Raw genomic sequence first — 57671 nt, forward strand, 5'->3', positions numbered from 1 at the left:
TGCCAATCCTGAAAGCATGACGGAGGCCATCAGGGCATATTGTAGGCGGACAGCACAGGAAGTGCCTGCAAGCCATGCGGAATTCATCAGGTGTATATTCGACAGCCTTGCCCTGAAATACAGGAAGGTATTGGAAAGCCTGCAGCAACTGGCACCATTTAAAATAGAAAAACTCCATGTCATTGGCGGAGGATCACAAAACAGGCTGCTGAACCAGTCGACTGCCAATTCAATTGGCATACCAGTGGTTTCCGGCCCTTCAGAAGCCACGGCCATTGGGAATATCATGATGCAGGCCAAAGGTATCGGCCTGGTCAACGCACTGTGCGACATCAGGAAGATGGTCCGCAATTCGGTGGAACCGGAAATATTCTTCCCGGAAGATACCCTGGCCTGGACCGAAGCCTACTATCGTTTTTCACAGATTCTGGCAAACAAGTATGAACCTTTAAATATAAAATTATGAATAAAAAATTATCCGTTCAGCAGGCATTTGACCTGGCAAAAGAACGTTACGCAGCCGTTGGAGTAGATGTAGAACAAGCCTTAAAACATATTCAGCAATTGTCTATTTCCCTGCATTGCTGGCAGACTGATGATGTGGTAGGTTTTGAATCTGCGGGTAACCAGGGAGGAAGCGGTATCCAGGCGACTGGAAATTATCCGGGTCGTGCCCGTAATATTGGCGAAGTACAGGCTGATATTGAAGAAGTGTTAACCCATATCGGGGGAACACACCGGTTTAACCTGCACGCTATTTATGGCGATTTTGGTGGTAAAGTGGTGGACAGGAACCAGATTTTGCCTGAGCACTTTACAGGATGGATGGAATGGGCAAAGGAGCATAACCTGAAAATTGACTTTAACTCCAGTTCATTTGGCCATGCCAAAAGTGGCAACCTGACCCTGGCCAATCCGGACAAGGACATCCGGGATTTCTGGATCGAACATACCAAACGCAGCCGCGCTATTTCTGAAGCGATCGGTAAATTCCAGGAAGATCCCTGTATCATGAACCTCTGGATTCATGACGGTGCGAAAGACTTAACGGTCAACCGGTACAAATACCGTCAGATCCTGGAGCAATCTCTGGATGAGATTTTTGCCACACCATATAAAAATATGAAGGATTGTATCGAATCTAAACTATTCGGTATTGCACTGGAAAGTTATACCGTAGGCTCACATGATTTTTATATGGGCTACGGGGTTAAAAACCAGAAAATCATTACACTGGATACCGGACACTTCCACCTGACAGAAAGTGTGGCCGACAAGATTTCTTCCCTGTTGTTATTTACACCGGAAATCATGCTGCACGTGAGCCGTCCGGTTCGCTGGGACTCAGACCATGTGGTGACTTTGAATGAAGAGATCATTGAACTGGCCAGGGAAATTGTGAGGGCCGATGCCTTAAATAAGGTGCATGTAGGACTGGATTTCTTTGATGCTTCCATCAACCGTATTGGTGCTTATGTGATCGGTGTCCGTGCCACACAGAAAGCTTTTCTTCAGGCCTTCCTTGAACCCCTGGAAACCTTGCGTGCCTATGAAGCGAATGAACAGCATTTTGAGCGCCTGGCATTGCTGGAAGAAGCCAAAAGTCTGCCCTGGAATGCAGTATGGGATTATTTCTGCCTGAAAAATGACGTGGAAATTGGTGAAGACTTTATTCCAGCCATTCAGCAGTACGAGAAAAATATTACTTCAAAACGATAGGTCAGGAATATGAATACAGTGATAGGCCTGATTATCATCGCACTGGGCAGTATGTGCCAGTCGAGCTCTTATGTCCCCATCAAAAAGGTTAAGGAATGGTCCTGGGAGACTTTCTGGCTCATCCAGGGAACTTTTGCCTGGCTTATTTTCCCTTTGCTGGGAACACTGCTGGCCGTTCCACAGGGCAGCGGACTGCTGGAATTATGGAGTGCCGGTGGTGCGCTTCCTGCTATGGGATATGGTGCACTTTGGGGTATCGGTGGATTAACCTTCGGGCTGAGCATGCGTTTTCTTGGCGTTGCGTTAGGGCAAAGCATCGCTTTGGGCACATGCGCGGCCTTCGGGACTTTATTTCCTGCCATCCTGGGGGAAACAGACCTGTTTCATGGCGGAGGATTGTTATTACTGACCGGCGTTTCCATTACGCTGGCCGGTATAGCCATCATCGGGTATGCCGGAAGCCTTCGTGCTAAAAACATGTCCGAAGAGGAGAAAAAAGCTGCGGTCAAAGATTTCGCCTTGACAAAAGGTCTGCTGGTCGCTTTATTGGCAGGGGGGATGAGCGCCTGTTTTACACTGGGTCTTGAAGCCGGTGCACCAATCAAAGCGGCGGCATTGGCTGGTGGGGTGAATGCGCTCTATGCCGGTCTTCCGGTGATTTTCCTGGTGACCGTAGGTGGCTCTGTGACGAATATTGTCTACTGCCTGCAGCAGAATGTGAAAAATAAAACACTCAGTGAATATTCCAGTTTGCGAATGGGTGACCTGCTGAACAATGTCCTGTTTTGCGCCCTTGCCGGTGGATTGTGGTATTCACAGTTTTTCGGGTTGGAAATGGGAAAAAGCTTCCTGACCGAAAGCCCTGTTTTAATCGCCTTTTCCTGGAGTATCCTGATGTCCCTGAATGTGTTGTTCAGCAACCTCTGGGGTATGCTACTCAACGAATGGAAAGGTGCAAGCGGCAAAACAATTGGCGTACTCATCGCCGGCCTGCTTGTCCTGATCCTGTCAGTCATTGTCGTGGCAATGGCACAAGCTTAACTAACATTAACAAATAATACATAAAACAATGAAATCGATACTAGAAAGTGCTCCCGAAACCATATTGGAAAGTTCTCCTGTACTCGCAAAAAAAGTAGCTGAGGTTGCTGAAGTTGCAGGGTATCTCTGGCAAAAAGGCTGGGCAGAACGTAATGGTGGGAATATTACCATCAATATTACAGATATCATCAATGACGAAATCAGGGAAATGCCTCCGCTGAGTGATCAGCTGCAGATTGGGACTACACTTCCCCATCTGAAAGGATGTTATTTCTTTTGTAAGGGAACAAACAAACGCATGCGCGATTTGGCCCGCTGGCCTATGGAAAACGGATCGATTATCCGCATATCAGACGATTGCAGCAGTTATGAAATTATTGCCGACAAACCGGTAAGGCCTACATCTGAACTTCCTTCACACCTGTCTATGCACAATTACCTGGTGGGAAGTGGTTCAACGTACAAAGCGGTACTGCATACCCACCCGATTGACCTGGTGGCGATGACCCACAATCCGGAATTTCTGGTCAAAGACAAACTGACTTATCTGTTGTGGAGCATGATCCCTGAAACACGGGCATTTTGTCCACGCGGACTGGGTATTATTCCTTATAAAATGCCAAGTTCACTGGAACTGGCCAATGCAACTGTAGAACAGTTAAAAGACTACGATGTCGTGATGTGGGAAAAACATGGCGTCTGTGCAGTGGGCGAACACATTACTGAAGCATTTGATATGGTAGATACCCTATCGAAATCGGCACAGATTTATCTTACTGCCAAATCAATGGGGTTTGAGCCTGAAGGTACTTCCCTGGAAGATATGGAAGCCCTTAAAGTGAAATTCAACTTACCTAAATAAATTCAGGGATTTTAAAAAACAAGAATTATGGCTAACCGTATTATTTTAAATGAAACTTCATACCATGGTGCAGGTGCAAGGAATGAAATCGTAACTGAGGTGAGGCGCAGGGATCTGGCCAAAGCTTTTTTCATGACAGATAAAGATCTTATTCGTGTAGGTCTGGCTGGAGAAATAGAAAAGATACTCCATAGTGCTGCTATTCCTTATGTAACGTTTGATGACATTAAAGCTAACCCTACCATTGAAAATGTACAGGCTGGGGTAGATGCTTTTCTGGCATCCGGTGCTGACTTTATTATTGCGCTGGGTGGCGGTTCAGTGATTGATACTGCTAAAGGTGTGGGGATCATCGCTAAAAACCCGGAATATTATGATGTGAAATCGCTTGAAGGCCCTGTATCTACCAAGAACAGATCTGCATTGATCATGGCCCTGCCTACAACGGCAGGTACAGCAGCAGAGGTGACCATAAATTACGTCATCACCGACAGCGCTGCCAAGCGTAAAATGGTCTGTATCGATCCGAATGATACCCCTGCCATTGCGATCGTTGATCCTGAGCTGATGTATTCCATGCCTAAAGGATTAACCGCGGCTACAGGAATGGATGCGCTGACCCATGCTATTGAATCGTACATTACTCCCGGTGCCTGGGAGATGTCGGATATGTTTGGTTATAAAGCCATACAGCTGATCTACAAACATCTTGAGAATGCAGTTAACAGTCCGGAAAGTAAGGCGGATAGGGAAGGAATGGCCCTTGCCCAATATGTGGCGGGTATGGGATTCTCCAATGTGGGCTTAGGTATCGCCCATTCCATGGCACATCCTTTAAGTGCCCTGTATGATACACCGCATGGGGTAGCCTGCTCTTTATTGTTGCCTTTTGTGATGGAATACAATGCAGCATCCCCGGCGGCGGCCAAATACAGAAATATTGCAACTGCAATTGGGATCAATACCGATGCACTGGATCAGGAAGAATGTGTGGATGCAGCTGTCGAAGCCGTTAAAGCGCTTTCATTACGGGTGAATATCCCGCAACGCCTGAATGAGATCGGTGTCAAAAAAGAAGATATTCCTTTGCTGGCCGTAGCTGCATTTAATGATGTCTGCACAGGAGGTAATCCAAGGCCAACTTCTGTTGAAGAAATTGAAGCCTTGTACCATAAAGCTTTTTAAATAAAGTATCCGCTGCCATCTGTGATCAACAGGCCTGTTATCATTGCAGCGGCCCGGCCCACGTTAAAAAACACACCTGAAGCCTATGCGTTCAGGTGTGTGTTTTTATATATACGCCTATATTCCTCCTCCGGTATTAAAATTCCGCAGGTGCCGAAATCGTTTCCGTAAATATTTCCTTTTAAATCATAGGCACAGGTAATTTTTTTTGTCACATTTACCACCCGAATATCAGATATAAATAAAAATCGTATGACCTCAGAATTTGCAGGAAAAGTAGCAGTGGTGACTGGTGGCGGCGGCGTATTGTGCAGCACACTGGCGAAAGCATTATCAGGACAAGGAGCAAAAATTGCCATTCTTGACCTAAAATTAGAGACAGCTGAAAAAGTGGCCTCGGAAATTAATAGTTTGGGAGGTGAGGCAATTGGAGTAGCCTGTAATGTCTTGGAGATAGATAGTCTCAAAGAAGCACACCAGAAGGTACTTGAGCTGTTAGGTCCATGCGATATCCTCGTGAATGGTGCCGGTGGGAACCATCCTAAAGGAACGACCTCAAAAAATTACCTGTTACCCGAAGACCTGGAATCTACCGAAGAGGGACTGAAGACGTTTTTTGACCTGGATCCGGAAGGTATCAAGTTTGTGTTCGATCTGAATTTTATCGGGACACTTCTTCCCACACAGGTTTTTGCCCGTGATATGGTCGGTAAAAAAGGTTCTATCATCAATATTTCTTCAATGAATGCATTTACCCCACTCACTAAAATCCCGGCATATAGTGGTGCAAAGGCTGCAGTGTCCAATTTTACACAATGGCTGGCTGTTCATTTTTCCAAAGTAAATATCCGTGTAAATGCACTGGCTCCGGGATTCTTTCTGACGGAACAGAACCGTACCTTACTGACCAATACGGATGGAAGTCTCACCGACCGGGGAAATACAATTCTTTCCCACACCCCAATGAACCGTTTCGGAACCCCGGATGATTTAACGGGTACCCTGCTTTGGTTATGTGGAGAAGGCTCTGCTTTCGTTACCGGAGTTGTGATCCCTATCGATGGAGGATTCAGCGCCTTTAGTGGGGTATAAAAATTCAAATATCGGTTAATTGTAAATTATAAATCAGGCAGGGGAGGATAGAACCAGTATCATTTCTATACCTGGCATCAACAGGAAAATCAATTATGGCTTTAGAACAAACATGGAGGTGGTACGGTCCGAAGGATCCCGTTTCCTTATCAGATATCAGACAGGCAGGTGCAACAGGTATAGTCACCGCACTTCATCATATCCCGAACGGAGAGGTGTGGACTGTCGAAGAAATTCAAAAAAGAAAAGATGAAGTAGCCAATGCAGGCCTGGTCTGGTCGGTAGTGGAAAGTGTACCTGTACATGAAGATATTAAAAAACGCACTGGAAATTATGAGGTGTACATAGCAAACTATAAACAGACACTGCTCAATCTTGGTACCTGCGGAATCGATATTGTTTGTTATAACTTTATGCCGGTATTGGACTGGACAAGAACGAATCTCGATTATCGTATGCCTGACGGTTCTACAGCATTGCGTTTTGAGGCTGCTGCATTTGCCGCCTTTGAGCTGTATATCCTGAAACGCCCCGGAGCTGAGGAGTCATTCAGCATTGAACAAAAGCAAAAAGCAAAAGCCTATCTTGACAACCTGTCTGCATCGGATGAACAACTTCTGATTAAAAATATTATTGCCGGATTACCCGGATCTGAAGAGGGGTACACCCTGGAAGAATTTTTGAAAGTACTGGCCACTTATGATAAGACAGGACCTGCAGAATTAAAAGCAAATTTATATCATTTCCTTTCCCAAATTATTCCTTCTGCTGAGCAGGCTGGGGTATTGATGTGTATTCATCCGGATGATCCTCCTTTTCCTATCTTGGGATTGCCAAGGGTAGTAAGTACAGAAGCTGACATTCAGGAGTTATATCATGCGGTCGACAGCATCAACAATGGCCTGACTTATTGTACAGGTTCATTTGGTGTGAGGGCAGACAATGATCTGCCAGGCATGGTGGAACGGCTGGGAGAAAGAATTCATTTTATCCATCTCCGCAGTACAAAAAGAGATGCCGAAGGTAATTTCCATGAAGCCGATCATTTGGATGGTGATGTGGATATGTATGCCGTCATGAAGGCATTGCTGGCCGAACAGAAAAAAAGGATAGCTGCGGGCAGGAAAGACCTGAGAATGCCATTCCGCCCTGACCATGGGCACAAGATGCTGGATGACCTGGTTAAAAAAACAAATCCGGGTTATTCCGCTATTGGAAGACTGAGGGGGCTGGCAGAATTGAGGGGACTTGAACTCGGCATTATCAGAACTGAGGCAGGTCATTAAGCCAAACTGATCATCGAAAATATAAAAGGGAGATGCAATCCGTAAGGGACTGTATCTCCCTCTTACACGTAAAAGAGTTTACCCATTAATTTATTTGGTCGAGTCTCTTTCAATCAGCTCAGACAGCAATTCAATCTTTTTATCTTCCAGCACCAATTGCTTTTTTCGGAAGGATTGAAATAAGGCTGATGCGGCCTGTTTCCCGATTTCAAATGCAGGCTGGGTAATTGTACTCAATGATGGATGAAGTAAGGATGCCGTACGCAGATTGGAAAAACCAATGATCTTGATTTTTCCTGGGATGTTCAATTCCAGTTCCCTGCAGACCTCATAACACAGGATAGCGAGCAACTCAACGGAAGCAAAGATTCCATCGGGCACCTGGGAAGAGCTGAGTAATGTTTTTATTTTTTTATAGTTATCTTCCTGGTCATTTCCGCAGTTAATGACCATATCCTCTCTGAAAAGGAGCTGGTTGTCTTTTAAGGCATCTATATATCCTTGCCTTCTTTTTTGGTCTATGGACAGGTTTTTTGAGAAAGCAAGATAGCTAATCTGTTTACATCCTTTATTAATCAGGTGTTGTGTAGCCTGATAACCGCTCTCATAATCATTTGTTGTCACCTTAACGGTACTCAGGCGCTCACAAATACGGTCGAAGAAAACAACCGGGATGTTGGAATTTTTGAGTTCCTGGAGATGGCTGATGTCATCTGTTTCACCAGATAAGGACATCAACACACCATCCACCCGTCCATTGGTTAAATGTCTGATAAAATCAGCTTCCTTCTGATGGCTTTCATGTGTAAGATAGATCAGCACATGGTAACCATTTTCCTGGGCAATTTCTTCTATTCCATTGATCACAAGGGAAAAAAAGTTGTTGGCAATCTCAGGAAGGATGACGGCGATGGTATTGCTGCTCCGTTTTCTCAGGCTGCTGGCGTATGGATTGGGCTGGTAATTCAGTTTTTTTGCCAGTGAATGTACTTTTTCCTTTGTCTCTGCGCTGATTTCATAGCTGTCATTTAAAGCCCTGGAAACTGTTGAAACAGCCAGGTTTAATTCTTTAGCAAGACTTTTTAGTGTGACCTGATCCATATATTGGAACGAAGATATTAAAAAAATAATGGTTGTTTGTTATGCTGTTCCTGTTTGAAATGTAAATGCAGTATCTATTGCCATAACCTGGGATTTTCATACGGAGCCAGGCCACTATTGCCCTGATTATATGACGGTACCGGGCTTTACAAATATATAGCCAGAATTGATTTTATATTTTTTATCTCTCTGATTTTCTGTAAATGAATGTTTATAAGCTTGTTTTGGCCAAAGTCAGTACTGTGGTACAGGTTTTGTGTAAGTTGTAATGAAAAACATTATACACTTTTAATTCTCTACCTATGAATAACCTAACTTTAAACGATCAGATTTGCAGCCACATGGACTGCCTTGAAAAGTTCGCCTTCAAGTTTACACGCGATCTTGAAGATGCCAATGATCTGGTACAGGATACCGTGATCAAAGCCATTCGTTATCATCATTTGTATAAAACAGGAACCAATTTAAGAGGCTGGTTATTTACCATCATGCGGAATACTTTTATCAATGATTATCGCAAAGGAGTAAGAAAATCTGCTTTGATTGATACTTCGGAAGAATTGAACTCTTATCAGTTGCATACCAGTGCCATGAAGAATGAAGGAGAGAATAAGTTCATTTTGGATGATATCAACAAGGCGATGGAGAAATTGCAACCTGAGTATTCCATCCCTTTTTTACGTTATTTTGAAGGGTATAAATACCAGGAAATTGCAGATGAGTTGCAGATTCCAATAGGAACCGTTAAAACCAGGATTTTTATGGCCCGCCAGTCTTTAAAGAGCCAGCTTAAAATGTACAGCGAGCAGTTTAACAGCCGCCAATCCGCATAGTTTATTTTTGAGGATGGAGTATCCTACCTGAACCCCAGCGCCAGCAATCCATAGCTTAAAATGCTTTTGGAGACATAAAAATATATAAAACGAGGCCGATCACTGATCGGCCTCGTTTTATATATAGCAATTCTGGAAAGTATAGGCATCCCCCCTTGAGGCGAAATCAGGTTATTCCTTCGTCCGGGAATCAAATAGGTTAAACTCCCCATCCATATCTTTGAAAGCCCATGCCGCCATTGCATCAATCACCGGCAGTAAACCTCTTCCCCCAACACTCAACCTGTAATTCACAACCGGAGGGACTATAGCTTGCGCATCGCGTATCACCAATCCGTCAGATTCTAATTGTTTCAGGTGCTGGATCAGCACTTTTTCAGATATCGCAGGAATTGCACGTTTCAGCTCACTATACCTTTTGTTTCCGGTAGACAAGTGGTAAAGGATGATTGGTTTCCAATAGCCACCAATCTTCTCCATGACATAGGTTACCGGACAGTTGGCAAGTGCGTATTGTTTATTTTCCTGGATGGTGGAATTCTCTTTGATGGCTGTCATGATACATACTTTAGGGTAAGTACTTGTATAAAAGTAAGTACAAATATACCTTTGTTTATATCAATTAAAAGAAAGAATATGAAAATCACAATTGCAGGATCATTAGGAAATATTGGAAAATCACTGGCTGAAAAACTTGTATCCGGGGGACATGAGCTGACAGTTATTACCAGCAGTGCGGATAAAGGCCCCGCCATAGCGGCATTGGGTGCCAGGGCAGCTACCGGATCAGTAAATGATGCCGAATTTTTGACTACAGCGCTAAGAGGAGCGGATGCCGTTTTTGCAATGACGCCACCCAATCTCGGTGGATCAGCTGTTTTGCTGAATACCGTGAATGCGGGTAAGGCTTTTGCGAAGGCGATTGAAGAGAGTGGGGTGAAAAGGGTAGTGATGCTAAGCAGTGTTGGTGCAGACCAGAAAGAGGGAACCGGACCAATTGTTGGCCTCCATAGAATTGAAGAAATTTATGGTTCTCTTAAAAACAGTGCGCTAACCATTCTTCGTGCAGGATATTTCTACACCAATTTCTATAATGATATCCCCTTAATTAAAGGCATGGGGATCATTGGAGGAAATTATCCTGGAGAAACAGCAATACCCTTGGTACATCCGGCTGATATTGCCACTGCCGCCGCAGAGGAACTGGTTGCACAGAAAGATGGAACAACTGTTCGGTACGTTGTGAGTGACGTACGTTCAGGACAGGAAATCGCTGCAGTTCTTGGAAGTGCTATTGCAAAGCCGGATCTTCCATGGGTGGAATTTTCAGACGAACAGTCACTGGAAGGGATGAAACAGGCTGGCCTCCCTGAAGAAATTGCCGCTTTATACACAGAAATGGGTCAGGGAATAAGAAAAGGACTTTTGCAGTCGGACTTTGAGGCACAGGGAGCAAATGTTACCGGCAGAACAACACTCGATGATTTTGCAAAGGAATTTGCCTCATCTTTTTAAGTAAGAAGATGGAGCGGAGCCTGAACTGTGAATCTTAGTTTCGACGTTCAGGATAAAATTACCAGGGCCGGCAGTATATTCATCGCTGCCGGCCCTGGTAATTTTACAGGTTAAAAATTGCAGATCGGCTATATTATATTGCTGCCAGGTGGATCGTCTCCAGTCTGGCTAAAAGCACAGGAGAGGTATTTTCTTTTCTGCCGCCAGATGGACCCTGCTCGTCGATATGACGCTGAAAGAGTTCATTCAGTAATGAAATATTTTCGGATAAGCTTTCACTGATCCGGCTTAAGGGTAATGGTAGGCGATCAGGTGCCGGCAAAAAACTGTCATGCTGAAAATGTAAGATATGGAGTACTTCTGCAAGGGCATTGTCGAAACTTCCAAAGTTTGATGACGTGTTTAACATGGCTGTAGAAATTGGCATTCCTCCTTCAGCTAATTCCTTTAACATATCCAGATAGGGAATCTGGGCCCTCAATGCCAATGATGTTTGTATGTCCTCCAGTAACCTGGAGGTTAAATCCGATCCTGTCATTCTTCTCCATTTAAAATCAGCTGCAAAACTAACATAGTTTAGGAATAAATAAATAGGATAAAATTGAATCAAAGCCATAATTTATCTATTTTGGTATCGACCAAATGACCACATGATGAATAAAAGAGTTTTCACCTTATTCCTGTTAATTCATTCCTGCCTGCTGCTCTGTATTTCGACTTCCCATGCCAATGACCATATTTTGGGTGCCGGTTTGAAACCCCTGGGACGAACATTAGTAAATCTCAGGCAGGAGCTGGAGCTGGTCTCTTCAGGTGCACACTTCGGCCTGAGTTTCAAAGGGACGGAGTGCCGGATTTATGTGACACATGCAGACGCTTCAGGCCATAATTACCTGCAATACGAACTGGATGGGGTGTACCAGAAAAGAATCCGTATAGAGGGAAATTCAGCCTCACCAGTCATCATCAGGGCAAAAGGGAAAGGAGTTCATACCTTATGGATTTATAAAGCGACAGAAGCACATACCGGTGCGCTAAAAATTGCTCAAGTACAAGCCGAAGAAATAAAGAATATAGAGATTCCCAAACTTCCGCTGATTGAATTTATCGGCAATAGCATTACTTGTGGCGCAGCTGCTGATGATTCCCTTGTGCCTTGCGGGACAGGGGTTTACCATGACCAGCACAATGCCTACATGGCATATGGGCCAAGGGTAGCCCGATCGCTGTCGGCCAATTTTATCCTGTCCAGTGTCAGTGGAATAGGCGTATACCGTACCTGGAACAGGGAAAATCCATCTCTGCCAATGGTCTATGACCAGCTTGATTTTCAGGAGAAACAGACGCTTAAATGGGACTTTTCTACCTATACGCCTGCAGTGCTGAGTATGGCCCTGGGCACGAATGATTTGAGTAGAGGGGATGGAAGCCCCAGGGCAGAATTTGATACCCTGCGTTTTGTGAGTACCTATGTGAAATTTGTCACACAACTGAAGTCCATATATCCTAATGCCCGCATTGCATTGCTTTCCAGCCCCATGATCAAAGGCAATTCAGCTCAGCTATTGGAACGTTGTCTAGGCAGGATTAAAGAAAGTATAGATGCGGATTATCCAAACGATAAACCTGTTTCCACCTTCTTTTTTAAGCCAATGGATCCACATGGCTGTACCGGACATCCAAATGTGGAAGACCATGGCATACTGGCTGAACAGTTAAAGGGATTTTTCTATCAATTGCTGCATTGATTTCAGGAGGTGTGGAGTTATCAGGGTTAGAGTTCCAGGAAAAACTCTGCCAGGTTTTTCTCCGCTGGGATATTCAGCTTTTTCCGGAGTCTGTGCCTTCTGATTTCCACACCCCTTAGCGTAATATTTAACAAGGAGGCCATTTCTTTACTGGTCATATTCATGTGCAACAAGGCGCATAACTTCAGGTCATTTGGTACCAGCTCAGGATATTTTGCTTTTAGCTTCTTGAAGAAACTACCATGCGCTTCGTCAAAACTGGATTCAAACATGCTCCAGTCACGCCGCTGGTCATTTAAACCCTCATCTACCAGCTTCTGCATCTTGCGAAGTTCATCATCGTTCGACTCTTTTCCTTTATCTGCCCTCAGTTTTGTCATTTCCTGATTCAGGTTCTGCAACAGTTCATTTTTGTAGATGAGGGTCATTGCCGAATTGGACAGCTCCCTAGTCTTGCTGAAAAGTTCTGCCTGAAGTTTCTCGGTTTGAAGCTTGAAGATTTGTTTTTCTGTGGCTTCGGCCTCTCTTTTTATGAATTCGTCTCTGTCCTCTTTCATTTTTATCATCATTCGCTTTCTCTCTGCTTTTAGTTCTTTGTCAAAACGTTTTTTTCCGAGGTAAAGAGAAAGTAGGATGATTATAGTATAGACGACAAAGGCGTAACTGCTGGCATAAAACGGCGGACTGATCCTGAATTCAAATACACTGGTTTTACTGGTCTCTGCATCATTAATTTTAGCACGTACATGGAAACGGTAGTTTCCACTGGAAAGGTTGGTGAAATCTTTCTGGGCAGATGGACTCCAGTCGGACCACCGCTGGGAATAACCTTCCAGGTAATATTGGAATTTTATTTTCGCCTGCCGGTAGTAGGGCAGGGTATAACAAATCCTGATATTATTCCTGTCGAAAGGAATTACTATTTCTGTATCCGTATTTCCATTTTCAGTAAGGGTACGGTACGTATCGGTAATATCATCTACACGGCTGACCAACACTGCCGGTAACTGTTTCTTGGTATAGTTTTCCGGATTGTCCGATCCATTGTAAATGACAAATCCGTCATCTACACTGATCATGTGGAGGTGGTTGCCAATCTGATTTACATTCTCATAGTATTCTACCATTCTTCCGTTCAGCGGACTAAACTGGTTGGAATCTATGTCTAGTTTTCCTGGCTCCGTAAAATGTACCAAGGCGGTTTTACCATGGTTGAGCAGCCAGAATTTTTTTGGGCCGGCATGGATGATTTTATTGGATGTTGAAAAACTTCCCAACGCGGAGTTGAGCTGTTTATAGGGACTAAAACTATCACTGACTTCATCATAAAGGACGAAACCTGTTTCTGTAGAGAAGACCAGCTTGTTCTCCATCATCCCCATATTGATGTTGTTATTGCGGAGCAATCCGTTTTTTGCCGTATAATACCTTGTTTTTAAAACTTTCCTGAAATCAGCACTTAAAGTCAGTTTGTATAGGCCCTTATAAGGATGGCTCACCCAGATGTCGCCGCGGGAATCCTGTTCCACATTCAAGGAAGGCTCATTAAAGTTTTCAATCTTACTCAAAAACGTCCAGTTCCCCTGTTGGTCCTTTCGATAAAGGACGAGTCCTGTGTAGGTGCCCTGGATGAGATAATCCGGATGGCTCAGCAATTTTTTAATAGTCCATCCACCTTTTACAGCAGAAATCTCCTTCATCCTGTTTCCTGTAACGCTGAAAGTACCTTCATTCTGTCCGCAGATCAGCTGGTCATCTATGATGGCCAGGTTCCATACCTGCCCCTGGGAGTTGGGAATGAGTTTGAAATTGAAGCTCTTCGGGATGGTGCTGTCTGTTGCCGACCAGGAACTGTAGAATAATCCCTGATTGGTACCCAGGTATATGTTATTTTTATAAATCAAACTGGAATACACCGTTCCAAATTCCCCTGTCCTGTCTAGATAAAAGGAAAATGGAGAATTTAATTCTATCCGGTCAATGCCAATATCAAGGCCTGTCCAAAGATTCTGTTCCTCATCACTGTACAGGCTCAGTACCGTATTGTTCTGGAGCCCTCCACTTTTATTGATTTCCTGTATGACCTTTCCCTGTTCGTCAATGACAATAATTCCATTCAGGATCGTACCAAAGGCATAATATTTATTGTTGAACCTGACCCCATTATTGAGCTGGGAAGCTTTTAGAAAGGAATTTGCTGCGCTGGGAAAAGGAGTATAACCCGAACCATTATACAGATATAACCCATCTTTTGTGGTTCCGATCAATAAATCCCCGTTTTTATAGGGCAGGATGGAAATGATGTTTTTAGGAATTATATTTCCAGTCTGCTTTAAGGGGGCAAGCCTGTTTCCTTTCAACTCGTGTACACCTTTATGAAGAACCTCAATAAAAAAACGCTTGCCCACTTTTTGGAGAAAGAGGAAGGTTCCAGATTGTTCAACGACGGTAATCTTATGGTTTTCATATATATATATGGAGCTGAACGACTGGAAAATTATCCTTTTTCCATCGGTAAAAATCTTCCAGATCTCATCTTTAAGGGGTGATTTCTTCGGTAATAGTGGGTTTAAAGAGGTATAGGTTAATTTTCCGTTTTGATAAGCCCAGAAGCCAAATTCACTAAATCCTCCCGTATAGATATGGCCATCGTTTCCTACAGCGACTGCACGGACAATCTGATGTTCCGGAAGGGCATATTGTTGCCAGTAGCGCCCATCATAGGTCAGTAGGCCCCGCGCATTCCCAAAGTACATGATTCCGCGTTTATCCTTGCAGATTGCCCAGTTTTGATTGCCGGACTGGTATGCCGATTTGGTGAAATTCTGAACATGTGGAACACCCAGGGTGGTGATATGGTCGGCTTTGACCATATGAAGACCTGAAAAGAAGAAGAAGCTAATAAAAAAATAAAATACAGGGCGTGAGATCATTATAAAAATAGGTCTTCAAGCAATAAATAGCTCGCAAACCTACCCATTAAGTCGATCAGGCAGGATAATTAAATGATAAGTTATTGTTAAGTAATTGTGAACATAAGGTTGGATTCCACTATTCCAAGCCTTTAGGTTAATTTAACGATACGATAATGATCAGCCAAAGTTTCTGATGATTGATCATAAAATGCCCCCGGGTTTGGATTTTTCAGGAAATTACGGTTGTGTGGGCAATATTGGCTCTCCCTAAGGTTTTGTAGTAGTAGTGTAGTACCCCTTTGAATTGTTTTTTGAAAATATGTTTCGTTTAAAATATGTTTTTGAGTTTTATGAATAGACAGGTGTCCCGTTCTGTCTTTTTACCGGATAGATTTGTAGTACCTTAAAATTAAGCTGCATTCGCTGTTGAACAATTTCTTAACTTTTAGGTGTGTTTTTAGTAACATGATGCCTCTACTTTCGCCACGAAATTAATTCACCCCAGTTTAATCGTGGTGTCATCTCATCAAAGCTTAATAGAGCAGATGATGTTGTTGCCACCAGTATTCAAAAACAAAAAAAATGATAAAAAATTTATTCTTTACTTTCATGCTGTTCTTCCTTACCTGCTTTGGAAGAAATGATTTAGCAGCACAAACCACACAAGCTTCGATATCGGGAGTCATTTCCGACGATAAGAGCCAGCCAATTCCCGGGGCTTCGGTTCAGGTGCGGAATGAATCGACCGGATTTACGACTTCGACTACAACCAATGCAAAAGGGGTATATACCTTTAAGGAACTTCCCCTGGGAACGCCTTATAGTGTGACTGTAAAATATGTTGGATTCGGTGACCAGAAAAGGACAGGTTACTCCCTGAACCAGGGTGATGCCGTAAGGGTAAACATTAGCATGCAGGATAATGTACAAAGTCTTTCAGTGGTTGAAATTGTAGGCTCAGGAATGAAAAATAAGACGGAAAACTTCGGTGCAGCAACAACGGTTTCGGCGAGGGATATTGCGAAATTACCTGTAAACGGGCGGAACTTCACCAGTTTAATGGATCTTTCTCCGTTAAGCAGGGGAGGAAGCCTGATGGGGCAATTGGGATCGTCTACCAATTATACCATTGACGGGATGAATGCAAAGAACCCAACCTCAGGTGGCTCAACCACCAGCCGCTCGGGTGCCCCTTACTCACTTTCTATGGAAGCTGTGCGTGAGTTTAAGGTTGTGACCAACCAGTATGACGTGACCCAGGGCCGTGCCGGTGGAGGTACAATCAGTGCCGTAACCAAGTCGGGTACCAACACACTGACGGGGAGTGCATTTACTTATGGCCGCGCAGACTGGCTGGCGAGCAGGTATGCAATCAACGGAAATAAACGGATATCTGATTTCTCTACCTATCAATATGGATTCTCTTTGGGTGGTCCCATCATCAAAGATAAATTACACTTCTTTGTAGCCTGGGATCACCAGAGGGAAGCCCGTCCGCTGCAAATTGCCAATATCCAATCTTCAGCAGATGAAACCAGGCTTAAACTGACACAATCTACTTTAGATAATTTTGTTGGCATTGCACGTGAGAAATATGGGGTGTCAAATAACAAACAATTTGGTGAATTCGATAAACTGAGAGGTTCTGACGCTGCTTTTGCCCGTATTGACTGGCAGATCAATGAGAAAAACTTATTGACCATCAGGGACAATTATACCAATGACAGAAATAATCTTGGACTAGAAGACAATACGGCGATTAACCTGTATGAGTCCTATGGTAACGATAAGAATGTGGAAAATAACTTATTGGCGACTTTACGTACTTCTATCAGTCCCCGCTTAACAAATGAGCTGAAAGCCATGCATTTGTACACTTATCAGCAAAGTAGTCCTGGCAGCGAGCTTCCTTCGGCAAATATCCCGCGTGCGGTAGTGGAAGGGTTGGAATCTTCGGTGGGAGGTACTACCTTGAATACCAACATCCAGATTGGCGGTCACCGTTTTGCCCAGGAAGGATTTGAGAACAATGTCTTCCAATTGGTAGATAACTTATACTTTAATACCGATAAGGTAAAATATACATTTGGTGCAGACCTGATGTATACCCGTGCACATTCTGTTTATGGCAGTGAGCTGAACGGTAAGTTTTTCTTCGGTAATACACAGACGGCTAGCGGGGATGTGGTTTCTGCCATAGATAATTTTTCTAATCTGACACCTTACCGTTATACCAGGGAGGTTCCATTGATCGCCGATCCCAGTGTAACACAAGGCATCTTCAATTCTGCCCTTTATGCGCAGATGCAGACTAAACTGGCCAAAGGATTGGAAATGAATGCCGGTATCCGTGCGGACTATACCCATTACCCTGCTGCTCCATTGAATCAGTTGGTGTATGACGAATTGGGTTTACGTACTGACAATTCCCTGTCTACTTTTCAATTCCAGCCACGTGTACAATTTACGCTCGACGTAAATGAAGAACACCGCGACTATGTACGTTTTGGTGCCGGTATTTTTGGTTCAGATATCAATAATTACGCAACGATCAATAACAGGGTATTCGATGGTACACGGATTGCCTCCGTTGATGTAAGAACACCTAACGTACCTACGCCAAACTTCCCGGGTTACCGTAATGATCCCTCTACCTCGCCTGGTGTAGAACTTTTTGATATCCCTGGGGTCAATAAACTGATCACCATCAACACCAATGCAAGTGACGCACGTGTACCTGTAGTTTATAAAGCGAATGCTTCTTATAACCACTTCTTTACCGATAAATTGAGAGCGGGTATTACTGGTTATGCGACACTGGCGAGACATAACTATATGTATGTTGACCGCAATATGGTCACTACACCATTCTTTACCCTGGAGAATGAAGGAGGAAGAGGCGTATATGTGCCAGCTTCATCTATTAAAGACAATTCTCCGGATTGGCAGCAAGGCCGTATCAGCAATAAATTGGGCCGTGTGCTGGAGATGAACAGTAAGGGTAAAATCAACCAGTTTGCAGTGGTCGTTGACGCAACTTATCAATATTTTAAAGATGGTGAGATTACCGTAAGTTATACCTGGAATGATACCAAAGACAACACATCTTATAACGGTAACGTAGCCAATACTGCTACCTTATCTTTTCCGGTAGAAGATGATCCCCGTGATTTAAGTAAAATGAGTTATTCTGATAACCAGTTCCGTAATAAGATAGTGGTATATGGTACACTGCCTACATTTGCAGGATTTAGTGTGGGTGTACGTTACTCAGCAATCAGCGGAACAAGGTATAGCCTGCTTTCAGGTGGCAATACCAACGGTGATTTTGTGTCGGGAACAAATGACCTTGCTTATATTTTTGATGTAAACAATGCAAGTGTGCCGCAAAATGTACGTACAGGATTACAGGCTATCCTGGATAACCCAAATGCAAGTCAGAGTTTAAAAGACTATATCAATAAGTACTCCGGTAAAATGGCAGAGCGAAATGGTGGTGTAAATGGTTTCTATGGTACGGTAGATTTAAGAATCAGTAAGAAATTCAAAATCTACAAAACGCATAGCATTGAGTTTTCAGGAGAGCTATTTAATGTAGCGAACTTATTGAATAAAAAATGGGGTGTAAACGAGTCAATGGGCAACCAGTCATTGTACTCATTGGGAACACCTAAAACAGATACAGCTCCGGCACAACCCGGATTTAACACCACAACCAATCAGTTCGTATACCGTGTAAACAATTCTGGTATTGCCTCTCCATCAGGAAATCCTTGGCAAGGTCAGTTTGGCGTACGTTATTCGTTCTAATTTCTTTTCTTTTTAAATACAACAAATCCCGATGGTGCCTTCGCCATTGGGATTTGTTGTTTATGACCGGCTAAATAGGGAAGAATCAGTAAAATTGGTAGGAACTCCCGTAATGTGTATCCTAATCCTTAGGCAAACAAGACTGATTTTTGTAAATGAGGATGAAGCTGTCTAAAAATGAAGAATTTGTGTGATGGATAAACGTGTAAATATTGCTGGTGAAGGGGGAAAGCCATTTCTGCATATCAAATGTGTTGTTTTTACTTGGGATAAAACCCTTAAAATACTGTTAAAGAAAAAGGACAGGCAAGGCTGCAGAACTTTTCCTGAAGGGATGGTCAGGTTGGATGAAAATCTGGATGAAGGCGTGCGGCGTATGATATTTTCGGTAACAGGCGTAAAAACGATGTTTTTCCGGCAGGTTGAAGTCCGGGATCGGGCATCAGCTACGGATGCAGAAGAGAAAAAAATAGGATCTCTACCCTTACAGCGGATACTGACTATAAATTTCTATGCCATCATCAGGAAAGAAGAATTAAAAAAGGGTCCGGATGAAGAATTGTACAGCTGGCACGGTATCCATTCAATCCCGAAGCTAGACAATGAGGATGTGGAGTGTTACCGCAAGTCTTTTGGGAAAATTCAGCGGAACCTGAATTATGATCCAATCTGCTATTATTTTCTTCCGCAGGTGTTTACTATGGCAGAATTACAGGGAGTATACGAACAAATCCTCGCAATGCCCATGAACAGGGGTAATTTTTACCGGAAAATCAAGGGGTATGATATCCTGAATAAATTGTCCATGACCCGATCTGTTGCGCTCTCCAGGCCATCAGAGCTCTACCAATTTAATTTGCAGAAATATTTTCAGGGCCTGGAAAATGGTTTGGCAAAGACATGGTGACCCCGGGTGTTGAAAGTGCTGAGGTAAGAAATTGATCAGCGGATATGGTGTAATGCGCAACGAAAATCATATTTTTAGCAGATTGAATAGGATTCAATTTGAGCTACACCAAATATACACATGCCCTGCCGGAACAAACCCTCATCTGCAAAACGGAATAGCATTAAACAATCAGCACCGATTAGTTTTTATACTGGACTGTTTAAACCGCGGGCAATTTTATATTATCTGTTGCTCTTACTCTTTTCTTCCTTTCATGCGTTTGCACAACCAAAGTGTAAAATTGAATATTTTTCTACAGAAAATGGGCTTTCACACAATTCTGTCACCAGTCTGCTGAAAGATCACAACGGATTTTTATGGTTTGCCACCTGGGGTGGTCTCAACCGGTTCGACGGTTATCAGTTTCTTTCCTATAAATCTGTGCCAGGTGACAATTCCCCGCTGACCAACGACAGGATTGATGACATTGTAGCCGACGGAACCGCCAACTTATGGTTAATGGGAGCCGGAAAACAGGTGTATAAATTCAACAGGGAAAATGGAGCTTTCCTCAATATTTCTGCACTGGTCAGTAAGGAAAGAGGATACCAGGTGTTTTTTGAGAAAATCTGCAAACTCAGAGACGGATCTATCTGGCTTTTTTCTGCTGAAAAGGGATGGTTCTCTCCCCAAAAGGATGGGCCTCAGCACAAGGAAGTTTTTAAGAGGTACGGACAGGGGGCCGGTACGGATGTACAAGTCCCATTCGATCAGTTCAATTTTATGGAACAGGACAAACAGCTGAATGTCTGGATTGGTTCAGTCAAAGGCCTGATCCGTATGAGAAAAGATTCCAAAGGCCTGTTTAAACCGCTGGCTGTTGATCCTGCTATCGCCAGGAAAAACTTTAGTACCTTCACTGAAGGAGCAGCAGCAGTTTATTTTGGAACCAACGAAGGAGAATTGGTGATTTACCATAAATATACAAACAGTTTCAGTATCAGGAAGTCTTCGGGCAGCCCCCTGAATGCACTAAAGTTGTCGCTTAAAAAAAATGTCATCTATGCCGCCACCGGAAATGGTGCCTTATTGACAATGGATTTAAACGGAAACCGAATAACTGTTTCCGTGGTGGATAAGAATCCAATTCATACCATTTACGAAGACCGCTCCGGTATGCTTTGGATACAGCCGGATAAACGTGGAGTCATCAGGTTCGATCCATATTCTGCAACATCAAAACACTATACCCAGGTGGCCGACCGGCAGGTGGATCCCAAAGTCAATTATTTTAAAGTTTTTGAAGATAAACGCGGATTGGTTTGGGTGAATATGAAGGGAGGAGGATTTGGTTACTATGATGCCGGAAGAGATCAGGTTGCCTATTTCTATAACAAGCCCAATTCCATCGACAGACAGTTTTCTAATGTAGTGTATAAGGTTTTTTATGACCCGCAGGACGTGATGTGGCTCAGCACAGATGACCGGGGGATTCATAAGGTCATCTTTCAGGACCATCAGTTCAGTCAGCAATTAGTAGACAGGCACACCATCGATAAAGCAAATAATGAAATCAGGGGCATCCTGTACGATAGGAACAAGAGATTATGGTTTGGTGTGAAAAGTGGAAAGCTGCTATTGTACCGTGATGGTCATCAGCTCAGTGATCAGGTATTTGTCAATGAACCTCCTGGGGGACTTGGGCCGGTTTACACGATGTTAGAGGATAAGGCGGGGAACATCTGGTTTGGTACTAAAGGAAACGGCTTGTTTAAGGCCAGTCCGACTGACCCTGCCAGGACACGCTACCGGCTTAGTCATTTTGTCAATGATCCGAAGGATGGACACAGCTTAAGCAGCAATCAGGTGTATGCGTTATTACAGGATAAAAAAGGACAGGTCTGGGTCGCTACTTTTGGCCGGGGACTGAACCTGGTCAGGGAAAGGGGAAATCAACTGGATTTTCTGCAAATGAACCGGATGGCCAGGAGCTATCCCCAGGGTTCGTTTCAGCAGATAAGGCACCTGGCCTCGGATGAAAAAGGGCATGTTTGGGCAGGTACCACAGACGGTTTGCTGATACTGGATATTTATTCCCCGGAATTCCGGACTAAAACTTACCGTAAACAGCTGGGAAAAAAAAATAGCCTTGGGAATAACGATATCCAGTTTATTTACCGTGATGCAAAAAACAGGATGTGGTTGGGCACCTCCGGAGCGGGACTGGAGCTTGCCGGAGGAAAAGATGCCATGGGGTCGCTCATTTTCAAGAATTTTCCAACAAATGATGGCCTGGGAAATAGTTATCTCCTGGGTTGTGTGGAAGATCAAACGGGCAGGTTGTGGATCAGCTCCCATGGCGGACTGAGCAGGTTTGATCCCGGTACACACACCTTCCGTAATTTTGATACTTATGACGGACTGCCCAAGGTTAATTTTTCAGAAGGCGCAGCGCTGGGCACTGCAAATGGCGACCTTGTTTTTGGTACGGTCAAAGGTTTTATCAGATTCAGGCCGGCTGACATCAGGGATGAAAAAGTAAAGACAAACCTTGTTTTTACCGGTTTGGAAGTAAATAATAAAACCAGGAGTACCCGGAATGGAATGCTGCAGAAGGATATCAATTACCTTTCCATGCTCTGCCTGAAACACTATGAAAACAGCATTAGTATAACCTATGTCACGCTTTCCCAGCGGTATGCCAATAAACAATGGTATGCTTACAGGCTAAAGGGATATGAAAAGGAATGGCAGTTGAATAACGGAGAGCAGAGGAGTACCTATACCGACCTTCCCCCGGGAAAGTATACTTTTGAAGTGAAAAGCATGAACAAAGACCTGTATGCGCCTATGCCTTATCGGCGGCTGGAAATTGTCATCTCACCAGCATTGTGGCAAACCTGGTGGGCCTGCCTGGGTTACCTGATCCTATGCATCATTTTAGTGGAAAGTATTACCCTGGTAGTTCTTCCCATCAGGTTATTCGATAATGAACACTTTCCTTTCTTCATAAACGATTTCATCAATCGGCAGAAAGCAGACGCTACTGTACCTGCTCAGGAAGGAAGAGGGGTTCAATTGAGTCCGTCTGCCGTTAAAATGGTTTCCAGGGATGATGATTTTCTGAGGGAGGTAGTTCGTATTGTAGAAGATGGCATGGTCAGTACAGCATTCAATATCGACCAGGTGGCGGAAACCATAGGGATGGCCAGGACAACGTTCTACAGGAAATTTAAGCAGCTGACAGATTTAACACCTGTTGAATTTGTGAGGGATATGCGCCTGCAGCGGGCAAAGCAATTACTGGATGGCGGAGAGACGAATATTTCCATTGTAGCCTATACCTCTGGATTCAATGATGCGAAATACTTCAGTACCTGTTTTAAAGAAAAATATCAGCGCTCTCCATCTGCGTATCTCAAGCAAAAAACATAGGTTTTATACCTGAAAGGATCGATTGGTTAGAATTTACACCTATTTCACCAAATTTTAAACCCCTTTTTGGGCTTGGCCGGCTAGGTTTGTGTACAGCAATGAATGTTTCAAAGCTGTATAATCTTATGTATGATCAGATGAAAGGTTTAAAAAAAATGTCAATAGCAGCCATGGTGGTTTTGTCTTTTGTGGGTATCAGTACCCATGGTCAGGACCAGCATCCGGATAGGCTAAAATTATGGTATGCTCAACCAGCCGATAATTGGAATGAAGCCCTGCCGATAGGGAATGGGAAACTCGCAGGAATGATCTTTGGCGGAGTGGAGAAAGATGAGGTCCAATTGAATGAGGAAACCATTTGGGCCGGGGAACCTGGTAATAATATAATTCCAGAGGTATATGACCCCATCGTCAATATCCGTAAATTGTTGTTTGAGGGCAGTTACCAACAGGCACAGGATCTTGCCAACACCACCTTCCCAAGACAGTCACCACCAAATTCAAACTATGGAATGGCTTACCAGACTGCAGGAAGTCTTCTGATCAATTTTAAGGGGCAGAAAGCAATTAAGAACTACCGTCGTGAACTGGATGTGGCCAATGCGGTTTCAGCAGTAAGCTATGAGAGTGGAGGTGTCCGTTACCAGCGGGAGTATTTTGCATCACTGACAGATAGTGTGATCATCATTAGGTTGACGGCAGATCAGCCCGGTCATATTTCCATGGTGCTGGGCATGAACAGCCCTTTTAAAGACCATGTGGTAGCCACACAGCCGGGGAAACTGATACTTTCCGGGGTTTCCTCGACGGTAGATAATAAAAAAGGAAAGGTTCGTTTTCAGGTGCAGGTGCAACCTGAAGTAACAGGCGGAAGTATACAGCAGACAGAGAATACGATAGATATCCGGGAGGCAAATGCTGTTGTGCTGTATATTTCTATGGCAACCAATGTGCAGAATTATAAAGATATCAGTGCAGATGAGGAGCTCAAAGCAAGTCAGCACCTGGCCCATGTGAAGGGAAAACCTTATGCGGATTTAAAAAAATCGCATGTGGAAACTTATAAGAAATACTTCGATAGGGTATCTTTCGACCTTGGGTTTTCTGCTGCTGCCAGGAATACCACCGACCGGCGAATCCGGGAATTTGGCAATGGCAATGACCCTGCTCTGGTTGCCCTGTATTTTCAGTTTGGCCGTTACCTGCTCATCTCAAGTTCCATGCCTGGTAGTCAGCCTGCAAATCTTCAGGGGAAATGGAATGATAAACTTAATCCACCGTGGGACAGCAAGTATACCGTTAACATCAATACCGAAATGAATTACTGGCCGGCAGAGGTGACCGGTTTACCGGAGATGCATGAGCCACTTTTTGATCTATTGAAAGATCTTTCTGTAACCGGTCAGGAGAGTGCAAGGCAAATGTACCATGCACGCGGATGGAACATGCACCACAATACAGACCTGTGGCGTATTACAGGGCCGGTAGACGGAGGTTTTTACGGCATGTGGCCCATGGGAGGGGCATGGCTAAGTCAGCACCTGTGGCAGCATTATTTATATACCGGGGATAAGGTGTTTCTGAAGGATGTTTATCCGGTACTTAAAGGTGCAGCCTTGTTTTATGCCGATGTTCTCCAGGAAGAACCCGCCCATAAATGGCTGGTTGTCGCTCCTTCCATGTCACCCGAGAACACTTACATGAAAAATGTAGGGATCAGTGCGGGTACCACCATGGACAATCAACTGGTATTTGATGTGTTTTCAAATGTAGTGAGTGCCGCTACCATCCTGCAGCAGGATAAAAAACTTTCAGATACCTTGACTGGAATGATTAAACGTTTACCACCGATGCAGATCGGCCAGTTTTCACAATTGCAGGAATGGCTGATGGATTGGGACAAGGAACAGGATAGACATCGTCATGTTTCACATCTGTATGGTCTTTTTCCTGGCAGTCAGATCTCGCCATTTTTAAATCCGGAGCTTTTTGAAGCGGCAAGAAACACATTGGTGATCAGGGGAGATAAATCTACCGGTTGGTCGATGGGCTGGAAAGTGAATCTTTGGGCAAGGTTGCTGGATGGTAACAGGGCCTATAAGCTTATTGCCGACCAGTTATCCCCGGCACCAAAAGAGACGCAGGGGCAGAATGGGGGCACTTATCCCAATTTGTTTGATGCTCATCCGCCATTCCAGATTGATGGCAATTTTGGCTGTACGTCTGGAATAGCTGAAATGTTAATGCAGTCATACGACGGCTCCATACACCTGTTGCCCGCAATCCCTGGGGTATGGAAGCAGGGTAGTATCAAAGGGCTGATCGCCAGGGGAGGATTTGTGGTCGATATGTCCTGGAAAAATGGTCAGATCAGCTACCTGAAGATCAAGTCACAATTGGGTGGGAACTGCCGCATCAGGGTTCATGGTGAGGTGGAGCCTAATCTTAAAATTGCCAGCCCGGCGAAGGGAAGGAATTTAAATCCTTTTTATCGCATCAATGAAATTAAACAGCCCCTGATATCCGGAAAAGCTTCTTTAAAAGGTTTAGCAATAGCCAGAGGGAAACTGTATGATGTTAAGACCAGTGCCGGAGATTCTTATGAGCTGATCAAAGAATAGGATAACTGTGCTGTCTATTCTTCCAGGCTATATTTTTTAATCGGACAAATTGTACTAATTTCACGGCCATTCCGGGATTCAACATTCGGGGATGGCTTTACTGAAAAGCTCACCTGATCCTTAAAAAATAAATAAGATGGCCTACATAAAAAAGAATAGTACAGCTGACTGTGTTCAACAGGATAGGGATAGAACAAAACTATCAGGTTCTTTGAGGTATACCGGAGGTGTGTTATTGCTGTACATTTTGTGCTGTATTTTCAGCTGTCAGGATGAAAAACCACGCGGAAAGGAGACCAGGGCATCTTACAGGGCGATCAATAAAAACGATACCGCCATGCTCGACCTTACTTTTTACGACAAGGCATTCTATGGAAAGCTGGTCATCAATTTTAATGGGACCTTTAAGGATTCAGGAGAAGTGAATGGAGTACTGAAAGGGGATACCCTGAAGGGAACTTATTATTTTCGCCATATCGGAACAGCAAAGCGGGAGAGAGACCCGATTTCCCTGCTGAAAAAAGACAATAAACTCATTATGGGCGTGGGTACCATCGAAATCTACATGAATATGAGGTTTTTCAAAAAGACAGAGCCCATCGACTATGAAAAGGTGAAATATACATTCGAGCAGATCAATTAAAAATGTCAAGCTTAATGAGAGGAAGATAGTTGAGCCTCATTCTTCAGTAGAGGACAAAAGCAGGTATCGCGCATTTAAAAACTGTTTACAGCCAGAGAAAAGCCAGAGTCGCTGTGGCTTTTCTCTGGCTTTTCTATTTTGTTGTATGGGGGTACGGTATCCCTGGCTATGGTTTGTCCGACGTTCGGTTTCTTGTTAAAATATTGTTACACCTTGGTAATTGGTAAGAAAGAATTCTTAATAGAATAAGCTTTCTTGCAAAACAAGATTCAAGCCATGTGATGTGGATGATCTGTTATAACCTCATTAACTGCAATTTTTTATGAAGAGATACAATGTGATATGCTGTTTACCTGTGCTGATGATTTTGCTGTTCAGTTTAAACCTGAAAGCACAGCAGCCCTACTGGTTGGATGAAACTGTTAATGAGGTCAACAGAATGCCTATGCATTCTTCCTATTTTGTTTTTGAAAATGAAAAAGCAGCAGAGAAAAAGGACTGGAGATCATCTGCCAATTACCAAAGTTTAAATGGCGACTGGAAGTTCAGTTGGGCGGAAAAACCTGCAGACCTTCCTGTAGGTTTTGAGTCGGTACAGTTTGATGACAGCAAATGGAAGACCTTTAAGGTACCAGGCAATTGGGAGCTGAATGGGTATGGCTTCCCGATTTATACGACAAGTGGATTTGAATTTGCTTATCTGATGGGTGGAAAAGTTGATCCACCCTTAGTGCCTTTAAATTTTGATCCCACAGCGGTTTACCGCCGTGAGGTTGATATTCCTGCTGATTGGCAAAAAAAGCAAGTGGTTTTACATATTGGAGCAGCAAAGTCTAATTTATCTGTTTGGGTAAATGGCAGGTTTGTTGGCTATGGCGAAGACAGTAAACTGCCTTCAGATTTTGATATTAGTCCCTGGTTGAAACCCGGTAAGAATTTAATTGTCCTCAAGATAATGCGCTGGGGAGATGGGAATTATATTGAAGACCAGGACATGTGGCGATTGAGTGGCATCACCAGGGATTGTTATCTTCTCGCCAGAAATCCCATGCATCTGGAAGATATTGAAGCTATTCCTGATTTGGACAGTCTCTATAAAAACGGATGGTTAAATATCAGCCTGAAGTTGAATAAACCTGGAGCAGGGATAAGTGCAGAGGTAGCCTTGAAAGATGGGGACAAGGTCGTTAAACAGCAGCTCCTAAAGTTTGATGGAACTGATCAGGCCTTTTACAAAATGGACATGCAGTCGCCAAAGTTGTGGAGTGCTGAAACTCCGGCTTTGTACGATCTGACGGTCACCCTGAAAAACGATAAAAATGAAATCATCGAAATTATCCCGCAACGTATTGGTTTTCGTAAAATTGAAATCAAAAACGGCCTTTTTCTGGTCAATGGAAAACCTGTACTCATTAAGGGAGTCAACAGACATGAAACGGATCCTGTAACCGGACAGGTGATATCGAAAGAAGCCATGCTTAAAGATATTAAACTGATGAAACAGTTTAATATCAATGCAGTGCGTACCAGCCATTATCCGAATACGGAGTATTGGCTGGATCTCTGCGATGAATACGGGATTTATGTGGTGGGTGAAGCAAATATTGAATCCCACGGAATGGGATATGATATTACCAAAACCATGGCGAACAGGCCTACCTGGGTATCCGCCCACTTGATGCGGGTGCAAAGGATGGTGGAAAGGGACAAAAACCATGCTTCTATCATTACCTGGAGCATGGGAAATGAAGCCGGTAACGGGTATAACTTCTACTCTTGTTACCTGTGGATGAAGAAACGCGACAAGAGTCGCCCGGTGCAATATGAGCGTGCCGTGGCAGATTATAAGACCTTTACCTATGAATGGAACTCTGATATCATCTGTCCGATGTACCCGACACCAGATCGGATGCTTGCTTATGCTAAAGCTAATCCGGTTCCATCGCGACCATTTATTATGTGTGAGTATGCACATGCTATGGGCAATTCCCTTGGCAATTTTGTGGATTACTGGGAGATCATCAGGAAAAATAAACATGCCTTTCAGGGAGGTTTTATCTGGGATTTTGTAGACCAGTGTTTTCAAAGGGTCAATTCTAAAGGTGATACCGTTTATACCTATGGTGGCGACTACGAGCCGAAGGAAGCGATCACGGACTGGAACTACGCAGCCAAAGGTGTTTTTTATGCAAACAGAACGCCCTATCCCCATGCCTGGGAAATGAAAAAGGTTTATCAGGATATTCACACTGTGCTCAAAGAACAGCATAAAATTGAGGTTTACAATGAGAAGTTCTTTACCAACCTGGATAATGTACAGATGGAATGGGAAGTGACTGTCAATGGAAAATCTGTTGAGAAAGGAAAGATAACCTCAGTGAAGGTTGACCCTATGCAGAGCAAATCTTTCAGCATTCCTTATCATGCTCCTGCTAAAGGAGAAGCCTTTCTGAACCTGACGTACCGATTGAAATCTGCTGAACCTTTGCTGGAGTCCGGGCATATTGTTGCTGTTGAGCAGATCAAGCTTGGGGGCACTTATGTCAATGACCTGCATCTATCCGCTTCAGGGCAAATGGAGAAGATAGAAAATGGTAAAGAAGTTGAATTCAGATCGGTAAATTTCAGTATGACCTTTGATAAAGCAAAGGGAGTCCTGAAACAGTACCGTGTGGAAGGCAGGGAGATGCTGGACAGTCTGTATGGATTAAAGCCCAATTTCTGGCGAGCTCCGAATGACAACGATTTTGGTGCTGATCTGCAGCTTAAATTAAAGAAATGGAAAGATGCGTTTGCCAAGGCCAGGCTACTGGCCTTTGAAACTGAGGTTGCAGATGGGAAAGCCTTGGTTACCACCTCATTTTCGCTTCCTGATGTAGCTGCAAAGCTGACTGTGGTGTATACGATGAATGGAAAAGGGGAATTGCTCGTGAACCAGCATATGGTGGCAGATACAGCTGCTCACACAGAAATTCTTCCCCGTTTCGGAATGCAATGGATCCTGCCTGCCGGATATGGGCAAATTGAATATTATGGCAGGGGACCGCAGGAAAATTATCAGGACAGGTCATTCAGTGCTCATGTCGGTGTTTACCGGCAGTCGGTTAAATCACAGTACTTTCCTTACGTTACCCCACAGGAGACAGGTAATAAAACAGGCATTAGGTGGTTCAAAGTCATGGATAAGTCGGGCAAGGGTTTTGTTGTGACTTCGGATACCCAATTGAGTATGAGTGCACTTCATTATTTTGATGCAGACCTGGATGATGGGGATAAACGTCACCAGCGCCATGCTGCTGATATCAGTGCACGGCCGGAAACCCAGTTGAATATAGATTTTAAGCAAATGGGAGTGGGGGGGATTGACAGCTGGCGATCAAGACCACTGGAGCAGTATCAGTTACCATTCACAGGTTATAATTTCAGTTTTATGATTAAACCAATCCGATAAGGACTTATATGAAAAACGCAGTGGCATCCACCAGCTGCGTTTAACAATTATTAACTATTTCCAAGAAGATTTTGTACCAAAGGAGAGGATATACTCAAAGTGTTTATCTTCTCCTTTGGTCTTTAGTGCATATTTTTAATATCCGGGATTTTGTACCAGGTAAGGATTGGCATCAATTGCTGTTGCAGGAATTGGGAAGAGTTTTGCAGTAGGTTTATAGGAGCTCTTTAAGGCACCCAGTACGGCATCTGCCTGTCCTGTACGTTTCAGGTTATACCAACGGTAAGCCTGTTCACAGAAAAGTTCCTTACGGCTTTCAAGCAAAATTTCATCCAGCAATGTGGCCTGGTCGGTCGTTGTACTGGCTGTTGCTTCAGCCCTTGAGCGGATCATATTCATATCGCTCAGTGCACCGCTCAGGTTCGTTCCTGTCCTGGCTCTTGCTTCAGCCCTGATCAGGTACTGTTCTGCGAGGCGAAGTACGGTAGGAGACTCTGCTACACCTGCAGCAACTGCCAATGCATTGGTGGTATACTTGTATTTGAAAGGCAAGACCTTTATGGTTGTACCGATGGTATCACGTCTCATCCATTTCTCGCGGCGCTTGTCTGTATCACTGAAAAGCGCCACAAATGAACCACGTAATTCATACTGTGCCGTTCCTCCGAAAGAAGGAAGAAATGTTCCGGCTTCCATGGTATACTGATTGGTTACATTAATTGGCGGGGACATCTGCCAGATGCTTTCCGTATTGTTTTTTACCCATACGCCATTAGTGATATTAGCAGTTGGGATCAGGCTGTAAAGGTTGGAAGCAATAACTTCCGAAGCATTACTTTCTGCTGCAGTATAATCTCCGTTAAAGAGCGATACCCTGGCCAGCAAAGCAGTGGCTACAAAACGGTTCACCCCAAGCCTGGTATTGGAAGATGCCGTATAATCAGGCAGCAAATTGGCTTTGGCATCTGTCAGGTCGGCAATCATCTGTGCATAAATTGTGGCGATTGGTGTTTTTGGCATCACTGCATTCACTGCTACATTTGTTGTCAATACCAGGGGTACTTCTCCGAAACTGTTGACAAGGTTGAAGTAGCAATACGCACGGATGGCCTTGGCTTCTGCAGTATAGGATTTCTTTACCGCATCTGAAGTTCCGCTATATTTCTGTAGTCCCTCAATGATGGCATTTGCCCTATAGATGGTGCTGTACCAATCGCTGAAAATGGAAGACTGGAAGGTACTCAGGAAAGAATAGGAATTGTTGAACAGTTCACTACTGGTCGCATTAATGCCGGTATACAACAGGTCATCTGCTTGAATAGAGCTGTAAACAGGAAGACTGGTACTCTGTGTAGTGCTGCCTGAAAGGCCTGTATAGAGTCCGGAAAGTGCATTTGCCGCCAGCTTATCTGACGAAAATACGGTTTCTGTGGTAATTTCATTGATTGGCGGATTGATGTCTACAATTTTCTCACAGGCAGAAAGTAAACATGTGGTGATTCCCAGTCCAGCCAGTATTATTTTGTTAAATGTCTTTTTCATGTGGTGTTGGATTAAAAAGTAAACTGTAAACCTGCAACGATACTGCGCAATGGTGGAGTAACTACCCCTTGCGATTCAGGATCAAAACCCTCATATCCGGTGATGGTGAATAGATTTTGTGCCTGGGTAAATACAGAAACTTTCTGTGCATGCAGCTTCGTCAATAGTTGCGTGGGCAGTGTGTAAGAAAGGCTGACATTTTTTAACCGGATAAATGAAGCATCAACAAGGTTTGCATCCGATCCTGACCAGTTGCTGTAGGCCAGATACGAAGGAAGTCCGTTTGTTCCGGCAGTTCCTGCTGTCACCAAATAGTCCTGCGAGCCTAAGGCAAGGTAATCGTTCACTACGCTGGAAGCCATGTTATACATATATCCCGGAGGATAGAAGGAAGATGTGGCAAGGCTGCGTCCTTTTTGTTTAACAAACTGGAAAGTGAAATCAAGGTTAAAACCTTTATAAGTAAAGGAGTTGGTTAATCCCCCGAAATATTCAGGTTGCATAGGGCCTGCATAATAACGGTCACCACGTCCTGTTGCTGCAAATCCTGTAGTTGGATTTCCGCCAGAACCATTGAAATCTGTAAAGGCAGGCAGATTTGTTGTCGGATTGATCCCGGTATACTGATACACATAATATGAACTGATCGGATTACCCACCAGGTATTGTGTATAATAGGAAGTCTTTTCTATACCAGGGAAGGACAATAGTTTATTGTTATTCTTACTGATGTTGAAACTGGATGTCCAGTTGAAGGTCTTGGTCCTGATGTTTGTACTGTTGAGGCTAAGTTCCAGTCCTGAGTTTTGTACTACGGCTGAAAGGTTGCTTTGGTAACCTGAAAATCCTGTTTGCGGACTTAGCGGATACGTAATCAGCTGGTTGCCGGTACGGTTTCTGTAATACGAGGCCGTCATAGACAAGCGGTCGTTCAGGAAGCCCAGCTCCAGTCCGCCTTCCAGTTTTTTAGTGCTTTCCCATTTGAAGTCATCGTTAGCGATCCTTGAAGGGTTCAGGCTTGATGTTCCATTGTACACAGAGGAGTTTGCAGTATAAGATGCCAGGTACTGATAATCACCAATTTCATCACTCCCCACTACACCATAACTACCGCGTAATTTACCAAAGCTAAACCAACTCAACTGGTCTTTCAGCCATTTTTCTTCACTGAATACCCAGGCTGCACCAATGGATCCGAAGTTTCCGAACTTATTGTTAGGGCCGAACCTTGAGGATCCGTCACGTCTGAAATTGGCATTTACAATATATTTATTCTGGATATTATAGTTGATACGCCCAAAGAGTGAAGCAAATTTATAGTCTTTTGAAGCTGTACTTGTAGAGACTGTGGTTGCCAGTGACATATTCTGGAGAAGGTCATCACTGGAGAATCCAGAAGCAGAAATAGAGTAAGGTTGTTTAGATTGTCTGAACTGATAAGTCCCTCCGGCAAGTAAATTCACTGTTCCTATACCTAGTTTTTTATTATAGGTAATCTGTGGTTCTACAATGTAGTTATTGGAATAAGTATAAGCATAGGATGCTGTACCGGAATTGACTACGCTATAGGCATCACTCAGTGAGGTAGAAGGCCTGAGGACCACCTGGTTCATGTCCGTTTTGCTGTAGCCCATGGTGGTCTTGATATCCAGTCCTTCCAGGATATTATACTTAACATTGAGACTGGTCATTAGGTTACTTGTACGGTTGTCATTGGTCTGGTAGAGGTAACCATAAGGGTTTCCGGGACCGGCAACCCAATATAATGTGCCATCCGGTTTGTAGATTGGGTAATTTGGCGGCAATGAATAAGCAAAAGTAGCGATATCTGTTGTAGAGATATTGTTTTTATCTGTTGAATACATCACTGAGACACCCAGGGTAAGTTTCTGGTCCAGGGAAGCATGGTTAATACTTACTTTGGCACCCCCGCGTTTATACGTCTGGTCACCCGGATACACATTTCCTTCCTGGTGGTAGTTTCCGCTGATGTAAAAATTGGTACGTGCATCACCACCGGTGATATTGGCATTGATATCATGTGTCAATGCAGTTCCACCCAATAGTTCTTTCTGCCAGTTGGTACTGGTGTTCGGATCCCATGACACCAGGTCTGGTGCATTGGTCGCATTTGGCGTGGTTGGGTTGGTAGTAAGATTGGCAAACCCCTTTCTTCTGAGGGCAAGGTATTCGTCTGTATTCAGCATATCAACAAAGTGGGGAACCACTGCTGCTCCTGAAGAGGCATTTACGCTGAACTTCGTTTTACCGGCAGTTCCTTTCTTTGTAGTAATCAATACCACACCATTTGCACCTCGTGATCCATAGATCGCTGTCGCATCGGCATCCTTTAACACCTCAATACTTTCGATATCAGATGGATTAATGGTGTTCATTGGACTGGTATTCCCTTCAGCAGAAGGGAACGCAGAAGAGGCTGCTGTAAGGTTGATCGGTTCTGATATAAAAGGAACTCCATCTACAATATAGAAAGGACGGTTGCTCTTGCCAATAGAATTGGATCCACGAATTTGTACGTTTATTCCTGCACCCGGTAATCCGTTTGTCTGGGTAATAGATACACCCGGTAAACGTCCCTGTAATGCCTGTAAAACATTCGTTACCGGCTGTTTTTCAATATCTTTAGCCGATAATCCTGTTTGTGATCCGGTACTGGTTCTTTTGGTGGTGGTTCCATAGCCGATAACCACAATCTCATCCAGCCTGGCTGGATCCGGTTTCATGGTCACTTTCAGTGTGGTGGTTGAATTTACCACAACTTCTTCAGTTTTATACCCGATAAAAGAGAATTCGAGCACAGTATTGGGCGCAGATATACCCAACGCAAAATGACCTTTTGCATTGGTCGTAGCCGTTTGGAATCCTGTTTTTGCCCGGATAGAAACACCAATCATGGCTTCCCCGTTTTCATCCAGGACATCTCCTGAAACGACGAAACCCTCCCGTTTCTCTTCGTCACGATCAGTACTAACAAGAGGGGACGCTGAAGGAGCTGTTTCAAATTCATTCATGGATTTGACTACCACGAACTGATCATTGATCACCTCATAAGTTAGTTTATCCGATTTCAGGACAGCATTCAGGACATCCTTTACTTTTATATTTTCATAATTGCCACTCATCTTTGAATTGCTGTTCCTGATGACATTATTATAAACCAGGCGGAACTTGGCTTTGGCAGCAATTGACTTGAGGATACTTTCCAGTTTTTGTTCAGAAAAGGCGATGGTTACCCGCTTTTCGATGAGTTGTGCTTCTGCCGGGGCCGACCAGCTAAGCTGACCTGCAAAAGCGATAACCAGAATTTGCATAAATGAAAATTTCATAATCTTGATGAGTATCGAGCGTGCATCCACTGCAGCTGGCCGATGGAAACCGTTACCGTCTCCAGGCGCAAAATTTTGGGCACAGTCTGGTCTATTGGACAATTTGTTGTACATTTGATTGGTTTAAGTAGTAAGAATTAGGCTATTGAATCATTGCAGCAGGGTGTTCGTAGCACTCCTGCTGTTGCTTTTTATGGTGGTTGAGTAAAGTTTATTTCATTAGTCGCATCCTCCTCCCTGAAGTGTAATTTTATCCTGTTTAAGTGCATATCTGGAATTGAGTACAGAGGAAATCACTTTGAGTGTATTTTCAAGGGATTGGTCTGTCACATCTGCCGATACAGAGCAGTTGGTATATTTTTCATCTCCGGTGGAGATTTTGACATTGAATTTTTGTTCAATCCGGCGACTGACTTCGCTGAAGGTTGCATTTTCAAAGTTCATGTCATATTGTGTACCATGGAGAATTTGTGGTTTTTCCGTTATAGGGGTAGTGATGATGCGTGGCAGTTGCGTGACATTGAGTACCTGGTATTCCTGTCCGGGTATCACCAATACAGTAGCAGGGGAAGGTTTGCCGGCAAGGGCTTTCGCTGTGATGGCCACTTTTCCGGTGAGAACGGTTAATTTAAAGGTTTTTGCCTCATGATTCTCCTTGATATAGAAACTGGTTCCCAGTACCCGCGCTACATAACTACCAGTTCTGATGAGGAATGGATGCTTCTTATCTTTTGATACTTCAAACAGTGCTTCCCCATACAGCGTAACTTCACGTGTGGTATCACTGAATTTTGAAGGGAATTCCAGTCTGCTGTTGCCTTTAAGCCAGACAATGGAATGATCGGGCAAGTGTATTTTTGTTACTTTTCCATTGGCAAGGTTCTCTACTTTCTTTTGGACAATTGGATCTGTGCGTTGCTGCCGGGAGCTAAGGATACCAATCGTTGCAATAATGGCGACAGATGCCGCAGCAGCAATCTTCCACCAGGAAAGAAGTCCGGTGGCTGGACTGGTCGATTTCTTTTGGGTGATCTCCCTGAAGAGTCTATCCATAAGCTGGGTCTTACTCTCCTTCTGAAGATTCCATACGGTGCGTTCCTCAGGAGTTTGTGCATACCAATTTTCCAGTTGGGCCAACTCCTCCTGGGAAATGGTATTTTCCATTAGCTTTTTAGCTAAAATTTCAATCTCCGTATTTTGTTTGTCCGGGTGTTTCATAGGCGTTATACCTATTAGTACAAGAAATGGAAGCAAACCCTTGGTTGGTATTGAAAAAAAATGATTTTTTTTTCAATTACCTGTAAATAAATAGTAAAAGAGAGAAAATTCCCAGGTTCAGGTTGTTTTTTAGATGTTTTAGTGCTTTGGTGATATGACCTTCTACTGTTTTTTCACTGATTTCCATTTTTGAAGCAATTTCCTTGGTGGTCATGCCTTCGTTTCTGCTTAATTCAAATACCATACGGCATTTTTCCGGAAGTTGGGCAACCAGAGTCTCAATCTCTTTCCTTATTTCATCGAAATCAAGCCAGTTTTGTGTTGCATTGTCGGGTAGTGTGTCTGCCATGATACCATCTATAGCTGTAGCCTGGTGTTTGGCACGTTCCGCGAACTTTGCATAAATCCTGTATTTTAGGCTGGCCGAAAGATAGGTGCGAAAAGTATATTTAAGTATGGTTTGATGGCGTGTATTCCATATGGAAAGGAAAACATCCTGGAGCACTTCTTCGGCGTCATCCTGGGAGTGAAGCTTTTGAAGTGAGATTTCCAGCATTTTGTCCCAGTAGCGATGGAAGAGCACAGCGAATGCCTTGTCGCTGTTCTGCTTCAATAATGAAAATAAAACTTCATCCGGTTCCTCGCTCAACCTTCCCATGTATAATTTAATAATTTCCTAATATAATGTTTAAGATTGATTTGTCAAATTAATACAGAATGCGGCCTTATGGAGATTTCACTCCCATTATGGGAATGAAGCTACTGGAACCTCAGCCTTTTCAGGATTGGAACGGTTAAACGCTATAAAAATAATGATGCTCAATGACACGAAAACCGCACCCACCAATGCGGTATAACTTACGCCCGAACCTCCTGAAATTGCAACTCCACCACCAAAGGCACCCAGTGCATTTCCTAAGTTAAATGCCAGCTGAGCCATGGCACCACCCATCATCGCCCCGCCTTCAGAATGTACCAGGAACAATTGTTGCTGCGGAGCTGAAACACCAAACAGGCAACCTGCAATGATACACATCATAAAGATAGAGAGCTGGTCATATTTGCCAAAAAAGAAGATGGTCACCAGTGCCAGTACCATGATAAACTGGATCATCATGGCCACCATACCAGGCGCATAACGGTCAGAGAAACGCCCGCCTAAATAATTTCCCAGACACATACTGCCGCCCGATAATACCATTAGAAATGGAATCACATCGACATTCAATCCTGCAACCTGTGTCATAAAAGGGCTGACGTAGCTATACCAGGCAAAAATCCCTGCATTTCCGAGTCCTGTGACGCCCATCAGTAACCAGGGCTCTTTTTTCGATAAAAAGGAAAACTGCCCTTTAATATTGCTTTTGGGCTGTGGCTGAAGCACAGGAATCCAGCGAAGAATAGCCAGGATGGTCAGTACCCCGCAAACGGCGGTAAACAGAAATATTAAACGCCAGGATACATAGTGTCCCAGCAGATTTCCAAGAGGAACCCCCAAAAGATTGGCAACTGTCATTCCCATCATCACACTTGCAATGGCAGCATTGACTTTACCATCTTTTGCCAGTCGGTTGGCAACAATCACGCTGACACCAAAGAAGGCTCCATGCGGAAAGCCGGTGATGAAGCGTGCACAGAGGGCAAGCCAATAATTTGGAGCAATGGCGGTTAGGCAACTGCCAACAGAAAAAATAACCATCAGTAAAACGAGAATCCGGCGAAGAGGATAATTCCTGGTGACGATCACAATCAGCGGCGCACCGATACAAACCCCAAGGGCATAGGCGGCTATCAGATTGCCAGCCTGGGCAATAGAGATATCCAGTTTATGGGCAACATCAGGTAAAATACTCATCATGATAAATTCGGCAAGGCCTAAACAAAAGGCACCCATGGACAAGGCAAATAAGCTTTTTCTCATTCGTAAAAGGTCAATATAATTTCGGCTGCAAATAAATAGACAATCTTGTGAAAGAAACTGTCCTGTATTGCTCATTTATTGTCTAATTTTATTCGTTTTCCGATCTATAGCTTATATTATGTCTCCAAAAGTAAAATATGAACAAATCTCTCAGGATATTGGTGCTTCATTCCGTTACGAATGGTCGGTTCGTGATTATAAAAAGGAGATCCCTCTGCATTTCCACCCTGAATTGGAAGTGACTTATATCCACAGGGGATCGGGTTACCGTATGGTTGGAGATTTCCTGGAGCCCTTTTTTGAAGGAGAAGTGCTTTTTTTTCCGGCGAATGTACCGCATTGTTGGATCTATGATCCGGAAAGCTGTCCTCCGGATGGTAACCGGGAGTGTCTTTTTGTGCAATTCCTTCCTTCTGTACTGGAGAAGGGAGTTTCTTTTTTTGGGGAATGGGAACTTTTCGCACGTTACCTCCTTTCCAGACAGCAAAGCCTGAAGCTTGAAGGGGAAAGTGCTGAAAAGGTCAAAGTAATCATGAAAGCCATGACGGAACAGCAGCCCAACAGACGCCTGCTCTCCCTAATCGAGATTTTGCTGATCATTGCGGTGGACAAAGAGTATACACCAGTAGGCATTTCTGACCGTACTTTTAGCAAGATCACGAAACACATGGAGCGCCTGCAGGTGATCTTCAAGTATGTGATTGAAAACTACAAGGAAAAGATTACTCTTGCCGGGGTTGCTGGTGAAGTAAAAATGACCGAGACTGCTTTCTGCGCCTTCTTCAAGCGGGAAATTGGAAAATCTTTTACCACCTATCTCAATGAGTACCGCATTCAAATGGCCTGTAACCTGCTTAGGAACTATCCAGCATATAAAATCAGTGCCATTGCCTGGCAGTGTGGTTTCATGGATATGCCCTATTTCAACCGCTGTTTTAAGAAAATGAAAGGGGTAAGTCCAGCAGGATGGAGAAGTAACAGCCAGGAAATGACCGAATGATGGATTGGCTTTAAATAGGATAAATTGTTCTGGTTCCCAGCTCTCCGGCAACAAGGGCTTTTGTCGCCAGTCGATAAAACAAGGAGTGGTCTACAATTCCCGGAATCATTTTTACCTGATGATTTACCAGTTCAGGAACCAGTACACGATTGAAATAAATATCAGCAAGTAAATTACCGTTATCAGAAATCAGTGCACCATCCTTTTGGGTACTCATCCGCAATTTAATGGTGGCATCAGGATAATTATTCGCTAGTTTATGCATGACCACTGACTGGGCCTGAGGAAGAATTTCCAGTGTTAAGGGGTAAGTTCCGTCCAGTACAGGGCAGAGTTTGGATTCATCACCCATCAGAATAAACTCATCGGCCATTGAAGCCAGAATCTTTTCGGTCGTGTGGATGCCTCCGCCACTTTTCAATGCATTCAGTGCTGTGTCAAATTGGTCGCAGCCATCAAAATAAATGTCTAAATGGCTTAAGGAGGAAGGATGTAGTAATTTCAAGCCCTGTGATCTTAAAATTTCCGTAGTTTTAAAGGAAGAGGAAGTAAAGTTTAGAGATGCGCAAAGTGCTGAATCAGCACCAATTAAAGCGATCAGATTTGACACGGTAGTTCCAGCGCCAAGTCCTATAGTTTGTCCTGGTTTTAAAAATTGGAAGGCAGCTAGCGCTGCGGCTCGCTTGTAATCGGTCATGATGTCTCCGGCTTTAATTGATCTTTGGCTAAAATACCTACTTTAGTCGAAATACGGCGGGTCTTTCCAAGATTTTACAAATGCTCCCTAAGCATTCGCAGGATTTTCATCTTTAGGTGAAAGCGGCTCCAGCTGATAAAAGCACATAATGGCCATTGAAATACACACCAAAATAACCGGAAGATATAAATAAATCATTTTTATAGCCTTTAACGAGCTTTCAGTTTGGGGTTGACCACCATGGTATCCTCCTTTCGACAAAATGTATACTGCCACGACTCCAGATACCGCCATGGCAATTTTTCCGATGAACTGGTTGATGGCGGCAATCAGTCCCCCGACATTAATTCCTGTTTTCGATTCTCCATAATCCACCGGATCTGCCTGCATAGAGAAATATGCGGTATGACGCAGACCAAAACCCAAAGCAGAAATGATGGTGCCGGCAATTAGGAGATTAAACTGTTCCGCTGAGAAAATAAGCATAAATATCCCGAGGAGATGGACAACGCTTGACAAAAGAAACATGTTTTTCTTTGACATGAACCGGGCTAAAAAAGGAGTGGAAAAAGTCCCCAGAGCTGGCAGGATTGCCGACAACGTGGTGATGGTGGCGATCATCTCTGTATTTGCCTTTGCACAGTACGTATAATAATACAGTAAACCTCCCTGTTGCAGAAAATAGGCTCCCCACATAAAAATGATGTTCAGGGCAAACAATTGCCAGGGTCGGTTAGACAATAATGAACGGAAAGAAATTCTGACTGAAAAAGAGACCTTATTGCTGCGGACGGTTTCTTTTACCATTGAAAAAGTGATACAGAGAAAAATTGCAGCTACCGCTCCATAGCCAAGCATCGTTAAAAAATAGCCTGTCTGAAGGTCTGTACCACCCAGGTAATTCACTAAAGGCAAGGTGGCTGTTCCAACTACCGTTGCACCAATAAATGAAAACAGGATTCTTGAAGTCGCCAGATTGGTACGTTCATTTAAATCTGCCGTTAAATTGGGCAAGATGGATGTGAGTGGCATATTCACCACCGTGTATGTCAGTGACAGCCCAAGATAGGTGACAAAAGCATAACTAATTTTCCATTGTACCGATAATTGGGGTACATAGAAAGCAGCAGCAGAAAAAAGGGCAAAAGGTAAAGCACCCCAGAGGAAGTAAGGACGTGATTTTCCCCAGCGGCTTTTTGTATTGTCAATAATAAAGCCCATCAGCAGATCGCCTGCACCATCAATCAGCCGGGTGACCAGGAAGATGAGGCCAATACTCACCGCAGGAAGCTTCATGATATCGGTATAAAAATACATCTGGTAAATCGTCAGCATTTGCCAGACCAGGTTACATCCCAGGTCGGCAATGCCATAGCCTAACCGCTGCCGCCATATGAATGAATTCCGATACATTTAGAATAGAGCGCTGATATTTTGGATTGTTCCGGTTTAAAAAATAAAAGAGTACTTTTGACTCAATAGATAAAGGTAGGATTTTAATTATCATTTATTGCGGCAATGAAAAAACAGGAAGATTGGAAAGCAATTGTAGAAAAAGGGCATAAAAATTACCTTCCTCATTTATCGGTCGATTGTGTGGTCCTTGGTTTCCATGACAATCAGCTGAAGGTACTGTTGCTGAAACCCAGGCAAAAAAAGGAATGGGCCCTGCCTGGAGGATTTGTGCTGTTGAATGAAACCCTGGAAGAGGCGGCTTACCGCACATTGTATGAGCGGACAGGATTGGAAAACACCTTCCTTGAGCAGTTCCATATTTTCAGTGATCCGCAACGGACAAAAAAACATTTCCGTAACGATGTGGAATTTAAAAGTATTGGGATAGAATTGCCGCCGGATAACTGGCTGACGAAACGATTCCTGACAGTAGGATTTTACGCGTTAGTGGAATTTTCAAAGGTAGTTCCCAAACCCAATATCTTATCCGATTACTGTGAGTGGTGGGAGCTCGATAAGGTCGGTCAGCTGGCACTTGACCATAACGCCATCCTCAGTCGTGCCATGGAAGTCCTGCGCCTCCAGCTAAAATATAAACCTATTGGCTATAACTTGCTACCGGCAAAATTTACCCTTTCAGAGCTGCAGCATTTGTATGAAACGCTACTTGACAAAAAGCTGGACAGGGGTAATTTTAACCGGAAAATGCTTACCTATAAATTCCTGACCCATCAGGATGAAAAGAAAAGTGGTGTTCGTCACAAAGCACCCTTTCTTTATTCTTTCGATCTGGAAAAATATAACCAGGCTTTAAAAGAAGGATTAACTGGCGGAATCTGATCCTGGTTCCTTTGAAGAGCTTTATACTGAATTCCGGCAAATGATATGGAAAGGGACTGGCAGGTGCTTTGCACTGTCCTGCAGAATCAGGTCGGCCATCAGTTCACCCATCTGCTGGAAATCTGTGGAGATGGTCGTCAGACCATTCAGGACCATCCTTTTGAGCGGGGTCTCATTATAAGAAATCAGCCCCACATTTACACCCGTCTGTAAACCTGATTCCTGGATTTTATCGATCAGGATCACCAGTTCCTCTTCCATTAAACTGATGTATAAGGTTCCGGCCATGATTTCCTCTTTTCTAACATCTTTAATGGTGCCATAAGGCAACATATTTTTTTTACAGAATTTCCTGAAACCATGGAGTATTTCGGCCGCATGCGCACTGCTGTCCGGAAATACGATCTTTAAGCGTTCATATTTTTTTATCCGCTCCAGCATCGCGTCAAGGGCCTGGTAAATATCCTTTTCAAAATCCTGGTACACTGCTCCTTTATACAAACCCTGGTATTGCAGGTACCGGTCGAGGATATACAGCTGTTCCGGGGCAATGGACTTAAGAATCTCATAAATGGGCTCGTCATTTTTCACAACAGGGGGAATAATCACAAAAGTATGGTAAGATTGCAGTTTCTCTGTAATCAGTTCCTGAAGCTCTTGCAGGTCATTGTTATACACACAAAGGTCGACCGTTGCAAAGTTTCTTATCCTGGAAATAAAAGCATCATAAATGATCTTCTTGTGCGTACTGATCTTGTTAAAAAGCAGCAGGATCTTCTTCCTCGGATGGGTATAGGGTGTTTTGATGTAATACCCTTTTCCAGGTATACTGCCTAAAAAGCCTTTCTCTTTTAATACACTATATGCTTTTTCGCTGGTATTCTTTGATATATCAAGCGCCACACACAAGTCATTGATAGAGGGCATCACATCGCCCTGACTGATCATGCCATCCTCAATTCCCTGTTTAATAGACGCAAAAATCTGGTGGTAAAGGGGCACACAGGATTCCTTATTGATCGATAGTATCTTGAGGAAGTTTCTCATAATATTTGGCTTGATGAGAATAAAACTTTAAAGTCTTTGAGTTATTATGACGCAATGTATTTCTATTTTTCCTATTTTCAAACAAAAAAGCGATCATTCTCAGGATTTAATTTCCGATAAAAACATTGAAATAGCTGTGTTTTTGTTTTTTTAAAGCATTGATATTCAGGTTTTAACTGTTTACTAAATAATGACTGGCTGATTTGTTCGCCAAAGGGGTAAGTAGGGGACAGTTAACTATCCATCATGTATTAGTTTTGATTCATCATTGAGTTATTATTACTCATTGTACCAAATATGAACCGGGGCTTCGCCCAAAAATTAACCAAGTATGAAAAGATTTTACCTGAGTATGAAGGGGTATCAGCTGTTGTGGCTCCTGTTATTCCTGCTCTCCTCTAAGGGAGCATTTGCACAAATTAAAGTTTCCGGCAGTGTGAAGGACGAAACCAATCAGCCCCTGATTGGTGTAACTGTCGGTGTCAAAGGGACGACTTTACGGGCCATGACCAATGAAAAAGGGGTGTATACCATTGCTGTTCCTTCTGATGGAACATTGATTTTTAGTTATATTGGTTACACTTCACAGGAAATTGCTGCCGGCGGAAGATCTGTGGTCAATGTGAATCTTATACCCTCAGCTAAAAATCTGGATGATGTGGTCATTGTTGCCTATGGTACCCAAAGCAGGAGAGCGGTGACCGGAGCTGTTCAGACCATTAATCAAAAAGAATTGCAGGATTTACCCACGGCACAGGTTACACAAAAGCTTCAGGGTAAACTTGCCGGTGTACAGATTAACCAGACCACCGGTATTCCGGGACAGGGAATGTCGGTACGGGTTCGTGGCCAGGCCTCCATCTCAGCAGGAAATGATCCTTTATATGTTGTCGATGGTTTTCCTATTACTGGCAATATCGCCAATATCAATCCCGATGAAATTGAAAGTATCAGTGTACTGAAAGATGCTTCCTCTACTTCCCTGTATGGGTCGAGAGCGGCTAATGGGGTCGTGATTGTGACCACCAAACGAGGTAAATCCGGCCAGTCGAATATCAGTGTGAGTTCGTATTATGGTGTGCAGTCGGTTCCCGGCAGGGGTATGCCCAACCTGATGAATGCCAGGGAATTTGCACAGTTCAAAAAAGAGGTTGCCCTGGAGAACAACCAGGCGGTACCGGAGCTATTTCAGCATCCTGAGCAATATGGAGAAGGAACCAATTGGCTGGATGCGGTAACACGTACTGCACCCATCCAGAATTATTCGGTCTCTTATAACAGCAGCAAAGATAAATTCAGTACTGCAGTTGTTGCCGGTTTTTTCAGACAGGAAGGTATCCTGCTCAACTCAGATTATAACCGGTATTCCCTGCGTTTCAATACAGATTATCAGTTTAATGATAAAATCAGGATAGGGTTTAATGCTGCGCCTACGGTGACAACAAATCATACCCCGCAAAGTGACGGGATATGGTATAATTCACCAAGTATTGTTCAGTCTGCTTTAATGACTTCGCCGCTGGCACCCTATAAAAATGCGGATGGCAGCATCCCTTTGACAACGAATGGTTATGGTACTGCAGACGGGCCAAACTGGTACAATCAGGTGCAGGTCGTTAAAAATACCTCGAAGTCGGCAGGATTAATTTCAAATGCTTTTGTGGAAGCTGAGCTGGTCAAAAATTTAGTATACAAGTCCAGCATCAATATTGATATGGGCAATACGGTTACTGATTTTTTCTATCCCTCTACTGCAGGAAATGTATTTAATGCACCCAATGAAGCGGACGCCTCGAGGATCAGTGCTTCTCATGGCAACAGCTGGGCCTATTCCTGGTTATGGGAAAATACACTGGCTTACAAACATGCTGTAGGAAACCATAATTTCGATGTTTTAGCAGGATATACTTCCCAAAGTGCCCATTCAGAATCGGGCTCCCTGAATGGTACCGGATTTCCGGACAACAACATCAAGACCTTGAATGCGGCAAAAACCATTACGGGCTCCACAGATATCCAGGATTGGACCTTATTATCTTATGTGGGACGTTTGAATTACAGCTTCAAAGGCAAATACCTGTTCTCTGCAGCTATCCGTCGTGATGGCTCCTCAAAATTCGGAGTGGATAAACGCTGGGGGAATTTTCCTTCTGTTTCTGCAGGATGGATTGCCTCTGATGAAAGTTTTATGCAGCATTTAAAAGCCATTTCCTTTTTGAAATTCCGTGCGAGTTATGGGGTGATCGGGAACAATAATGTGGGTAATTATACCCAATATGCAAGTGTAGTGCCTACGAATAATCCGGTGAATGATGTATTCCTTAGTGGTAAAAGTATCGCGGGACTGAACAATGTGGGCCTGGGATGGGAAAATACGAAAGAACTCGACTTGGGTTTCGACCTTAATTTTATCAATAACCGTATTAAATTTGGCTATGACTACTACCATAAAACAACGGAAAGCCTATTGTATACCGTAGATATTCCCATTTCTTCCGGTTTCTTCAATTTTGCAACGAATGTCGGGAAACTGGCTTTCTGGGGACATGAGTTTACCTTAAGTACACAGAACCTGCAGGGGAAACTGGGCTGGAATTCAGACTTTAATATTTCTTTCAATAAAAATAAAGCCCTGGCACTGGGTACTTCCAATGCTGCTATTTATGGTGACAATACCATTACCCAGGTAGGACAGCCTTTAGGACAGCTGTATGGTTTGGTATGGGAAGGATTGTATAAAAATCAGGCAGATTTTGATGCTTCTCCGAAATACATCGGTGCAGAGGTAGGGATGGTAAAATTCAGGGATGTAAACGGGGATGGTATAGTAACGAATGATGACAGGGATAAAACGGTGATCGGCAATGCCTCTCCGAAGTTTATTTTCGGTTTTACCAACAGTTTCACCTATAAAATATTTGATCTCAGTATCGTCGCATCAGGAGCCTATGGCAGTAAAATCATCAATGTCAGCGAACGTTTTACCACAAATCTTGACGGATCGTTCAACGTACTGAAAGGCCTGGCGAACCGCTGGCGCTCGGAAGACAGTCCCGGAGAGGGGATTTATGGTAAGGTTAAAGCAGGAACTACCGGTCAGGAAAGGGATTGGAGCAGCTCCAAATTTGTTTACGATGCAAGTTACCTGACCATCAAGAACATCACCCTTGGGGCACAGTTGCCTATCAGAACAAATAACTATATCAAAGGACTCCGTTTGTATGCCAGCTGCCAGCAGGTATTTGTCTTTACCAAATATCCGGGCAATAACCCTGAGGTATCTGCAGCCGGAGGTTTATTTTCAGGCAGTGATTATACCACCTACCCGGTTCCAAGGACCTTCTCCCTGGGCTTAAACCTGAACCTCTGATCTGCTCCATTTACTGATCAGCCAGGCAAGGATGATCCAATTTGTGGAGCCAAGAGCAGTAGGATGTAATCACAGGCTTCACCTGACCATTAACAACAAAAACAATGAAAGCAAAAATATCAATATATATAACAGCAGTACTTGCGCTGAGCTCATGTAAAAAAGATTTTCTCACCCAGCTGCCGGAGACTGTAGTTTCTGCTGAAGCTTTTTATAAGACAGAATCAGACTTTCAACAGGCAAATATTGGCCTCTATAATCCATTAAGGACTTTGTATGGTGCCGGACTTGCCGATTACGGGGCATGGACTATGGGAGAAATGCGGTCCGATAATACCTGTTTCAGTTTTAACAGCAGCAACCGTGGTTATGCCGACCGGGAGTATGTAGACCTGTTTATTGATGATTCCAACGGAGGGGCAATTCAGAATAAATATAACAATGATTATATTATCATCGGCCGTGCCAATCAGGTACTGAAAACTATTGACAATGCCACTTTTGATGAAGTGAAAAAGAATAATTATAAAGGACAGGCCTTGTTCCTGAGGGCCTTTGCTTATTTTGATCTGGTCCAGTATTTCGGAGATGTTCCCCTGGTGTTAATTCCGCCGACCAGTTATGAAGAAACCAATGCACCAAAATCAGGTAAGGATGATATTTACAAACAGATCATCGCTGATGCTACGCTCGCCGGGTCTTTACTTCCTGAGCCATCTGATGCGACGAAAGGATATGTGGCTAAGGGAGCTGCCTATACTTTATTGGGGAATGTTCAGCTTGTGCTGAAACAATGGGAAGCAGCTGAGACTGCCTTATTAAAAGTTCAGGGATATTCCTTACTTGCAGATTATGCGGCAATTTATGAACCCAATAATAAGAACCATGCAGAGTCTATATTTGAAATTCAGTATTATGACGACCCTACTGCAGGGGTAGCCAGTAATTTTGCCTATAACTTCCTGCCCATCCTCAATAATCCAGGAGTGATCACGGGTTTTCCGAATGGAAATACAAATGCCTATGCGGGATGGAATACGCCTACACCAGATCTGATCGCCCTTTACCAGACGAATGATAAAAGAAAAACGGCATCTATAGGATTTTATACTGGTGAGGGCTATACCAACCGGCCCTATGTCAAAAAATATGTTCATGGTGCTACCGTTGCACCAAATACGAATGATAATTTTCCTGTTTACCGCTATGCAGAAGTATTGCTGATGCTGGCAGAGGCGAACAACGAACAGGGCAAAACAGGAGTAGCACTGGGCTACCTGAACCAGGTACATGCGCACCCAAGAACGGGTCTCGAAGCATTAACGGTAACGGATCAGATAGGTTTAAGAACTGCAATTATGCTGGAGAGACAGATTGAACTGGCTTTTGAGAATAAAAGGTGGCTGGATTTGGTCCGTACCGGAACTGCCATTCAGGTGATGAATGCGCAAGGGGCAAAGCTTAAAGCGAATCCTCAGGCGTATTACTATCCGGCAGGCGTTACGCCTACGGCAGATGCCTATAAGGTGACAGCCACCCGGTTAATTTTTCCAATCCCGAACAGGGAAATACGGCTGAACCCAATTCTTACCCAAAATCCTGGATACTAAACTGTTTAAATGGACTACCTGTTAATTTATTATTCATATGAAGGAGAGCATTGCACAAATGGTCTCTGTAATTTTTAAAAAGATACGATGCGAAAAAGAGAAACGATGGTATGTCTGCTGTTTTTTATCACCACTGATTTTTCAGGCTGGGCTCAGGTGGCGAAACCAGTGGAGGCACAAAGTTTACCGGTAACATTTTTGAAGACTAGCGGGCAGGTGATCCGTGACCGTGCCGGTAAAGGTCAGGTGCTGAATCTAAGGGGTACCAACCTGGGCAGCTGGTTGAGCATGGAGGCCTGGATTGGTCCGCTGGGAAAGGCCATCACTGAAAGAAGGAACTGGAAGGTTGACGTCACGAATTCCGGCAGTAGGCAACGCGGTATCGCCCTGGTGGATGGTGATCTCAGGTCGACAGGGACAGTATTGAAAGAAGCGGAAATCATTGAAATCGATCTGGGGATGCCTACTGTTTTTGATGAACTGGTCATTTCTTCAGCCACAGCGGACCATTCATCTGACAGATTATTGGTCTCTGAAGATAAACTCAAATGGGACACCGTCAAGAAATCTGAATACCTGAACGGACAGACGAAATTTGTTCTGGATGCAAAGGCAAGGCGTTATATCGTCCTGAAGAATAAAGAAGAGGGACAGAAAATAGATGCTATAGCAGAATTATACACCTATATGGATGATGATTTTTCAGTGCGGAATTCGATGATCAGCAGGTTTGGTGCGAGGAAAACAGATGAACTGTTTGATGTTTACCAACAATTGTGGATCACTACTGCTGACTTGGACAACATTCGGCAAATGGGAATGAACATGGTTCGTGTGCCCGTTTATTGGATGGAACTGATGGATAATGCCGGGGCAATTAAAAAAGGGGCTTTCCGTCAGATGGATTGGGTCATATCGGAATGCAGGAAAAGAGGGATGTATGTGATTATTGATTTACATGGTGCTCCCGGAGGATTGGATGGTTACATCACCAGCGGACAGGCATTTACCAATGAAATCTGGAATGATCCGAAATGGAGATCATGGACTGAAAAAATCTGGGTGGCCATTGCCAAAAGATATAAAGGCAATCCTACTGTTGCAGCTTATGATTTAATGAATGAGCCAGTCAGCAATAACAAAGCATACCCTACAAAGAAATTGTACGATCAGTTGTATCATGCAGTGAGGGCAGTTGATGCGGACCATATCATTGCTATGGGTGCTTTCTACAATTTTGATTTCCTGGGTTCCCCGGGTGCAAACAAATGGGAAAATGTACTGTACCAGGCGCATTATTACAACACCGATATCGATAATAAAGACAGCCAGGAGGGCTTCATGAAATTTGCACTCCAGGACATGGCTTCTCATCAGAAAGATTGGAATGTTCCTGTGTACGCAGGAGAGTATAACTTCTGGCAATATCTTGATATCTGGAAACAATGGATGCAGGGATTAAATGCAATTAATGCTTCCTGGTCTAACTGGACCTATAAAAACAGGGTATCGCAGCCTGCCAGCTGGGGCTTTTACCATGTCAACGAGAATGCAGTGCCGGATATGAGCTTTGACAGTGCAGAGGAAATCAAGGGCAAATGGTTAAAGTTTACAACGCCCAATTTCAAAGTGAATGCCGAACTGATCAATACCGTAAAAGAAATGACCCGCGAACCCGCAGTTCCGGTCACCATAACACCTTAACCTAATATTTTCACTTTATAAAATATAATCAGATGAATAGATTTTTCAAAGTTTTGCTCCTGGGAGGACTCATGTTTCATAGCGCCGACCTTTTCTCCCAGGATGTGTATAGCTCCAGCCGCGAGCTTTGGCTCAGTAAAGCCGAAGCCTTAAAACCCAGTTTAACCGAAACGATTAAACACCCAATAAACATGGTCCTGCTGGAGAAAGATCCGCAGGCTTTTCAGGGCTGGAAGGTAAAACCTGTAGCGGCCGCTGTTCAGCTTTACGGAGCAAGCTTCAGTAAGCAAAAATCGGTCGTGCTGGATTTTGGTGAGCATATGACCGGATTTTTCAGTTTCAAAGTGGATACGCTGATCAGGACTCCTGATGCCCCATTGCGTTTCAAGTTAACCTTTGGCGAAGTTCCTTCAGAAGTTGCCACGCCTTTTGATCCTTACAACGGAGACCTGAGCAGGGCATGGTTGCAGGATGAGATTATTACTGTGATGGATGTTCCCTCAGAAATTAAGATTGCCAGAAGATTAGCCTTCCGGTATGTGAAAATAGAGCTATTGGGCAGTTCCCAGTATTATGATTTTACGATTACTGAAGCTACCTGCAAGGCAGTTTCCTCTGTATCTACTACTCCCGAATTGTTACCTGAAAGTGTTCCTCCGATCATCCGGGAGATTGACAAGGTGGGCATACATACCTTGAAGGAATGTATGCAAACTGTTTATGAGGATGGCCCGAAACGCGACAAGCGGCTGTGGTTGGGTGATTTGTATCTTGAATCCCTGGCGAACATGTATTCCTTTAAAAATCATGCGCTGACCAAAAGATGCCTTTACCTGCTTGCCGGATTAAGCGCTCCGAATGGCTATCTGTTTGGTACGGTGTTCGAAGCACCGGAACCTCATCCTCAGGCCAAACAGTTCCTGATGGATTATGCTTTCCTGTTCAATGCTTCATTGCAGGAATATGTGAAGGCAACGGGCGACAAGGAAACCGGGAATGATTTATGGCCAGTTGCGCAAAAACAATTAAAGATCATCGATACTTACCTGATGAAGGATGGCATGATGGATTTCGAAAGGGCCAACAAAGAATGGTGGTTATTTTTCGACTGGAAGGAAGGTTTACATAAACAGGCTGCCTTACAGGGGGTATCCATTTTTGCCCTGAACCAGACCTATGAACTGGCTAAGCAATTGGGTAAAGAAGGCCAGGTCGCTTACATTCCTGCTTTGGTTTCCAAAATGAAAAAAGCTGCTAAAAAGTATCTTTATGATGCGAAATCCGGTAATTTTTTCAGTGGTTCTGATAAACAGGTTTCTTATGCATCACAGATCTGGATGGTTCTTGGTGGGGTACTGGATAAGCCTTCCGCACAGAAAGCATTACGGAATACAATGGCAGATAAAAAAGCGGTATATCCGGGAGGACCTTATTTATACCATTATTTCATTCAATCGCTGATTGATGCCGGGATGGCGAAAGAGGCACGTGTTACGCTGGAAGAATACTGGGGAGGAATGGTGAAGAAAGGGGCGGATACCTTTTGGGAAGTGTATGACCCTGCCGATGAGTATCTTTCTCCCTATAAGTTTTTCCCGATTAACAGTTATTGCCATGCCTGGAGTTGTACACCGGTCTATTTTATCCGGAAATATCCTGCTATTTTTCAGCAATAGCGATCTCGTTATTAAGGGACTATGCATGGTGAATTTTATTTTTGCCATGCATAAACTTCAACATATGTAAATGTTTTTCTGCTTTTTATCTGGCAATTTTGACCATATTTTTTAAAGACATCCTCAGAAAAAACAGCGTATGAAAAATAAACAATTGAATTTCGTTAATCCAGCCGGACTATTTGATCCCACTCCTTATGGTTTTTCCCATAGTATTGCCTTAAAATCACCATTCGATCTTTGTTTCATTGCCGGACAGAGTGGTGGGATAGGTGAAGGACATGTCTTGTCTGCTGACTTCAGGGAACAGGTGCAAGGCGCCTTAAATAACTTAAGGATAATATTGGAAAGCCATTCCTTATCTGTGCACAACATTGTAAAAATCACTTTGCTTATTGTTGGCCACGATCAGGATAAACTGAAAATCTGGGGAGAAGAAGCTCAAAAATTCTGGGAAGGGTCATCTTTTCCCACTAGCACACTCATTCCTGTCAATCAGCTGGCCTTACCCGGCATGTTATTCGAAATTGATGTAATTGCTGCTAAATTATCCTGAGCTCAGATAGTTTAGGGCTTTCCTGTGACAAGACAATCTTTCCCGGAATATGGAGTTTAGGAGAAGATTGATAAATTTGTCATTTCGGGAATTACAATGAATAGGTTATTTTATTTATGAATTCCATAATTTCAATGCAGAAAAATGATCCCTAAAACCAATGCAGCAAGGATATTAGACAGTCTGAATATTTCCTATGAACTACGGACATACGAAGTAGAGGAAGAGCACCAAAGTGCGGAAGATGTAGCTGAAGCCATTGGCATTGCTCCGGAACGGCTTTACAAAACATTGGTACTGAAAGGCCAGAAAGACCCTTATCTGGTGGCGGTGATTCCTGGTAATGCCAATCTTGATCTAAAGAAAATTGCCAAGGCATCTGGCAATAAAAATTGCGAAATGATGCCGATGAAAGACTTGCAATCAGTTACGGGCTATATCCGGGGCGGGTGTTCTCCTATCGGAATGAAAAAGCAATTTCCCACTTATATTGAGGAACTGGCGAATTTGGAGGAATCCATTATCATCAGTGCCGGTAAAAAAGGTATTCAGATCATTATTGATCCCAATGATCTTGCAAGCGTCTTGAATACCCAATTCTTTGATTTGGTTTAGTCCTGTTCCGTAGTCTGGTCATCTGACATTTGTGATCGCATTATTTTAGTGGATTAAAATCAACATCAGGGAAGAGGCTAAAATCCACTTCCCTGATGTTCAAAAACAAATGATACTTTACAGCTCTTCAATGATTGTAAATCCCCAGGCTGGTAAAGACAACTGACTTTTCGCTGTTACGGTAGCATTGCTCAACAATGCTTTTCCTTTTTTGTAAGGATATTCAAGTGTTTTTTCCGCATTTGAATAGTTGAAATAATAATGAATCTTCTTTCCCTGATCATTCAAACCAGATTTCACAATTAAAGGGAATTTTAGTTCCTGATCTGTTCCCCAGAGTCCGGCAGTTTTGATCACATTTTCCAGAATCTTTTCTGATGTAGCCGTATTGATACCACAGCCGATATAAGTAGCCACCCCTTTACCGTAATTATTTTGTGTCACTGCGGCGTAGGTGCCCCATTCCGGGTGGTCATAACGGGCTAATACCTTAGCTGTTGTTGGGGTAATCAACTCCATCCATTTTTCGATATAATTCTGGTTGGAACCCACATGGAAAGGATCATCTTTCAGGCCAATATGGTCAGGTTTTGTAAATTCACTGTATTGGATACCACAGGCTTCAGTAATGATGCCTGGCTGGCGAGATGTCCGCACCTTATTGTGCTCATCGGCAAATCCACTTTTAAATGTATACAAGATATGTCCGCCATTTTTCACAAACCGGTTCAGGCGCTGAAGCAGGCTGTCGGGAGCAGCGTATAACGCAGGAACAATAATCAGCTTATAATCCTCCATGTTTTTACTGCCCGGATCAATAAAATCTGTGCCCACATTCATCGTGTACAGCACATCGTACATAGGCCTCAGAATGCTGTTATAGTTATCCGGGCCAAAGGAATTGTATGCCGTTAATGCTTCATTACTGAACAATATCGCGACTTCATTCTTCTTTTTCAGGTTCACCAGATGGGAACCAATTTTTTTAAAGTCGGCACCAATGGTCTGTGCCTCCAGGTAGGTATGGTTAGGTTCAAAATCATGGCTCAGTAATCCTTTCCAATAGGTTTCAGCAGAATTGTGAATAGAATGCCAGTGCCAGTAGGAAACCATATTGGCACCTGAGGCGATATGGCTGAATGCCTGTAATCTTAATTGTTGTGGATAGGGTACCCATTCTGCGAACCCCTGGGCTTCAGTTTCCATCACCAGGTAATTTTTGCCGCCTTTCATTGACCTTGTCACATCTCCCCCAAAAGAGATTTCTGCGCCAGTCAGTTTATTTTGTGAAGGATGGTAGATGTCAACTCCTGCAATATCAAGGACCTTAGCGGCATCAAAATGATCCACTTCGGTCTGAATACCATAGGAATAACCTTTCCAGTCGAAGTCGAAGTTTTGCGTTATAAACTGATTGGGTTTCTTGTACTCGCGCACAATCTTTGCCTGCCAGCCAAGGAAATTGGTTACGAGAGAACGCTGGAATTTACCAAATTCTGCAGTAAGACTGGCATTGATGCTACCATTTACCGAAGGGAAATCTTCCCAGCTATTAATCCTGTTGCTCCAGTAATCCAGTCCGAAGATTTTGTTCAGACTATCCAGTGAGGGATAACGTTTTTTCATGTAGGCTACAAATTGTGCCTGCACATTAGGGCCACTGGTGCCATAAGGTTTGGTTTCATTGTCAATCTGGTAACCAATGATAGCCGGATGGTCTTTAATGTGTTCCAGCATTTTCCGGATGCCTAATTCTGCATGTTTAAGGTAATAGACATTGGTAATGTCCATGTTCTGACGTGGACCGTATTGATTCTGTCCCCTTGGGGTGATGGCCAGCACATCGAGATGTTTTTTTACCAGCCAGGTGGGAACAGCATAGGTTGGGGTACCAATAATTACGCTGATCCCCGCTTTGTGCATGGCATTCAGTACGCGGTCAATATGACTGAAGTCGTATACCCCTTCCTGTGGCTCCATGGTGCTCCAGGTCGATTCAGCTATTCGCACCACGTTGATACCTGTCTCTTTCATCATTTTTACATCCTTGTCAAGCCGTTCATACGGCATGTATTCGTCATAATAAGCCACTCCAAATAACAACTTGTTATTGATGGTCTGAGCAGTAGCAGGTGGGGAATTCGTAATAAGTGTTGAAATGACGCTTATAAAAATCAGTAAATTTCTTTTTCTAAGTCTTAAGGAGTTCATGAAAGGAATATATGAGGTTAGTAATTGAGACAGCAAGATAAGAAATTCTTCTTGAAAGAATAGGGTGAAGGGGAAGCGTTTGTGCATTGTCTTATCCAGGTTCGTTCGTAAAGGCTTGGGCTAAGGAGTGGATTCGTGGAGAAGTAAGGGGAAGCTTAGGGTAAGAAGATACACTAGTGAGGATAAATGCATATTTACAGCAGACTTAGTCCAGGTTTAGTGCAGGTATTTCTATCAAAAACCTGCACTAAACCTGGACTAAACGTCCAATAGACCTGCATTTATCCTCACTGCTCCCTCAACACTCTCCGACCAGTGTATCGTTTTTATAGGAACAGACAACTCTCCGAACAGTCCACCTACAACACTACAAGGGCACTGTGTCTCTCCGTTTACTCTGTCTTGTAACAGCTTGTTCGTAAAATATAAAATCCTTTACTCTGTATCCTAAAAAATACCTTATTCTGTGTCTGTATCCAATGGAGTTTGATACCTAATTTTACAAGACAAGAATGAAGTCATGATGAGAGAAGAAGTAATAAATGAGAATAACACTGTAGTATATAGAAACCTGTATCTGCCTGATTTTAGGTCGATTCTCCATATTTATCAGGAGAAACAAATGAAATGTACTCCGGGGGCAAAGTTACCTAAAATACTAATGCCACAGCTCACTGAAGCTTTTGGTCTTCCCCTCAGTGTCGCCTGGTCTGATGAACGCATTATCGGATATGCCTATATCTATTTGAATGGAAATGGATCAACTGAGCTCGCTTGCTGTTTTGCCGGAGACAGGAATGAACAGGAAATCAGGGCAGGCCTGGAAAGGAAAGCTAAAAAGATTCTTGATTCCCAGTATGAAAACAATGGAGAGACAGCCGCTGCTAAAGCCGTTAAACTGAGGAATGCTATCCAGCAACTGATCAGCTGGTTAAACTCCTGCAATTAATTACCTTTACTCTAACTGATAACACCACCACAGATGGCCCGTGAAATCCTATACCATAAAATTGCGAATATTATTCAGGGGCAGATAACCTCGAAAACACTGAAAACCGGCGATAAATTGCCTTCTATCCGTTCGGTACAGAAGATTTATAGTGTAAGTATAAACACTGTAAAGCAGGCATTCCTGGAACTGGAAAGTAAATCCATGATCGAGGCGAGACCGAAATCGGGTTATTTTGTGAGCAATACTTCGGAAAGGAAGTTGGCCATTCCTTCGATGAGCAGGCCAGGGGGAACTGATATGGAGAAAGAGCCGGAGGACTTGATTTCTAAGGTTTTCGATACCTTAACAGATAAAAGTATTACCCAATTCTCTTTGGGTGTTCCGGATAAAAGCCTGTTGCCTATCGCTAAGCTGAATAAAGGTGTGATCAAAGCACTTCGTATGGCGGAAGATAGCGGGACAAGTTACGAACCCGTACAGGGCAACCAGAATCTGAGAAGGAATATCGCCAAATGGTCACTGGTACTTGAAGGGAAACTCACAGAAGATGATATTGTGACTACTTCCGGGGCGATGAATGCTATTTTTAACTGCCTGATGGCTGTGACCCAGTGGGGCGATACCATTGCCATTGAAAGCCCGGTGTATTTTGGGATGTACCAAATCGCCTATTCCATGGGATTGAAAATTATAGAATTGCCTACACATCCCATTACTGGGGTAGATTTATGTGCTTTAAAAAGCGTGTTACACAAGATCAAAGCCTGCTGCTTTATCAGTAATTTCAATAATCCACTGGGAAGCCTGATGCCTGATGAAAATAAAAAGGAATTGGTCAGGATGCTTACTGAACGTGATATTCCCCTGATTGAAGATGACCTGTATGGCAATCTATATTTCGGTACCTCAAGGCCAAAACCCTGTAAGGCATTTGATGAAGCCGGGATCGTGATGTGGTGCGGATCAGTCTCCAAAACACTAGCCCCAGGTTATCGTGTAGGTTGGGTGGCACCTGGAAAGTTCAAAGAAAAGATCATCAGACAGAAACTGTTACAAACCCTTTCCACACCGCCCTTGTTTCAGGAAGTGATAGCCGATTTCATGGAAAATGGCAGATATGACCACCATCTGCGGAATTTCAGGCGAACCCTGTATACCAATTGTCTGCAGTTTCAGCGGGCAATTGAAACCTATTTTCCTGAAAATACAAAAGTCTCACAGCCTCAGGGCGGATTATTTCTATGGCTGGAACTGGATAAAAGTATCGATACTGCAGCATTGTACGATATAGCGATCAGGCATAAGATCAGTTTTGCACCCGGCCGGATGTTTACGCAGCATGACCAGTATAACAACTGCATGCGGATCAGCTTTGGCTTGAAGTGGGATGATCAACTCGAATTTGACCTGAAACGTTTAGGAAATATTGTAAAAAGTGCTTTGTAAGCCGAATGCTTACATCTTTAATTTTCCTGTCTGTAATTGGGTTTCTGAAATAGGTCGTCGCAATAGAAGCTATTTAAAGTTACCGGCCCTGAGGTCATATAGAAGTATATGCTCCCGGATCATTTGCCGGTTATCGCCATATTTGACATGTTGCAGTAAGGAAAAAGTAAATGTTTATTGATCAGAGCGCTTCATCATTTATATGATCGTTTTTTTTACATTAGTAGAAGTAAAAAAGGATTTGCTGGCATACCTCAGTGTATCATTTGGAAAACCCTTTTCAGGATTATAAATGTTCAAAGGAATATGATGAAAAGA

At 43.5% G+C, this 57671-nt stretch carries 40 protein-coding genes (2 of these 40 only partly in view); 27 read left to right on the forward strand and 13 right to left on the reverse strand.

Going from position 1 to position 57671, the window contains the following annotated elements; all coding sequences use genetic code 11:
• The 7 genes from ACSBL2_RS10905 to uxuA form a co-directional block, all read left to right on the forward strand.
• On the forward strand, window positions 1–466 hold the 3' portion of the coding sequence (locus tag ACSBL2_RS10905; protein ID WP_442591724.1) for a rhamnulokinase. Its footprint begins 1040 nt before the window's first position; only the last 466 of its 1506 coding nucleotides appear in the window; its start codon lies beyond the left edge, outside the window; it ends in the stop codon at window positions 464–466.
• The gene (locus tag ACSBL2_RS10910) at window positions 463–1719 is read left to right on the forward strand and encodes an L-rhamnose isomerase (protein ID WP_442591725.1); all 1257 of its coding nucleotides are present in this window, start codon (window positions 463–465) and stop codon (window positions 1717–1719) included. Before ACSBL2_RS10905 ends, ACSBL2_RS10910 begins: the two co-directional genes overlap by 4 nt.
• A gap of 9 nt (window positions 1720–1728) precedes the next feature.
• On the forward strand, window positions 1729–2760 hold the full coding sequence (gene rhaT / locus ACSBL2_RS10915) for an L-rhamnose/proton symporter RhaT (RefSeq protein WP_442591726.1): 1032 nt from the start codon (window positions 1729–1731) through the stop codon (window positions 2758–2760).
• A gap of 28 nt (window positions 2761–2788) precedes the next feature.
• Window positions 2789–3622: a rhamnulose-1-phosphate aldolase gene (gene rhaD / locus ACSBL2_RS10920; protein WP_442591727.1), complete on the forward strand. Its 834-nt coding sequence runs from the start codon at window positions 2789–2791 to the stop codon at window positions 3620–3622.
• A gap of 27 nt (window positions 3623–3649) precedes the next feature.
• Window positions 3650–4807 (forward strand): lactaldehyde reductase, encoded by a 1158-nt coding sequence (fucO, locus tag ACSBL2_RS10925; protein ID WP_442591728.1) that lies wholly within the window; start codon window positions 3650–3652, stop codon window positions 4805–4807.
• Between the two features lie 252 nt (window positions 4808–5059).
• Window positions 5060–5899, forward strand: a complete 840-nt coding sequence (locus ACSBL2_RS10930) for an SDR family oxidoreductase (RefSeq protein WP_442591729.1) — start codon at window positions 5060–5062, stop codon at window positions 5897–5899.
• Window positions 5900–5994: 95 nt separating this feature from the next.
• Window positions 5995–7185: a mannonate dehydratase gene (gene uxuA / locus ACSBL2_RS10935; protein WP_442591730.1), complete on the forward strand. Its 1191-nt coding sequence runs from the start codon at window positions 5995–5997 to the stop codon at window positions 7183–7185.
• Between the two features lie 90 nt (window positions 7186–7275).
• Here the strand turns inward: uxuA and ACSBL2_RS10940 are convergent, their stop codons facing one another.
• The gene (locus ACSBL2_RS10940; protein ID WP_442591731.1) at window positions 7276–8286 is read right to left on the reverse strand and encodes a LacI family DNA-binding transcriptional regulator; all 1011 of its coding nucleotides are present in this window, start codon (window positions 8284–8286) and stop codon (window positions 7276–7278) included.
• A gap of 302 nt (window positions 8287–8588) precedes the next feature.
• Here ACSBL2_RS10940 and ACSBL2_RS10945 point away from each other — a divergent pair, with 302 nt between their 5' ends.
• Window positions 8589–9119, forward strand: coding sequence for a sigma-70 family RNA polymerase sigma factor (locus ACSBL2_RS10945; protein WP_442591732.1), 531 nt, complete (start codon window positions 8589–8591; stop codon window positions 9117–9119).
• A gap of 171 nt (window positions 9120–9290) precedes the next feature.
• Here the strand turns inward: ACSBL2_RS10945 and ACSBL2_RS10950 are convergent, their stop codons facing one another.
• The gene (locus tag ACSBL2_RS10950; RefSeq protein WP_442591733.1) at window positions 9291–9677 is read right to left on the reverse strand and encodes a winged helix-turn-helix transcriptional regulator; all 387 of its coding nucleotides are present in this window, start codon (window positions 9675–9677) and stop codon (window positions 9291–9293) included.
• 78 nt (window positions 9678–9755) lie between these two features.
• On the opposite strand from ACSBL2_RS10950, the gene ACSBL2_RS10955 reads away from it, so the two are divergent.
• Window positions 9756–10634: an NAD(P)H-binding protein gene (locus tag ACSBL2_RS10955; protein ID WP_442591734.1), complete on the forward strand. Its 879-nt coding sequence runs from the start codon at window positions 9756–9758 to the stop codon at window positions 10632–10634.
• Window positions 10635–10767: 133 nt separating this feature from the next.
• Here ACSBL2_RS10955 and ACSBL2_RS10960 read toward each other — a convergent pair whose 3' ends face one another.
• Window positions 10768–11172: a hypothetical protein gene (locus ACSBL2_RS10960; protein WP_442591735.1), complete on the reverse strand. Its 405-nt coding sequence runs from the start codon at window positions 11170–11172 to the stop codon at window positions 10768–10770.
• 112 nt (window positions 11173–11284) lie between these two features.
• On the opposite strand from ACSBL2_RS10960, the gene ACSBL2_RS10965 reads away from it, so the two are divergent.
• On the forward strand, window positions 11285–12382 hold the full coding sequence (locus ACSBL2_RS10965) for a GDSL-type esterase/lipase family protein (protein ID WP_442591736.1): 1098 nt from the start codon (window positions 11285–11287) through the stop codon (window positions 12380–12382).
• 26 nt (window positions 12383–12408) lie between these two features.
• Here ACSBL2_RS10965 and ACSBL2_RS10970 read toward each other — a convergent pair whose 3' ends face one another.
• Complete coding sequence (locus tag ACSBL2_RS10970) at window positions 12409–15255, reverse strand: triple tyrosine motif-containing protein (RefSeq protein ID WP_442591737.1); 2847 nt, start codon at window positions 15253–15255, stop codon at window positions 12409–12411.
• 624 nt (window positions 15256–15879) lie between these two features.
• Between ACSBL2_RS10970 and ACSBL2_RS10975 the strand changes: the two genes are divergently transcribed.
• The 6 genes from ACSBL2_RS10975 to ACSBL2_RS11000 all read left to right on the forward strand — a co-directional run bounded on the left by ACSBL2_RS10975 (window position 15880) and on the right by ACSBL2_RS11000 (window position 30146).
• On the forward strand, window positions 15880–19107 hold the full coding sequence (locus ACSBL2_RS10975; protein WP_442591738.1) for a carboxypeptidase regulatory-like domain-containing protein: 3228 nt from the start codon (window positions 15880–15882) through the stop codon (window positions 19105–19107).
• Window positions 19108–19300: 193 nt separating this feature from the next.
• Entirely contained in the window at window positions 19301–20014 is a 714-nt protein-coding gene (locus tag ACSBL2_RS10980) for an NrtR DNA-binding winged helix domain-containing protein (protein ID WP_442591739.1), read from the forward strand.
• Between the two features lie 231 nt (window positions 20015–20245).
• Window positions 20246–23431, forward strand: coding sequence for a two-component regulator propeller domain-containing protein (locus ACSBL2_RS10985; protein WP_442591740.1), 3186 nt, complete (start codon window positions 20246–20248; stop codon window positions 23429–23431).
• Between the two features lie 137 nt (window positions 23432–23568).
• Window positions 23569–26052, forward strand: a complete 2484-nt coding sequence (locus ACSBL2_RS10990) for a glycoside hydrolase family 95 protein (protein ID WP_442591741.1) — start codon at window positions 23569–23571, stop codon at window positions 26050–26052.
• 136 nt (window positions 26053–26188) lie between these two features.
• Window positions 26189–26695 carry a hypothetical protein gene (locus ACSBL2_RS10995; RefSeq protein ID WP_442591742.1) on the forward strand — a complete coding sequence of 169 codons (507 nt, stop codon included), beginning with the start codon at window positions 26189–26191 and terminating at the stop codon, window positions 26693–26695.
• A 322-nt stretch (window positions 26696–27017) separates the two neighbouring features.
• Window positions 27018–30146, forward strand: a complete 3129-nt coding sequence (locus tag ACSBL2_RS11000) for a glycoside hydrolase family 2 TIM barrel-domain containing protein (protein WP_442591743.1) — start codon at window positions 27018–27020, stop codon at window positions 30144–30146.
• A 135-nt stretch (window positions 30147–30281) separates the two neighbouring features.
• On the opposite strand, the gene ACSBL2_RS11005 is transcribed toward ACSBL2_RS11000, so the two are convergent.
• The 5 genes from ACSBL2_RS11005 to ACSBL2_RS11025 all read right to left on the reverse strand — a co-directional run bounded on the left by ACSBL2_RS11005 (window position 30282) and on the right by ACSBL2_RS11025 (window position 38174).
• Window positions 30282–31688, reverse strand: coding sequence for a RagB/SusD family nutrient uptake outer membrane protein (locus tag ACSBL2_RS11005; RefSeq protein ID WP_442591744.1), 1407 nt, complete (start codon window positions 31686–31688; stop codon window positions 30282–30284).
• An 11-nt stretch (window positions 31689–31699) separates the two neighbouring features.
• Complete coding sequence (locus tag ACSBL2_RS11010) at window positions 31700–35035, reverse strand: SusC/RagA family TonB-linked outer membrane protein (protein WP_442591745.1); 3336 nt, start codon at window positions 35033–35035, stop codon at window positions 31700–31702.
• 219 nt (window positions 35036–35254) lie between these two features.
• The gene (locus tag ACSBL2_RS11015; protein ID WP_442591746.1) at window positions 35255–36253 is read right to left on the reverse strand and encodes a FecR family protein; all 999 of its coding nucleotides are present in this window, start codon (window positions 36251–36253) and stop codon (window positions 35255–35257) included.
• 76 nt (window positions 36254–36329) lie between these two features.
• The gene (locus ACSBL2_RS11020; RefSeq protein WP_442591747.1) at window positions 36330–36911 is read right to left on the reverse strand and encodes an RNA polymerase sigma-70 factor; all 582 of its coding nucleotides are present in this window, start codon (window positions 36909–36911) and stop codon (window positions 36330–36332) included.
• A gap of 87 nt (window positions 36912–36998) precedes the next feature.
• Entirely contained in the window at window positions 36999–38174 is a 1176-nt protein-coding gene (locus tag ACSBL2_RS11025; RefSeq protein WP_442591748.1) for an MFS transporter, read from the reverse strand.
• Between the two features lie 118 nt (window positions 38175–38292).
• Between ACSBL2_RS11025 and ACSBL2_RS11030 the strand changes: the two genes are divergently transcribed.
• The gene (locus ACSBL2_RS11030; protein ID WP_442591749.1) at window positions 38293–39174 is read left to right on the forward strand and encodes an AraC family transcriptional regulator; all 882 of its coding nucleotides are present in this window, start codon (window positions 38293–38295) and stop codon (window positions 39172–39174) included.
• 10 nt (window positions 39175–39184) lie between these two features.
• Here the strand turns inward: ACSBL2_RS11030 and rpiA are convergent, their stop codons facing one another.
• On the reverse strand, window positions 39185–39871 hold the full coding sequence (gene rpiA, locus ACSBL2_RS11035) for a ribose 5-phosphate isomerase A (RefSeq protein ID WP_442591750.1): 687 nt from the start codon (window positions 39869–39871) through the stop codon (window positions 39185–39187).
• Window positions 39872–39958: 87 nt separating this feature from the next.
• Complete coding sequence (locus tag ACSBL2_RS11040; protein ID WP_442591751.1) at window positions 39959–41284, reverse strand: MFS transporter; 1326 nt, start codon at window positions 41282–41284, stop codon at window positions 39959–39961.
• 105 nt (window positions 41285–41389) lie between these two features.
• Between ACSBL2_RS11040 and ACSBL2_RS11045 the strand changes: the two genes are divergently transcribed.
• Window positions 41390–42166 carry an NUDIX hydrolase gene (locus tag ACSBL2_RS11045; protein WP_442591752.1) on the forward strand — a complete coding sequence of 259 codons (777 nt, stop codon included), beginning with the start codon at window positions 41390–41392 and terminating at the stop codon, window positions 42164–42166.
• Between the two features lie 21 nt (window positions 42167–42187).
• Here the strand turns inward: ACSBL2_RS11045 and ACSBL2_RS11050 are convergent, their stop codons facing one another.
• Entirely contained in the window at window positions 42188–43213 is a 1026-nt protein-coding gene (locus ACSBL2_RS11050; protein WP_442591753.1) for a GntR family transcriptional regulator, read from the reverse strand.
• A 331-nt stretch (window positions 43214–43544) separates the two neighbouring features.
• On the opposite strand from ACSBL2_RS11050, the gene ACSBL2_RS11055 reads away from it, so the two are divergent.
• The 6 genes from ACSBL2_RS11055 to ybaK all read left to right on the forward strand — a co-directional run bounded on the left by ACSBL2_RS11055 (window position 43545) and on the right by ybaK (window position 52744).
• Complete coding sequence (locus ACSBL2_RS11055) at window positions 43545–46583, forward strand: SusC/RagA family TonB-linked outer membrane protein (RefSeq protein ID WP_442591754.1); 3039 nt, start codon at window positions 43545–43547, stop codon at window positions 46581–46583.
• A gap of 104 nt (window positions 46584–46687) precedes the next feature.
• Window positions 46688–48193: a RagB/SusD family nutrient uptake outer membrane protein gene (locus tag ACSBL2_RS11060; protein WP_442591755.1), complete on the forward strand. Its 1506-nt coding sequence runs from the start codon at window positions 46688–46690 to the stop codon at window positions 48191–48193.
• An 87-nt stretch (window positions 48194–48280) separates the two neighbouring features.
• Window positions 48281–49897, forward strand: a complete 1617-nt coding sequence (locus ACSBL2_RS11065; protein ID WP_442591756.1) for a glycoside hydrolase family 5 protein — start codon at window positions 48281–48283, stop codon at window positions 49895–49897.
• 32 nt (window positions 49898–49929) lie between these two features.
• Window positions 49930–51573: an alpha-L-rhamnosidase-related protein gene (locus tag ACSBL2_RS11070; protein WP_442591757.1), complete on the forward strand. Its 1644-nt coding sequence runs from the start codon at window positions 49930–49932 to the stop codon at window positions 51571–51573.
• Window positions 51574–51712: 139 nt separating this feature from the next.
• On the forward strand, window positions 51713–52129 hold the full coding sequence (locus ACSBL2_RS11075) for a RidA family protein (RefSeq protein ID WP_442591758.1): 417 nt from the start codon (window positions 51713–51715) through the stop codon (window positions 52127–52129).
• Between the two features lie 144 nt (window positions 52130–52273).
• Window positions 52274–52744: a Cys-tRNA(Pro) deacylase gene (gene ybaK, locus ACSBL2_RS11080; RefSeq protein WP_442591759.1), complete on the forward strand. Its 471-nt coding sequence runs from the start codon at window positions 52274–52276 to the stop codon at window positions 52742–52744.
• Between the two features lie 117 nt (window positions 52745–52861).
• Here ybaK and ACSBL2_RS11085 read toward each other — a convergent pair whose 3' ends face one another.
• Entirely contained in the window at window positions 52862–54955 is a 2094-nt protein-coding gene (locus tag ACSBL2_RS11085) for a beta-galactosidase (RefSeq protein ID WP_442591760.1), read from the reverse strand.
• Between the two features lie 520 nt (window positions 54956–55475).
• Here ACSBL2_RS11085 and ACSBL2_RS11090 point away from each other — a divergent pair.
• The 3 genes from ACSBL2_RS11090 to ACSBL2_RS11100 all read left to right on the forward strand — a co-directional run.
• Window positions 55476–55904, forward strand: a complete 429-nt coding sequence (locus ACSBL2_RS11090) for a hypothetical protein (protein WP_442591761.1) — start codon at window positions 55476–55478, stop codon at window positions 55902–55904.
• A gap of 33 nt (window positions 55905–55937) precedes the next feature.
• Window positions 55938–57353, forward strand: coding sequence for an aminotransferase-like domain-containing protein (locus ACSBL2_RS11095; protein ID WP_442591762.1), 1416 nt, complete (start codon window positions 55938–55940; stop codon window positions 57351–57353).
• 306 nt (window positions 57354–57659) lie between these two features.
• Window positions 57660–57671, forward strand: partial view of a GNAT family N-acetyltransferase gene (locus tag ACSBL2_RS11100; protein WP_442591763.1) — the beginning only. It continues 570 nt past the right edge of the window; the window shows 12 of its 582 coding nt (coding positions 1–12); its start codon is at window positions 57660–57662; its stop codon lies off the right edge, out of view.

This window comes from Pedobacter sp. AW31-3R (assembly GCF_052180285.1).
Classification (GTDB): domain Bacteria; phylum Bacteroidota; class Bacteroidia; order Sphingobacteriales; family Sphingobacteriaceae; genus Pedobacter.

Bases quoted from the DNA above. Each gene is read 5' to 3' on its own strand.
- ACSBL2_RS10910 (WP_442591725.1), top strand. From the start codon at position 463: ATGAATAAAAAATTATCCGTTCAGCAGGCATTTGACCTGGCAAAAGAA.
- rhaT (WP_442591726.1), top strand. From the start codon at position 1,729: ATGAATACAGTGATAGGCCTGATTATCATCGCACTGGGCAGTATGTGC.
- rhaD (WP_442591727.1), top strand. From the start codon at position 2,789: ATGAAATCGATACTAGAAAGTGCTCCCGAAACCATATTGGAAAGTTCT.
- fucO (WP_442591728.1), top strand. From the start codon at position 3,650: ATGGCTAACCGTATTATTTTAAATGAAACTTCATACCATGGTGCAGGT.
- ACSBL2_RS10930 (WP_442591729.1), top strand. From the start codon at position 5,060: ATGACCTCAGAATTTGCAGGAAAAGTAGCAGTGGTGACTGGTGGCGGC.
- uxuA (WP_442591730.1), top strand. From the start codon at position 5,995: ATGGCTTTAGAACAAACATGGAGGTGGTACGGTCCGAAGGATCCCGTT.
- ACSBL2_RS10940 (WP_442591731.1), bottom strand. From the start codon at position 8,286: ATGGATCAGGTCACACTAAAAAGTCTTGCTAAAGAATTAAACCTGGCT.
- ACSBL2_RS10945 (WP_442591732.1), top strand. From the start codon at position 8,589: ATGAATAACCTAACTTTAAACGATCAGATTTGCAGCCACATGGACTGC.
- ACSBL2_RS10950 (WP_442591733.1), bottom strand. From the start codon at position 9,677: ATGACAGCCATCAAAGAGAATTCCACCATCCAGGAAAATAAACAATAC.
- ACSBL2_RS10955 (WP_442591734.1), top strand. From the start codon at position 9,756: ATGAAAATCACAATTGCAGGATCATTAGGAAATATTGGAAAATCACTG.
- ACSBL2_RS10960 (WP_442591735.1), bottom strand. From the start codon at position 11,172: ATGACAGGATCGGATTTAACCTCCAGGTTACTGGAGGACATACAAACA.
- ACSBL2_RS10965 (WP_442591736.1), top strand. From the start codon at position 11,285: ATGATGAATAAAAGAGTTTTCACCTTATTCCTGTTAATTCATTCCTGC.
- ACSBL2_RS10970 (WP_442591737.1), bottom strand. From the start codon at position 15,255: ATGGTCAAAGCCGACCATATCACCACCCTGGGTGTTCCACATGTTCAG.
- ACSBL2_RS10975 (WP_442591738.1), top strand. From the start codon at position 15,880: ATGATAAAAAATTTATTCTTTACTTTCATGCTGTTCTTCCTTACCTGC.
- ACSBL2_RS10980 (WP_442591739.1), top strand. From the start codon at position 19,301: ATGGATAAACGTGTAAATATTGCTGGTGAAGGGGGAAAGCCATTTCTG.
- ACSBL2_RS10990 (WP_442591741.1), top strand. From the start codon at position 23,569: ATGAAAGGTTTAAAAAAAATGTCAATAGCAGCCATGGTGGTTTTGTCT.
- ACSBL2_RS10995 (WP_442591742.1), top strand. From the start codon at position 26,189: ATGGCCTACATAAAAAAGAATAGTACAGCTGACTGTGTTCAACAGGAT.
- ACSBL2_RS11000 (WP_442591743.1), top strand. From the start codon at position 27,018: ATGAAGAGATACAATGTGATATGCTGTTTACCTGTGCTGATGATTTTG.
- ACSBL2_RS11005 (WP_442591744.1), bottom strand. From the start codon at position 31,688: ATGAAAAAGACATTTAACAAAATAATACTGGCTGGACTGGGAATCACC.
- ACSBL2_RS11010 (WP_442591745.1), bottom strand. From the start codon at position 35,035: ATGAAATTTTCATTTATGCAAATTCTGGTTATCGCTTTTGCAGGTCAG.
- ACSBL2_RS11015 (WP_442591746.1), bottom strand. From the start codon at position 36,253: ATGAAACACCCGGACAAACAAAATACGGAGATTGAAATTTTAGCTAAA.
- ACSBL2_RS11020 (WP_442591747.1), bottom strand. From the start codon at position 36,911: ATGGGAAGGTTGAGCGAGGAACCGGATGAAGTTTTATTTTCATTATTG.
- ACSBL2_RS11025 (WP_442591748.1), bottom strand. From the start codon at position 38,174: ATGAGAAAAAGCTTATTTGCCTTGTCCATGGGTGCCTTTTGTTTAGGC.
- ACSBL2_RS11030 (WP_442591749.1), top strand. From the start codon at position 38,293: ATGTCTCCAAAAGTAAAATATGAACAAATCTCTCAGGATATTGGTGCT.
- rpiA (WP_442591750.1), bottom strand. From the start codon at position 39,871: ATGACCGATTACAAGCGAGCCGCAGCGCTAGCTGCCTTCCAATTTTTA.
- ACSBL2_RS11040 (WP_442591751.1), bottom strand. From the start codon at position 41,284: ATGTATCGGAATTCATTCATATGGCGGCAGCGGTTAGGCTATGGCATT.
- ACSBL2_RS11045 (WP_442591752.1), top strand. From the start codon at position 41,390: ATGAAAAAACAGGAAGATTGGAAAGCAATTGTAGAAAAAGGGCATAAA.
- ACSBL2_RS11050 (WP_442591753.1), bottom strand. From the start codon at position 43,213: ATGAGAAACTTCCTCAAGATACTATCGATCAATAAGGAATCCTGTGTG.
- ACSBL2_RS11055 (WP_442591754.1), top strand. From the start codon at position 43,545: ATGAAAAGATTTTACCTGAGTATGAAGGGGTATCAGCTGTTGTGGCTC.
- ACSBL2_RS11060 (WP_442591755.1), top strand. From the start codon at position 46,688: ATGAAAGCAAAAATATCAATATATATAACAGCAGTACTTGCGCTGAGC.
- ACSBL2_RS11065 (WP_442591756.1), top strand. From the start codon at position 48,281: ATGCGAAAAAGAGAAACGATGGTATGTCTGCTGTTTTTTATCACCACT.
- ACSBL2_RS11070 (WP_442591757.1), top strand. From the start codon at position 49,930: ATGAATAGATTTTTCAAAGTTTTGCTCCTGGGAGGACTCATGTTTCAT.
- ACSBL2_RS11075 (WP_442591758.1), top strand. From the start codon at position 51,713: ATGAAAAATAAACAATTGAATTTCGTTAATCCAGCCGGACTATTTGAT.
- ybaK (WP_442591759.1), top strand. From the start codon at position 52,274: ATGATCCCTAAAACCAATGCAGCAAGGATATTAGACAGTCTGAATATT.
- ACSBL2_RS11085 (WP_442591760.1), bottom strand. From the start codon at position 54,955: ATGAACTCCTTAAGACTTAGAAAAAGAAATTTACTGATTTTTATAAGC.
- ACSBL2_RS11090 (WP_442591761.1), top strand. From the start codon at position 55,476: ATGATGAGAGAAGAAGTAATAAATGAGAATAACACTGTAGTATATAGA.
- ACSBL2_RS11095 (WP_442591762.1), top strand. From the start codon at position 55,938: ATGGCCCGTGAAATCCTATACCATAAAATTGCGAATATTATTCAGGGG.